Here is a 55,736-nt window from a genome sequence, read left to right as displayed (position 1 = left end):
TGGCACCCGCGATGTTGATGCCCGACGATCCGCCAAGGCAGATGCCTTCTTCCATCAACATGTCGAAGACAAGGGGCAGCGCCTCGGCATCCGGGATGCGATAGCTGTAATCGGGTTTGAAGCCATCAAGGTTGGCGGTGATGCGCCCCTGCCCGATGCCTTCGGTGATCGAGGTGCCGGGGGCGTCCAGCTTGCCTTCCGTATAGAAAGCATGCAGCGCGGCCCCTTCGGGATCGGCCAGACCGATCTTCACGCCCTTGGGTTGCAGCGCCATGCCGACGCCGGCAAGCGTGCCGCCCGACCCCACCGCACAGATGAAGCCATCGACCTTGCCGCCCGTCTGTTCCCAGATTTCGGGGCCCGTCGTTTCGATATGGGCCTGACGGTTGGCGACATTGTCGAACTGGTTCGCCCAGATCGCGCCATTTGGTTCGGTGCGGGCAAGCGCCTCGGCCAGACGACCGGAATAGCGCACGTAATTGTTGGGATTGCGATAGGGCGCGGCAGGCACCTGCACCAGTTCTGCCCCTGCCAGACGCAGCATATCCTTCTTTTCCTGGCTTTGGGTTTCGGGGATCACGATCACGGTGCGGAAACCCATGGAGGCGCCCACCAGCGCCAGACCGATGCCGGTATTGCCCGCCGTCCCTTCGACAATCGTGCCGCCCGGCTTTAACGCGCCGCGCGCCACCGCGTCGCGGATGATGTAAAGCGCCGCGCGGTCCTTTACCGATTGACCGGGGTTCAGAAATTCGCACTTGCCCAAGATCGTGCAGCCGGTCATTTCGCTTGCCCGTTTCAGCTTGATCAGGGGCGTGTTGCCAATCGTATCGGCCAGATCGCTGTGAATCCGCATCGGTGCGTTCCTTTTTCCGCTCTGCCCAACGTGTAGGCGGCGGCGGGGGAAATCTCAAGCCATGCAGGTGGAACAGGCGGGTTCTCCCGGTTCACATGGCAGGGCAGAAATACCACGGGGCGGCGGTCGCAAGACCCCCGCCCCTTTGTTGCGACCTTCGGTCGATCATTCGGCCTTCGCGACCAGAAGACCGTCAGCCTTGAGCCCGGCATAGCTTTCGTCGAGCGACTTTTTGGCCCGTTCGATCAGCTGATCAATCTCGCCCTCTGTGATGACCAAGGGCGGCGCGATGATCATCCGGTCGCCGACATGGCGCATGATGAGGTTGTTGGCAAAGCAGCGTTCGCGGGTGCGCAGGCCAACGGTGCCCGCCTCGGACGCGAATTTCGCACGCTTGGCCTTGTCGGGGGTCAGCGCGATGGAGCCCATGAGGCCCACCAGTTTCGCCTCACCCACCAGCGGGTGGTCGGTCAGCGCATCCCAGCGTTCCTTGAGGTAGGGATGGGCCACGTTGCGGACATGTTCCACGATCCCCTCTTCCTGAAGGATGCGCAGGTTTTCCAAGGCAACCGCTGCCGCGACAGGGTGGCCGGAATAGGTGTAGCCGTGGAAGAATTCACCCCCTTCGGCCACCACCGCCGCCACGTCGTCACAGACGATAGAGCCGCCGATGGGCTGATACCCAGAGGAAAGGCCCTTGGCGATGGTCATGATATGAGGCTTGATCCCGAAGGTCTGCGAGCCGAACCAATTGCCCGTGCGGCCAAAGCCAGTGATGACCTCATCCGCGATCAGAAGGATGCCGTATTTGTCGCAAATCCTTTGGATTTCAGGCCAGTAGGTGGCGGGGGGCACGATCACGCCGCCCGCGCCCTGAATGGGTTCGCCGATGAAGGCCGCGACGTTTTCGACGCCGAGTTCAAGGATTTTGTCTTCAAGCTGACGTGCGCGTTCGATGCCGAATTCGTCTTCGGTCATCGACCCGCCCTCGCCCCACCAATAGGGCTGGTCAATATGGACGATGCCATCGATCTTGCCACCATGGGCATGGATCGGGGCCATGCCGCCAAGGCTGCCGCCGCCCATGGTGGAGCCGTGATAGCCATTCTTGCGGGCGATGATGATGCGCTTGTCGGGCTGGCCCTTGACTTGCCAGTAGCGGCGCACGAGGCGGATATTGGTGTCATTCGCCTCGGATCCCGATCCGGCGAAGAAGACGTGGTTCAGATCGCCCGGCGCGAGTTCGGCCAGTTTAGCGGCCAAGGCGATCGCGGGGACGTGGGTCGTTTGGAAGAAGGTGTTGTAATAGGCCAATTCTTCCATCTGGCGGGCCGCCACTTCGGCCAGTTCCTTGCGGCCATAGCCGATGTTGACGCACCAGAGGCCCGCCATGCCGTCGATGATCTGCTTGCCTTCGCTATCGGTCAGCCAGACGCCCTTGCCGCGCGTGATCACCCGCGCGCCCTTGGCGGCCAGACCGTTTGAGTCGGTGAAGGGGTGCATGTGATGCGCCGCATCCAGCGCCTGAAGCTCTGCCGTGGGCAGGTGGTTGGTGATCATGTTCATGAAAACGGCCCTCGCGGAATCAACGCCCGCCCGGATGGCAGGTTCAACGCGGAGCATAGGGTCAAAATGACCGCCCTTCAAGGAATTTGATCAAATTCCGAAAGTAGCGGAGGTCATGGTCGGAAATGGCCGGAATTTCAGGGATTTGGCCGATAACGATTGTGCCCTGTTTTGTGCCGGGTTTTGTGCAGCAAACTGTGGCCACAGAGCGCACGGTCGCAACGCCCCTTTGCTGCCGAGGGGTCGCGTCAAACGCCGCCTTCGGCTTGGGCCTGACGGATCTGGTCGATGCCCTGCTGGATGTCGTTTTCGATGGCGCGGGCAAGCGCGGCGCGATCCCCCGCCCGCATCGCGGCAAGCGCCTCTTCGTGCCGGTCTGGCAGCGCGGCCGCCCCGTAGCGGGCGCAGACCACCCGGAGCGATGGGCCAAAGCGCAGCCAGAGGCCGCGGGCGATATCGACGAGGATCGGGGCTTCGGACGCCTCATAGAGGGCGAAGTGGAAGGCGTGGTTGGATTCGAGATAGTCCGAAACGCGACCAGCGCGGATGGCGCGGTCCACCTCATCATCAATCGCCTCAAGCCGGTCGATCAGCGCGGGGGTCAGATGCGCGCCGGCAAGATCGGCGAGTTTCGGTTCCACCGTCAGGCGGACGAAGGCGAGCTGGTCCAGCAGCGCAGGTGTCAGTTGCGGCACGGCCACGCGGCGGTTGCCTTGGGGCAGGAGGGCCCCTTCGGCGGTGAGGCGGCGGATCGCCTCTCGCACCGGGGTCATCCCGGCCTCGAGATCGCGGATCAGGCCTTGGATCGTGACGGGCTGGCCGGGTTGCAGATGGCCAAACAGGATCATGTCGCGAAGCTGCGCATAGGTCACTTCATGCGACGGGATCTTGCGCGTCTGATCGTCCATCGTTGGTGTTGCCCCCTGGCAGGTCACAGTCAGGGGGACAGGTAACGCGCCCATATGGATTTGATCAAGTTGCAATGCGCCCTAGGGCGCGGGGATATAGTCGAAGTGCAGGAAATCGGCACTCCAGCCCTGCCCCGTCAGGTCCATCGCCGCCATGCCCACGAAGGCCCCGGTGAAAGAGGCATGTTCCCCCCTGCCCCCTTCGTCCGAGATGATCCGGGCGTCGAGGTCGGGGCCGATTTCGGCAAGGGGCGCGTCACCTATGGCCATGCGGAAGCGCTGGGTCGGGCCGATGACCTGCACCGCGATCCGTACGGGACCATCGGGAAGGCGGTAGAGGCCATGATGAGTCAGCGCCTCGCCCGGCCAATCGCCGAGGCAGGAGACAAGGCTGAGGCAGCGGCCAAGGGCGGGGTCATGGGTGACGAGGGCGGCGTGGAACTTGTGGCGGTTGTAATAGGTGACAAGGCCCGCCGCACGTTGCCAATTGGGCGGATCGGCAAGGACCGTGGTGGCGGCGGAATAAGCGAGGTGTTCCTGTCGGCGGGCGATGAGGGATTGTTCGAAGAAGGAGCCTAGGCTTTCGCGCCCTGTCAGGCGAAGGGCCTGCCCCGTCAGGGTGAAGAGGCGTTCGGGGTAAGGCGTACGCAGCCACTGGAATTCGGGCGGCAAGTCGCGCGTTTGGAAATGGCGGTGGATCGGCAGGTCGGGGCGGCGTTGGGCTGGCATGTCCACGGTGACGGGCGGGGCCATGCCGCCGCCGGCAAGGCGCGGCCAGCCATCGGCGTGCCAGTCGATCCGGGCAATTCCGGTTTCGCGGCCCAAGGGGCAGAACTGCCCTGGCAGAGGGCGGCCACAGAGAAAGGTGTGAAGGCCCTGCCCGTCCGGCGTTTCGACATATTGGCCATGGCCCACGCGTTGCAGCGGGTGGTCGGGGGTGAAGCGTGCGGTCAGAAGATGGATGTCGGGATGCATGTCATAGGGGCCAGTTATGGCTTTTGACCGGGCCATTGTGACGGCATGGTCATAGCCCGTGCCGCCTTCGGCGACGGTCAGGTAATACCAGCCGTTCTTCTTGAAGAGATGCGGTGCCTCGGTCAGGCCGAGGGAGGAGCCGGCGAAGATCGTGGTGACATCGCCGACCAGCCCGTGGTCTGGATGCCATTCCTGAAGCTCGATCCCGTCGAAGGCGTCATGCGCGGGGTTGAGGCCGGTTCCCGTGCCGCGATGGTTCCAGCGCATATTAAGGAACCATTTCCGCCCATCGTCATCGTGGAAAAGCGACGGGTCGAAGCCGGAGGAGGTCACGTAAGTGGGATCCGACCAATCGCCATCGATGCGGTCGGCGGTGACGATGTAGTTATGGGCGTCTTTGAACGCGCCATCGAAGCGTTTGACATCGGTGTAGACGAGCCAGAACCTTTGGCCGTCATGGCTTAGGCAGGGGGCCCAGACGCCGCAGCTGTCGGGATTGCCGCGCATGTCGAGTTGCGCGGGACGCCGCAGGGGGCGGGAGATGAGGGTCCAATTCACCAGATCGGTGGAATGATGGATCTGCACGCCCGGATACCATTCGAAGGTGGAGGTGGCGATGTAGTAATCGCCCCCCACCCGGCAGATGGAGGGATCGGGGTTGAAGCCGCGCAGGATGGGGTTTTCGATCATCGAAGCCGCGCTTTACGCCATAAGGGCCTGTGCCTCGGCGATCCCCAAGGCTGCGGGACGGGTGCAGGTGGTCTGCATGGTGACAAAGCTGCCTTCCGCGCCGGATTTCAGGCAGGCGGTCATCACCTCGACCCCGTGCAGGGCGCGGTCGATGGAGCAGCGGGCATCGCGGCCGGACAGGATCGCTTGCGCCATGTCGGCAAGGCCCGCCGTGCGCCAATTGGCGTGCGGACCCATGGCGGGGTGATCTTGGTTGTTGCGCGCGAGGGGATGATCCCAGAGCGGCACCTCGGCCAGCGCGCCGTCGCGGCCTGCCACTTCCACCTTGCCGCCGAAGAAGTTCGGGTCGGGAAGGTAGATGGTGCCTTCGGTGCCGTAGAGTTCCATGTTCACGCGCTTGTGGTGCCAGACATCCCAGCTGGTGGACAGGTTGATCGTCGCGCCATTGGCGAATTCCAGAAGGGCGTGGATGTTGGTCGGGGTCTTGACGGGGATCACCTCGCCCTTTCGGGGTTCGGAGGAGATGGTGCGCGTGGCGGTGGCGGCTGAGGTGAGGGCGGCGACGCGTTTTACCGGGCCGATCAGGTTGATGAGATTGGCGATGTAATAAGGGCCCATGTCGAGCATCGGGCCGCCTCCGGGCAGGAAGAAGAAATCGGGATTGGGGTGCCAATGTTCCATCCCATGCCCAAGGACCGCCGCGCCACCCGCGGTGACGGTGCCAATGCGGCCTTCGTCAATCAGGGCGCGGGCCATCTGATGCGCGCCGCCAAGGAAGGTGTCGGGGGCGCAGCCGACCGACAACCCCTTCGCCTTGGCCAGATCGCGCAGGGAAAGGCCGTCTTCCAGCGACAGGGTCAGGGGTTTTTCGGAATAGACATGCTTGCCCGCCTGCAAGATCGCCTTGGACACGCCGAAATGGGCGTCAGGGATCGTCAGGTTGATCACCACGTCGATATTCTGATTGGCCAGCAGGTCATCGACCGACTGCGCCTTTGTGCCGAACTCGGCCGCCCGCGCGGTGGCGGCGGCCATGTTCATGTCGGCCACGGCGCGCACCTGAAGCCCCTTGAAAGCGGGGGCAAGCCGCAGATAGGCCGCCGAGATATTGCCGCAGCCGATGATGCCGATGCCAAGAGTGGCCATGGTTCAGAACCCTTTCACGGAAGCGAGCGAGCGCTGTGCAAAACGCGCATGGTCGGATGGATTGTCATGTTCGATGATGAAATGCGCCACGCCAGCCGCGCGCAGGGCGGCCATCAGATTGGGCCAATCGACGGTGCCATGGCCGACATCGGCCCAGCCGTCTTCATCCGTGTTCTGGCCTGCGGGGGCGATGTCTTTGACATGGGCCGATGTGATGCGGGGGCCTTCGGCGGCGATCCATGCGGCGGGGTCGGCCTTGCCCTTGATCACCCAAGCCACGTCCATTTCCCATTCGAGCGTGGGGCCGCCCTTGAGCAAGGCCGTCATCGGGATCGTGCCATCGGGCAGGGCCACGAATTCGAAATCATGGTTGTGCCAGCCATAGCCCAGACCTGCGGCGCGGATCGGGGCCCCTGCCCGTTCCACCCGCGCGCCGAAATCGTGCCAGCCTTGCGCGGTGGTGGGACGCAGGTCGGGATGGACCCATGGGCAATAGACCCGTTCGACGCCAAGACGGCCGGCGATGGCGATGCAACCATCGGGATCGGTTTCCAACTGTTCCAGCCCGAAATGCGCGGTGGGCATCTTCAGCCCTGTCTTGGCAAGGCCAGCGGCGAGGGCATCGACCGAGGCCGCATCGGCATAAAGCGCACCGAAGCCTTCGACCGCCCCATAGCCAGCGGCAGCCAGCATGGCGAGCGTGGCATCAAGCGGCGGGAAGTTCCGGGAGGAATAAAGCTGATAGGAAAACATTTCAGGCTCCTTGGTTGGGCGGCCCATAGGTCGCCGAATGGAGATCGCGCAGGGTGAAGCGGGGCGTGGCCCCGGCCTCTTGTGGGGTGAAGATCAGGGTGACGGGGATGCAGGGGATCAACGTCACGGCGTTGTTCGAAAAGCGGCCCGGAATATCGGCCTCGACCGCCGTGAAGGGCGCGAGGCTGCGAGAGGTGAGCGTGATGCGCCAGCGGTCCCCGTCCTGTGTCACCGACATCTCGGTGCCGGAGGGGAGAAGGTCATAGGCCTTCCATGGCAGGGGAGCGTGGATGTCATGGCCTGTTGCCGCGCCGTCCCAGATGAAGGAGAGGATTTCATCCGGCGCGATGTCGGCGGCTGGCAGGCGGATCGCGGGAACCGCGCGGTCGGGGGCGGCGGTCAGGTCGGCGGTGGCAAGGCGGCGAGAGGTGCCGTTCATGGCGACGGCCCATGCCTCGATCCGCAGATCGGCGGGGGCGCGGTGGTCGTTTATGGCTTTGAGGACGAAATCCGCGCCATCGGGGACGCAGACCACGGTCACGGCCTCATAGAAGCGCCGGGCCATGTGGTGCAGCAGTTTCCAGCCGCCACCATGATCGAGCGAGGACCAGGAACAGACGGGCCATGTGTCGTTGAGTTGCCAGTAAAGCGTGCCCATGCAATGCGGTTTCAGGCTGCGCCATTGGGTGACGGCGGTCTTGATCGCTAGGCCCTGCTGGACTTGCGAGAGGTAGACGAAATTCGGGAAATCCACCGGAAAACGAAAATAGCGGAACATGGTTTCCGCGATGCGGGCATTGCCGCCTGCGTTCTTTTGGTGGCTTTCCATCACCGGGGCGGCGATGTTGAAATCCTGCGGCGCGGCGAAGCGGCGGATCACATCCATCGATGGATAAGATTGAAAGCCGAATTCGGAACAGAAGCGGGGACGGATGTCGCGGTAATGGTCGAAATCGCGCCCTTCGTGCCAGACGGACCAGAAATGCATGTCGCCCGAACTGTCATCATGCCAAGCATCGCCAAAGGCCAGCGCCCCCGGCGAGGGCGAAGAGGGCCACCAATTCGCGCCCGGCAGAACGGCGTGGAGGGCGGTTTCGACGGTGCGGTTCAGGCGATCATAGCTGACGAGATACCGGTCGCGGTCTTGCCGTGAGACATCGAACCAGCCCAGCGCGCCGATCAGTTCATTGTCGCCGCACCACAGCGCGATGCAGGCATGGTGATTGAGGCGGGCCACCACATCGCGCACCTCGGCCGCAATCTCTTGCAGGAAATCGGGGGTGGAGGGGTAGAGGTTGCAGGCGAACATGAAATCCTGCCAGACCATCAGGCCCATCTCATCGCAGAGGTCGTAGAACCAGTTGGGTTCATAGCGCCCGCCGCCCCAAATGCGGATCATGTTCATATTGGCATCGATGGCCGATTGCAGCAGGTCGCGGGTGGCATCGCGGGTGATGCGGCCATGCAGGGCATCGGCGGGGATCCAATTCGCGCCACGGGCAAAAATGGGTTGCCCGTTGACGCGAAAGCCGAAGGACCGCCCGGCGGCATCGGGTTCGGAGACGAGCGCCAGATCGCGCAGGCCGATGCGGCGGGTGGCGCTTGCCGTGCCCATGGTCACGGTCAGGTCATGCAGCGCCTGTTCGCCCCAGCCTGCGGGCCACCAGAGGACGGGGTTTTCGATGGAGAGCGTCAGACGCGCGGTGCCGTGATGCAGGGGCGCGGTCGCGGTGATGCCGCAAAGGGTGGCGGTGACTTCGGTGCCGTCGGGAGCGGCTGTGGCGTGGATTTCGACCGCCACCTCGGCGGCGTTATCCCTATGGGTTTGCGTGACGATCAGATCGTCGATGCGGCTTGCCTGCGGCTCTAGCCTGATGCCGCCCCAGATGCCGAAAGGGGCCAGCGCGATGTTCCAATCCCAGCCGAAATCGCATTGCGGTTTGCGCAGCATATTGCCGTTGGGGAGGGGGCAATTGCCTGCGTGCCACGGCACAAAGAAGGGAAGTGCGGCCTGACGCGCCGCCCCTTCGGCGATGGCAGAGCGGAAGGTGATGGAAAGCGCGTTCTCGCCCTGCCGCAGATGGGCCGACGCCTCGACGCGCCAGCGGCGGAAGGCATTGGCCGCCGACAGGATGAGGGCCCCGTTCAGCCGCACCTCGGCCACTGTGTCCAGCCCTTCGATCACCAGATCGGACGGCGTGCCGTCATGGGTGAAGCGGCGGGTGGCGATCCAGTCGCGGTCGCAGATCCAGCGCAGGTCGTATTCGTTGCGCCCCCAATAGGGATCGGGGATGGCCCCTGCCCCATGCAGCGCGGTGATCCCGTCGCCGGGGATGGGGAAGGCCACCTGATATTCTCCCTGCCGATCCGCAAGGGTCCAGATGCCGCCAAGGTCTTGCATGGGTTAGATCCGCTGCTCTGTCTGGGCGTCGAAAAGCGAGGCCTTGGTGATATCCACGCGCAGATGCACCTGCGTGCCGGGGGCAAGCCTGCGTTCAACGGGGACGCGAACGGACAGTTGCGCGCCGCCCGTGGTCAGCCAGACAAGGCTATCGGCGCCCATCGGTTCGTCGATTTCCACGGTCGCGGGGATGGATTGGCCGGGTTCGGGGTCGGCTGCGATGGTGATATGTTCGGGGCGCAGGCCGAGGATGGCCTTGTCCATCGCCACGGGACTGCCACCGTCATAGCCGGACAGGTCCAGTTTGGCCCCTGCCACGGCAAAGGCGCGGCCCTGATCGGTGACCGCCCCATGGAGGAAGTTCATCGAAGGGCTGCCAATGAAGCCCGCGACAAAGAGGTTCGCGGGTTTGTTGTAGATGGTCTGCGGCGCGTCGAGTTGCTGGATGATCCCGCCGCGCATGACGGCGATGCGGTCGGCCAGCGTCAGCGCCTCGATCTGGTCATGGGTGACGTAGACCATGGTGTTGCCGAGGCGGGCATGGAGGCGCTTGATCTCTACCCGCAATTCAGAGCGGAGCTTGGCGTCAAGATTGGAAAGCGGCTCGTCGAAGAGGAAGACATCCACATCCCGCACAAGGGCGCGGCCGATGGCGACGCGCTGGCGTTGGCCGCCTGACAGGGCGGCGGGCTTGCGATCCAAGAGGGGGCCGATCTGCAGGATTTCGGCGGCGCGGGCGACGCGGCGGTCGATTTCATCCTTGGGCATGCGGGCGTTTTTCAGGCCGAAGGACAGGTTCCCGCGCACCGTCATCTGGGGATAGAGGGCGTAGGATTGAAACACCATGCCGATGCCGCGTTCCGAAGGTTCGGCCCAGGTCACATTGCGGCCCTTGATCCAGATTTGACCATCGGTGATGTCGAGAAGCCCTGCAAGGCAATTGAGCAGCGTGGATTTCCCGCAGCCCGAGGGGCCGAGAAGGACGACGAATTCCCCTTCTGCCACGTCGAGGTTCAGGGTCTTGAGGACAGAGACCGCACCGAAATTCAGGGTCAGGTCCCTGACAGAGATCGAATGCTGCATGGATCAGCCCTTTACCGCGCCCGCCGCGATGCCGCGCACGAACAGCTTGCCAGAGAGGAAATAGACGATCAGGGGAACAAGGCCGGTCAGCAGGGTGGCCGCCATGTTGACGTTATATTCCTTCACCCCCTGAACCGAGTTGACGATGTTATTCAGTTGCACCGTCATCGGGTAAAGTTCGGGCTTGGTATAGACGACGCCGAAAAGGAAATCGTTCCAGATACCCGTGACTTGCAGGATCATCGCGACCACGAAGATGGGTAGTGACATGGGCAGCATGATGCGGAAATAGATGCCCCAAAAGCCCGCACCATCGACCCGTGCCGCCTTGAACAACTCTTCCGGCAGCGAGGAAAAGTAATTGCGGAAGAGAAGCGTCAGGATCGGCATGCCAAAGATCGTATGGACAAGGACGAGGCCCCAGAGCGTGCCGTAAAGCCCCATTTCGCGCAGCAGGATCACGATCGGGTAAAGCATGATCTGATAGGGAATGAAGCTGCCGAAAATGAGGATGGTGAAGAATACATCCGATCCCTTGAAGCGCCAGTTGACCAGTGCGTAGCCGTTCACCGAGGCCACCGCGATGGACAGGATGACGGAGGGAATCAGGATCTGGACCGAATTCCAGAACCCGCGCGAAAGGCCATCGCAATTGAGGCCTGTGCAGGCCTCGGCCCAGGCCTTGACCCAAGGCTGGAAGGTCACCTCGACCGGGGGGGCGAAGATGTTGCCCATGCGGATCTCGGGCATCCCCTTGACCGAGGTCATGACCATGACCCAAAGCGGCAGGAGATAGTACATCGCCACCACGATCAGCGTGCCGTACAGCATGATATTGCCGGGCGAGAGGCGGCGACGGGGCTTTGCCCCGCGCGGGCCAGAGGCGGCGTCGATGCGCGCCGTGGGATTGACGGCGATGTCAGCCATGTTTCTTGCCCCCGAATTCCAGATAGGCCCATGGGATCAGCACGATCAGCACGGACAGAAGCATCATCGTCGAGGCGGCAAAGCCTTGGCCAAGGTTCTGCGCGGTGAACATGTAGCGGTAGACATACATGGCCGGCACTTGGCTGGCCGTGCCGGGGCCGCCTGAGGTTTGCGCCACGACCAGATCGTAAAGCTTGATGATGCCAGAGGCGACGATCACCAGGACCGTGATGAAGACGGGGCGCATCATCGGGATGACGACGAAGACATAGGTCTTCCAGCGGGGGATGCCGTCGACGCGGGCGGCCTTCCAGATATCTTCATCGATGCCGCGCAGACCGGCGAGCATGATGCACATGACAAAGCCCGTACCCTGCCAAAGCCCAGCGATGAGAAGGCCGTAAAGCACGGTATCGGGGTTGGAGAGGGGGTCGAATTCAAAGCCCGTGAAGCCCAGCCCGCGCACGAAATGCTGTATCCCCAGATCGGGGTTCAGCACCCATTGCCAGACCAGCCCCGTCACGATGAAGGACAGCGCGAAAGGGTAAAGCATGATGGTGCGGAAGGTGTCTTCGTAGCGGATTTTCTGATCCATCAGCACGGCCAGAAGAAAGCCCAGCCCGATGGTAAGGACCAGCGACAACACGCCGAAGATCATCAGATTCTGGATGGAGGTGAGCCAGAGGCTATTGCTCCAGAGCCGTTCATATTGATCGAGGCCCACGAAATTGGTGCGGGGCAGAAGTTTGGAATCCGTGAAGGAATAGGTCACCGTCCAGAGCGTGCCGCCGACAAAGACGACAAGCGTCGTCAGGATCATCGGCAGGGCCGCGATCTTGGCATAAAGGTTGCGAAAGGGGCGCATGCGCCGCGGGTTCGTCGCCATGTCCGGTCTCGCCTAGCGGGGGATGGAAAAGGGTCGGCCTGAGGGGCCGACCCTTCGCGATCGGTCGGGGATCAGAGGCCCGAGTTCAGGATATCGACATATTTCGCATGGGCCTCTTCGGGTGCCATGTCGGATTTCCAGAATTCGGCCTGAAGGTCGCCCAGCTGCGTTTGCACGTCTGGCGACCAAAGCTGATCGCCCGAAGGCATGATGTTGCCACCCGCAAGGATTTCGAGGCCCTTTTTCATGCAGTCATTCGCCGCCGCCAGATCGACATCGCCCCGGATCGGCAGCGAGCCTTTCTTCAGGTTGAAGGCCACCTGCGCCTCGGGCGAGACGAGCAGGGCTGCAAGGCGTTTCTGCGCAGCCTCTTTTTCAGGATCGTCCAGTTTGGGGAAGTAGAAGGCATCCCCCCCGGTGGAGAGGTAGGCATTCAGGCCAAGACCCGGAAGGCAGGTGTAATCCGTTCCCGCCACCTCGCCCGCGACTTGGAATTCGCCTTGCGCCCAGTCGCCCATGATCTGACCCGCGGCCTGATCGGTGATGACAAGGTTGGTGGCCTGGTTCCAGTCCTGCACGGTGGATTTGGCCGCCAGTTTGCGGGCATCCGCCGCGGCGGTGAAAACGGCGGCCATTTCCGGGCCTGCGGCCACATCCATGTTCTTTTCGATATTGACCTGTTTCCAGATATCGAGGCCCGCCACAGCCACGGTCAGCGCCCCGAAGGCGAGGTTCGACTGCCAAGGCTGCCCGCCCAAAGCGAGCGGGATCTTGCCCGCCGCTTCAACCTGCGGGGCGCTGGCCACGAATTCGTTCCAGTTCTGCGGCACGGGGATGCCGATCTCTTCATAGACCTTGTTCGACAGCCAGAGCCATTCGGGCGAATGGATGTTGACCGGGGCGCAATAGATGCGGCCATCGACGGTGCAGCTGTCCAGAAGCGAGGGCGGATAGACCTTGTCCTTCCAACCCTCGGCCTCGGCCACGTCGGTGAGGTCGAGCATCAGGCCCGCCTCGACCAGTTCCAGCGCCTGCTGGCCATGGTTGAACTGGGTGGCCCCCATCGGATCGCCGCCCGTGATGCGGCTGATCATGATCGGGCGCGCGGTATCACCGCCGCCTGCGATGGCACCATCGATCCACTTGTCGCCAGAGGCATCGAAGGCCTTGGCAAGTTCGGCCACGGCAGCGGCTTCGCCGCCCGAGGTCCACCAATGCGTGACCTCCAATTCCGTGGCAAGGGCGGCAACAGGGACGGCCACAGAGGCCAGAAGCCCCGCAGCCAGAGTAAAGCGCTTCATAGGTTCCTCCCAGTTTCTAAATCGTTATAGGTGTTTTCTATAACGTTATAGTTTCACCGATCAAGAAATCATTTCGCTTGTGGCGGCATCCGAGCCAAGGTCAAATACGGGTGAGTCCGATCCCCGGCAGACCCCGTTTTCCAATGCCCCTCCGTCCTATCCGCGACCATGGCGCGCAGAGCCAAATGCAGGCCCTTCAAGGGTTTTTCGCGCGGCTGCGTCGGGGCCTTGGGGACCCGGTTGCCGGATGCAGGCGCGGGGGAGGAAATGATTCGGGGAAAGCGGACGGGCAGGCGCGCGGCAGCGCAGCGGATCGCTTCTGCGGCGCGGCGCAAAGGGCAGGATGAATGACAGATTCGACCCTCATTCCCGATGGCTCCCTGCCCCAGGCTGACGAGCGACCCACGCTTAAGACCGTGGCGGCGGCGACAGGGCTTGCCGTGGCAACGGTCAGCCGTGCCCTGAAAGATGCGCCCGATATCGCCGAAGAGACGAAGCGGCGGGTGCGCGAAACGGCGACGCAACTGGGATACCGCCCCAACCGGGCCGGCGTGCGCTTGCGGACGGGAAAGACCAATGTGATCGCGCTGGTCCTTTCGGCCGAGGCCGATGTGATGAACCACACCTCGCAACTTTTGTATTCCATCGCGCGGACCTTGAAGGGAACATCCTATCATCTGGTGGTGATGCCCTTCTTCCCAGACGAGGACCCGATGACCCCGATCCGCTATATCGTCGAGACAGGGTCGGCGGATGGGGTGATCCTGAACCAGACCCGGCCCGACGATCCGCGCATCCGTTACATGCAGGATCGCGGCTTTCCCTATGCCACCCATGGGCGGACAGATATGGGGATCGACCATCCCTATTTCGACTATGACAACGAGGCCTATGGGCGGCAGGCCGTGCGCATCCTGCATGCGCGGGGGCGCAGGCGTCTTTTGATCGTGGCCCCGCCGCGCGCGCATTCCTATGGGCGTCACATGCTGACCGGGTTTTCGGACGAGGCGGCGCGGCTTGGCCTGACCTTCGAGGTGGCCGAAGGGATCACGTCGGATTCACCGGGCCATCAGATCGAGGTGGCGATCGAGGCGCGGTTCCGCGCGCCCAATCCGCCCGATGGCCTTGTGCTGGGATCGACGACGGCGACCATGGCGTCGGTCCATGGGGCCGAGCGGACGGGGGCCGTTCTGGGCCGGGATTTCGATGGGGTAGGCAAGGAGGCGATCCCCTTTCTGCATCGCTTTCGCAGTGATCTGATCGTGCTGCGCGAGGATGTGTCGCGGGCGGGACATTTCCTTGCCAAGGCCATCATCGACGCGATCGAACGCAGACCACCGGAGCGGGCGCAATACCTTGACGCGCCCGCCGCAACCGAGGGGCTGTGACAGAAGACGGGACGGATAAAATGGGAGGAGGAAAGCAATGAAGACGATCAAGGGCCCTGCCCTGTTCCTTGCGCAATTCGCAGGTGATGCGGCGCCGTTCAATTCGTGGAAGTCGATCACCCGCTGGGCCGCCGATTGCGGCTATGTGGGCGTGCAGGTGCCCAGTTGGGACGGGCGGCTGTTCGATCTGGAAAAGGCCGCCGCATCAAAGGATTACTGCGACGAGATCAAAGGCGTTGCGGCCGAGGCGGGGGTCGCGGTGACCGAACTTTCGACGCATTTGCAGGGCCAGTTGGTGGCCGTTCACCCCGCCTATGATGCGGCCTTTGACGGCTTTGCTGCCCCCGCCGTGCGCGGCAATCCAAAGGCGCGGGCGGAGTGGGCTGTGGATCAGGTCAAGAAGGCGCTGACCGCCAGCCGCAACCTTGGGATATCGGCCCATGCCACTTTTTCCGGCGCCTTGGCCTGGCCCTATGTCTATCCTTGGCCACAGCGCCCTGCCGGGCTGATCGAAGAGGCCTTTGACGAGCTTGCCCGCCGCTGGCGGCCCATCCTTGACCATGCCGAAGAGATGGGGGTCGATGTCTGCTATGAAATCCACCCCGGCGAAGACCTGCATGACGGGGTAAGCTATGAGATGTTCCTTGACCGCGTAGGGGGGCATGCACGGGCCTGCATGCTGTATGATCCCAGCCACTACGTTCTGCAACATCTTGATTACCTTGAACATATCGACATCTACCACGACCGCATCCGAATGTTCCACGTCAAGGATGCCGAGTTGAATCCCACGGGCCGGCAGGGTGTCTATGGCGGCTATCAGTCTTGGGTCAACCGGGCGGGCCGTTTCCGCAGCCCCGGCGATGGGCAGGCGGATTTCGTCGGCATCTTCTCCAAGCTGACGCAATACGGGTTCGACGGTTGGGCGGTGGTGGAATGGGAATGCTGCCTGAAACATCCCGAAGACGGGGCGCGAGAAGGGGCGGAATTCGTGCGCAACCACATCATCCGGGTGACGGAAAAGGCCTTTGACGATTTCGCGGATGCGGGGACGGACAGGGCTGCGAACCGGCGGATGCTGGGATTGGAATAGGGGGAAAGATCATGGCCATCACAGGGGCACATGTGGCGCGGGCACCGCGCATCCGGCTGGGTATGGTGGGGGGCGGGCGCGACGCTTTCATCGGCGCAGTTCACCGCATCGCGGCACGGATTGATGATCAATATGAACTGGTTGCGGGGTGTTTTTCATCTAGCGCAGAAAAGAGCATGGCATCGGGGGCGGACCTTGGGGTGGACCCCAAGCGGACCTATGCCAGCTTTGCCGAAATGGCCGCGCGCGAGGCGCGGCGCAAGGACGGGATCGAGGCAGTGGCGATTGTCACGCCCAACCACATGCATGCCCCCGTGGCGCTGCAATTCCTGCGGCGGGGTATTCATGTGATCTGCGACAAGCCACTGACCGCAACGCTGCCTGAGGCGAAGCGGTTGGCCAAGGCTGCCGAGGCGTCCGGGGTGGTCTTTGCGCTGACGCATAACTACACCGGTTATCCGATGATCCGGCAGGCGGCGGCGATGGTGCGGAATGGCGATCTGGGGGAAATCCGGGTCGTTCAGGTGGAATACGCGCAGGATTGGCTGGCGGAACCCATTGAAAACACGGGACAAAAGCAGGCCGATTGGCGGACGGACCCGGCGCGGACGGGGGCCGGGGGGGCGACGGGGGATATCGGCACCCATGCCTTCAACCTTGCGGGCTTTGTGACGGGGCTGGAGGTGGAGAGCCTTGCCGCCGATCTGCAAAGCTTTGTGCCGGGGCGACGGGTGGATGACAACGGGCATGTGATGCTGCGCTACAAGGGTGGTGCGCGAGGGATGCTGTGGTGTTCGCAAGTGGCGTCGGGCTGCGAAAATGGTTTGCGGCTAAGGGTTTACGGCACGAAGGCCGGGATCGAATGGGCGCAGGAGGACCCGAATTACCTATGGGTCGGCCCGTTGAACCAGCCGAAATATCGCATCACGCGGGGCGGGGCCGGATCGGGGCCAGAGGCGGGGCGCGTGACGCGTGTGCCGCCGGGGCATCCGGAGGGATATTTGGAAGGTTTTGCCAATATTTACGCCGAAGCCGCGCGCGCGATCCTTGCCCGGCGTGAGGGGGGCGCGGTTGACCCGGCGGTCACTTTCCCCGGCCTGAAAGAGGGCGTGGAGGGCGTGGCCTTTGTCGATGCCTGCGTGCGGTCCTCCAAACGCAACGGGGCTTGGGTGACGCTGGCGCTGTAAGGGCGTTAATCTGACGACAGATCAAGGGCTTGGCCGATATCGGCTGTGCCCTGTTCTGTGCCGGGTTTTGTGCAGCAAACTGTGGGCACGCAGCGGGCGGTGGCGCAGGGCGGCGTTAAGGTTAACGCAAGTCCGATGTGGGGGGCGGCGCTTCTCACTTGCCGGAAGGCTTGGGCAGAACCGGGGGCGGTTCGCATAGGCTTTGGCTCGGGACGCCCGCAAGGCCCGGGAGTGGGGGCCGGGGCACGCGCGCGTTTGGAAAGGTGTCAGGGGGCGAGCGCCTCGGCCCGCAGTCGGGGGCGTTCGCGTTGCAGCCACAGCGCGGTGAGGAGCATGGGGCCATTGGTGACTTCGCCCGTGGCGACGAGGTCCATCATCCGGTCGAAGGAGATGAGGTGGCCCCGGATATCCTCGGCCTCTTCCGCCGCGCCGAAGATGCCAGCGCTGCCATCGGGCAGATCGGTCAGGGCGACATAGGAATAGAGGTATTCGCTGACCGCGCCGGGGCTGGGATAATATTCGGCGACGGGCAGAATTGGGCCGAGGGTGAGACCTGCTTCTTCCACCGCCTCGCGCCGGGCGGCCTGTTCCGGGGTTTCGCCGGGGTCGATGCGGCCTGCAATCGCCTCAAGCTGCCAAGCCGCCTGATCGCCGCGCGCGAAAGGGCCGGGGCGGAATTGTTCAACGAGAAGCACGCGGTCGCGGATCGGATCATAGGGCAGGACGGTGACCGCATCGGCCATGACGAAGACTGCGCGATCCTGCGGCGCGCCCATCTGACCTGAGAATTGCCGCCATGCGAGACGCCACTCCTCGACCGCGAAGAAGCGGGCATAGGGGGTCTGGCGGTGGTCCACCGCCACCTCCCCTGCCCCGCCGGGATGGCGCAGGCTGGCGGCTTGGGGGGCGGCGGCACGCACCCGCGCCGCACCGCGGGTGAGCATCGCGCCATAACGGACGGCGACGGCAGACGGCGGCACTTGGCCCATCAGCGCCATGAAATCGCTTGCTGTGGCCACGACCTCGGCCCCGTAGCGGGCGACCCAGTCCGGCAGATGCCAAGCTTCGGCGGGGTGCCAATGGCCGGGTTGGGGCAGATAGACCCGTGCGGTTGTGGGGCCTTCGGGCGTGTCGATGACCCGGTCCACGGCGTCATAGCGAAAGCCGCCTTCGTAGAAATCGAGGCGGGCCACCTCATCCTGCGAGAGGGTGTCGAGGAGGACGCCTTCGGCCATCGCCCCCGCAACGGGATGGATGAGGGGGAAGGCCCCGCCTTCGGCCCAATGGACGGCGTGATCGGCCAGCCTTGCGGGCATGGTGGCGGCGTCCCGGCCCAGAACGGCGGCCAGAAGCGGCGGGTGGCACAGGGTGCCGTAGAAGAAGAAGCGCATCGCTTTGCCCCCGTCCCGGTTCGTGTCAGCGCCAGCGCCGACCCGCAGCCTCGGTCACCATGCCAGCGATGAGGCCGCCAAGGGCAATGGTGGCGAGTGTAGGGGCATTCAGGATCATGCCGCCGAAATCAATGAATTCATTGAAGATGTCGAGAAAGGCATCCATCGGGCCGCGATAGAGGCCGCGCATCGCGACATCAAGCATGGTGCCGGTGGCAAAGGCCAAGATCGCGCAGATGGTGGTGATGGTTGCAGTTCTGAGGCCGGTCATCGCGGCCTCGATCATCGTGCCGCGCGGGGCGGCACCCGATACCATCCAGCCGCAGATTGCCCCCATGGCGATGGAGACAGGGTAGAGGCGGCCCACGCGTTGCGCTTCGGGCAGCAGGTCTTCGATCACGATGCAGACAACCCAAGCAAGGAGGGCGAAACTTAGCGCGGCTACCAGTTTCGCGGCGGTGGGCATGGCGGATGTCTCACTGTGGGCGGGTGACGGTGATCTGCGTTACGTCACAGTTTCCGCCCTGAAAGGCACCTGCGCAAGAGGTGAGGTAGAAGTTCCACATCCGGCGGAAGCGATCGTCGAAGCCCATCTTCGCCACCTCGTCCCAACGGGTGTTGAACGTATCGTGCCAGCGCCGCAGGGTCTGGCTGTAGCTGCCGCCGAATTCGACGGAATGGGCGACGCGGAGGCCTGCCCGTTCCACCTCGGCCCGCAGCGCCATGGGCGAGGGCAGCATGCCGCCGGGGAAGATGTATTTCTGGATGAAATCGACGCCGCGGCGATAGGCTTCCCACCGTCGGTCGGCGATGGTGATGATTTGCAGCGTGGCGTTCTTGCCGGGTTTCAGACGGTCGCGCAGGGTGTTGAAATAGGTGGGCCAATAGCGTTCGCCCACGGCTTCGAACATTTCGATAGAGGCGATGCCGTCGTAAAGGCCGCGTTCGTCGCGGTAATCTTGCAGCTTGATCTCGACCCGATCCGACAGGCCCGCGCGGGCCATGCGTTCGACGGCGTAGTCATATTGTGCGCGGCTGATCGTCAGGCCGGTGACTTTGAGCCCCCGCTCTTTCGCGGCATATTCGGCGAACCCGCCCCAGCCGCAGCCAATCTCGAGCACATGATCGCCGGGGCTGGCGCCCATCTGATCGACCATGGATTTGTATTTCTCGGTCTGCGCGGCCTCGAGGCTTTCTTGCCCGGTGTGGAAGATGGCGCTGGAATAGGTCATCGTTTCATCCAGCCAGAGGCGGTAGAAATCGTTGCCCAGATCGTAGTGGTAGGAAATGTTCTTCTTGGCCTGCCCCTTGCTGTTGGATTGCAGCCAGAAGCGCATGCGTTCGTACAGGCGCAGAAGGCCCATGCCGGGGAAACCGTCGTTGATGCGGTCGTTTTCGGGCAGTTGGACAAGGTCCATGAGCGCCTGAAGATCGGGGCTGGACCACCAGCCTTCCAAGTAAGCGTCGCAAAAGCCCAGATCGCCTTCGCGGATCAGCCGGGCGAAGGTGTCAGGGTTGTGCACCACCACCTCGCCCACCGGTCCCGGCTTGGGCGCATCGACGCGGAAACGCCGCCCGTCGGGCAGGACGAAATCCAGCCGCCCCCGGCCCATGCCTTTGAGCACATCGAAGGCCGAGGCGAAATAGCGCGGCAGGCCGGATTGGCCCTTGATGCTGGTCAGTACGTCCATCGACTCCCCACGTTTCTTCTTTTTTGCGCGTCACAGTTCCAGATACGGTGCCCGCACTCAAGGGTTTCATGCGGGGGATTGCGAGGGATTGGCAAGGGGAAAGCGGCCAAGGCGCGGCCGGTTCGCGCGGTGGTTGCAGGCTTCCCTTGCGTCACCCTGCCCTACCCCTCGGCTCCGCCGCGCGCGGCATAGGCGGCAAGGGCGCGGGCACGGCCTTCGGCCAGATCGACGATCGGGCGCGGATAGGGACGGGTTGGATCGAGGCCCCAGGACCGGGGGGCGGCGTCGAAAAAGGCCCGCGCCTCGGCGCCGGGATTGCGGGACAGTTCGGCGATGAAGCGGCGGCGATAGGCGGCATTTGGGTCGAACTTTTCCACCTGCGTGGCGGGGTTGAAGATGCGGAAATAGGGGGCGGCATCGGGGCCGGAACCTGCTGCCCATTGCCAGCCCATCGCATTGGCGGCGGGGTCCCAGTCGACAAGGCAATCGGCGAACCAGTCGAGGCCCGCCTTCCAATGCGTCATCAGATGCTTGGTCAGATAGGAGGCGACGATCATCCGGCCCCGGTTGTGCATGGTGCCTGTGACGTAGAGTTCGCGCATGGCGGCATCGACGAAGGGTTCCCCGGTCAGGCCGCGTTGCCATGCGGTCAGTTGCGGGCCCGTGGTGGCCCATGGGAAGGCATCCCATTCGGCCTTCCAGTTGCCGGTCGCGATATGCGGGGTGTGGTGGAGGAGGTGATAGGAAAATTCGCGCCAGACCAGTTCCTTGAGGAAGGTTTCGGCCCCGGCGTGGCCCTGTTCGAAGGCGGCAAGGGCAGCGTGCCAAAGGCGACGGATGCCGATCTCGCCATAGGTCAGGTTTTCCGACAGGCGCGAGGTGCCGGGTTCGGCGGGCAAGTCTCGGGCGCTGGCGTAGCGGTCGATGGGGCCAGCGAGGAAATCGTTGAGCCGGGTCATGGCCGCGGCCTCCCCCACCCGGATATGGGCGGCGACGACGGGCGCGCCGCGCCGCATTGCGGCCCCCATGCGCCAGTCGGAGATTTGATCAGAGGCGGGCCAGTGGTCAGGCGCGGGCAGGCGGGCGGGCGCGGGATCGGGGGCCGCAACGGGGATGCCGCGCACCGTCCGCCAATAGGGGGTATAGACGCGGTAGAACCCGCCCTGCCCCGTCTGCACCGTCCAAGGTTCGTGCATCAGGTGGCCTGCGAAACTTTCGGCGCGCAGGCCCTGCCCCTTTAGCGCGGCCTTCACCGCCGTATCGCGGGCCTTGGCGGCAGCATCGTAAAGCCGCGACCATAGAACGCCCGTCGCCCCGGTTTCGGCCACCAGCGCCTCAAGCACCGCCAAGGCCGGGCCGCGCCGCAGGATCAGGCGGGATCCCGCCTCGGCCAGACGGGTGGAGAAGGCCTCTAGCCCCAGACCAAGCCGCCATTTCGGCGCGGCACCAAGGGTTTCGGTTTCTGGGTCAAGGATGAAAACCGGGATCAGGGGCTGACCACTGGCAAGGGCGGCGGTCAGCATCGGCAGGTCATCCAACCGCAGGTCGCGGCGGAACCAAAGGATCAGGGGGGGTGTCATGCGCGCAGTCTTTATTGTTCTGAAAGAGATACGCGCCGCCCGCCCCCCCGGATCACCTTATGGATCAGAGAACCTCATCCAGCGCGGCGATCAGGCGGGCCACGTCATCGGCGCCTGTGTAATGCACGGCACTCATCCTGAGGACGCCTTTCTCAAGGTCAACGCCCATCGCCGTCAGGGGGCGAACGGCGTAGAAATCGCCTGCCCAACAGGCGATCCCCCTGCGGCCGAGTTCTTCGGAGACGGGTTCCGCCGCGCGGCCCAGATCGACGGCGACAGTGGGGGCGCGGTGGGCGGCGTCGCGGGGGCCGATCAGGCGGATGTCATTGCGCGCGGCGAGGTAGTCCAGAAGCGGGGCGATCACCGCCACCTCTTGCGCACGCATGAGGTCATGCACGCCCCGGTTCCGTGCGGCCGCATCGCCGCCGATCCCATGGCGGGCGGCGAGAGCGTCGATGTAATCGGCCATGCCCGCGCAGGCGGCGATCTGGGCATGATCCGGGCCTGCGGGGGTGAAGCGTTTGTAGAGCGTGGCGTTGTTGAAGTAATGCGCCTGCCCCGGCAGCATCATCCCGAACTCTTGCCGGATCACCATGATCCCTTGATGCGGGCCATAGGTCTTGTAGGCCGAGAAGAGATAGACATCGCAGCCGAGTGCCGGGATATCGGGAAAGCCGTGGGGGGCGTAGCTGACGCCATCCACCACCGTATGCGCGCCCGCCGCCCGCGCCATGGCGGTGATGGCGGCGACATCGTTGATCTCGGCCACCACGTTGGAGCAATTGGGAAAGCAGACAAGCCGCACCTTGCCATCGGCGAGCAGTGCCGCGAGGTCTGCGGGGTCGAGCGATCCGGTCTGCGGGTCAAGCCGCCATTCGCGCACCTCGACCCCTTCCTCGGCCAGACGCCGCCAGACGCCGGAATTCGCCTCATGGTCCTGATCTGTCACCACGATGGCTTGGCCCGTGCCCGACAGCCATTTCCGCACCGCTTGGGCCAGCACATAGGTATTGGCGCTGGTCGAGGGGCCAAAGGATACTTCTTCCCGCGCCACGCCCATCAGGGCGGCAAGGCGCGTGCGGGCCTCGTCCATCTCGGCCCCGCCTGCTTGCGCGCCGGGATAGGGGGCATAGGGCTGCACCTTGCGGTCGGTGTAGAAGCGGTGGAGGCGTTCCACCACCTGCGCGCAGGGGTAAGAGCCGCCGGCATTTTCGAAAAAGGCATGGCTGGACAGGACCGGCGAGGCAAAGGCCGGGAATTGCGAGCGGACGAAATCAAGATCAAGCGCGGTCATCGGGGGCATCCCTTCAGGTTTCGGTTTCCACGGGACCGGGGGGCGCGCCCGTCACGGGCGGGCAGGTCCCGATCCGTGGCAGGTCTTCCAGCCAGCCTGCGGCATGTCTGTTCCGCAGGCAGAGGGGCGCAAAGGCCCTTCGCGGGAAGGCGTAGCAAGCCAATGATCGCCGCTCAAGCCCTGAAATGGCGCGAAGCCCCCTGCCATTTTCTGTCTGAACATATCGGCAGGGGGTGAATTGCCGAGGCCAAGAGGGGGCGCGCAGGCCCCCTGCAACGGTGGCCCCAAGCGCCTTAGCGGCGGACGTCAACGACGACGCGGCCCTGCACCGCCCCTTTCAGGATGGCGCGGCCAAGGTCGGGCAGATCGCCCAGCGCGCATTCCTTGACCATCGCCTCAAGCTTGGCCATCGGCAGTTCGGTGGCGATGCGGTTCCATGCGGTGACCCGCTTTGCATAGGGCACAAAGACCGAGTTGATCCCCAGAAGGTTCACGCCGCGCAGGATAAAGGGCGTGACCTTGGCCGGCAGGTCGGCACCCCCGGCAAGGCCGACGGAGGCGACCGAGCAATCCGATTTCATCTGGCCCAGAAGGCGGGCCAGCATCGGGCCGCCGACATTGTCGATGCAGCCGGCCCAAACCTCGGATTCGAGCGGTTTCTTCACGGTTTCGGCCAATTCCTCGCGCGGGACGATGCGGGATGCGCCAAGGTCACGCAGATAGGGTTCGGTTTCCGGGCGGCCAGTAACGGCAGCAACCGCATAGCCACGTTCGGCCAGAAGGGCCACGGCAACCGATCCCACGCCGCCTGCCGCGCCAGTGACCAGCACCTCGCCCAGAGCGGGGGTCAGGCCGTGATCTTCCAGCGCCATGACCGACAGCATGGCGGTAAAGCCCGCCGTCCCCACCGCCATGGCCTGCCGGGTGGACAGGCCTTCGGGCAACGGCACCAGCCAATCGGCCTTGACGCGGGCCTTTTCGGCAAAGCCGCCCCACCAGCTTTCGCCGACGCGCCAGCCTGTAAGGACCACGCGGTCGCCGGGTTTGTAGCGCGGATCATCCGAGGATTCGACAGTGCCCGCAAAATCGATGCCCGGCACATGTGGCCATGCCCGCACCATGCCGCCCCCGGACCCAAGGCAAAGCCCGTCTTTGTAATTGAGCGTTGACCATTCGACCGCGACCGTCACGTCACCCGCGGGCAAACGCGAGTCGTCCAGCATCTGAACACCCGCCGAGGTTGCGCCCGCCTCATCCTTTTCTACCACCAACGCCCTGAACATCCTGTTTCCTTTCCTGCGATCCGGGGCGGAACCAGCCCGATCCAAGCGCCAATGCCCATTCTTTGGGCAAAAAGCACCGCACCAAGCGGCAAACCCGCCCTTTCCCCCTTGCCGTTGCGTCGAACAATTCCAATGTCGATATCGGCTTGAGGCTACCCGATGCCTGAAATAGCGTCACTTCACCATCCGGCTGCAAGGGGAAAAGCGCCGGAAACAAAACAGAGAGGAACCCGAATGCACCTGACCCGCAAGCTGCTTGCCACTGCCGCCACCCTTGTCATCCTGACCGGCGCCGCCCGTGCCGCCGATCCCGAAATGGTCGTCTTCGACTGGGCAGGCTGGGAAATGGATGGGGTGCTGACGGATTACGTCGCAAAGAATGGCCAGAAGCCCACCTATTCCTTCTTTGCCGATGATGACGAAGCGTTCCAGAAAGTGTCTTCGGGCTTCAAATCCGATGTGACCCATCCTTGCGTGGCCAGCCTGCCGCGTTACCGCGAAGCCGGGCTGATCGAGCCTTGGGATGTGTCGAAGATCCCGGAATTCGCCAATATCAATCCGGCCCTTCTGCAGTCGTCCTATGTGCAGGATGCCGAAGGCACGTGGTTCATCCCGACCGACTATGCCTATACCGCCGTGGCCTATAACACGACCGAGGTTCCGGCCGAGGATGTGGCCTCGCTGCAGGTGTTTACCAACGCGAAATATGCAGGCCGCATCTCGCTGCCCGACAATTCGGATGACATCTGGGCGCTGGCCTTCCTTGCCACCGGTCTGACCAGCTGGAACGACGTGACGGATGAGCAGTTCCAGGCGGCAGCCGATTGGCTGCGTTCGGTCCATCCGAATGTGCGCGCCTATTGGTCCGATCCGGCGGAACTGTCGCAGCTGATGGCGACGGGCGAGGTTCTGGTCGCCTGGTCGTGGAATGACGGCGTGGCGCTCTTGCAGGCCGAGAATTTCCCGGTGGGCTTCAACCGCGCGCCGGCGGAAGGGTCCTCCACCTGGTATTGCGGCTATGTGAACATGAAGGATGCGCCCGGGTCGGAAGACAAGGCCTATGACTTCATCAACTCCATGCTGGCGCATGGCTCGGCCCAGACCTTCCTTGAGGAACTGGGCTATGCCCACGCGAACAACGCCGCAATGGCCGATATCCCGCTGGAAGCGCAGCAGGCGGCCTTTGTCGACCCGATCACCACGACGCTTTTGGCGCAAACCCCGGTGACGTCGGAGTTCCGCGAGAAGATGATCCAAGAGTTCGAAAATATCAAAGCCGGGTTCTGATCCGGTTTACCGAGCGGTGACATGCGCCCGGGCCGAAAGGTCCGGGCGTTTTTTCTGGGGCGCGTCACGAATTCGTAACCTTTGATCCGCATCCTGCGGCCATGTTCACCTTGCGCCCCGCCCTTCCCGACGATGCCACCTTCCTTGCCACGCTGGAGCGGCGGCTGATGGAACTCCATGCGCGCGCCCTTTGGGGGCAGTTCCGCCCAGCAGAGATCAGCGCCTTTGACCTATCCAACACGCGCATCGTGATGGTTGATGGCGCAATGGCCGGATACCTCATGCTGGAACGGGCCGAGGATCATTTGCGGCTGCGCAAACTCTATCTCGACCCCGGCTTTCAAGGGCGCGGGATTGGCGGCGCGCTTTTGGCGCTGGCGCGGGACGAGGCGCGGCTTGCGGGTCTTCCCCTTCGACTGAGCGTGCTGCGCCCGAATGCGCGCGCGCAGGCCTTTTACCTGCGCGCCGGCATGGCGTTGCGCGAGACGACGGCAGAGCGGGTCTTTCTCGAATATCCGCCAGAGACCGCCGCCCTGCGCCGCGCGGGGTGAGGCGGGCATCGGGGCTTGTGACCGGCAGCGCCTGACCCTATATTCCCCTCTGTTCGGGGCAACCCGAACTATGGCGATAAACGCACCTGTAATAGACGGCTCGGACCCGGGGGCGGTACCCGGCGGCTCCACCAAACTCACCCGGTCATTGCGGGGGTAAGGGGCCGAAATAGGATCGACGAACGTTCAAAGAGGCCAGCTTTCGCTCGGTGAGGTACCACCGTTATCGGTCCAAGATCACAGTTGCCAATGACAACCGTGCTCCGGTGGCGCTGGCTGCGTAAGCAGCTCGCAATACCAAATCTAAGCCCTTGCGCTTAGCCGCGTAAGGCGGGGTTCGCAGGTACCTGGCAACAGAAACCTGCACTTTCCCATTTTGCACTGGCGTGGATTTGCGGACCTGTCCGGTTCGGTCCCGTTGCGGCCAAGTGGCCCAAAAATCTCCACTGGAGATTTTTCGGATGGGGGTGCGAAAAATTTTCGGGAAAATTTTTCGCGCCGTGTCACGCCCGCAAGACGGCTCCGGGATTGAGAATCCCCATGGGATCGAGCGCCGCTTTCACCGCCCGCATCGCCGCCAATTTCGTCGGGTCGCCATAGCGTTCCAGATCGGCAACCTTCAGCCGCCCGATGCCATGTTCGGCACTGACCGAGCCGCCCATCGCATGGACAAGGTCATGCACCGAGGCCTTGATCGCATCGCGCTGCGCTTCGTGATCGCGGCGGGTGCGTCCGGGGATGGGAAAGACATTGTAATGCAGGTTGCCGTCACCCAGATGGCCGAAGCAGTTGACGCGGAACGCCCCGATCCGGGCCAGCGCGGCATCGGCCTTGGGGATGAACTCTGGCACTGCGGAAAGGGGCAGCGCGATGTCATGCGATGAGATCGCCCCAATCCGGCGATTGGCTTCGGGGATGGTTTCGCGGATGCGCCAGAGCGATTTGCGCTGCGCCTCTGACGCGGCGATCACGCCGTCTTGCACCAGTCCGGCCTCGTCGGCCTCGGCATAGAGGCTGGCCATGACGGCCTCGGCCTCAAAGGCGGAGGGAAGGCCAAGGTCGAGAAGCACGCACCATTCCGGCGCGGTGGGAAAGGGGCAGGTCACTTCGGGCATGGTTTCGGCGAGAAAGTCGAAGCCCATTTTCCCGATCAGTTCAAAGGCCGAGATCATCCCCGGCAGGCGCGCCTGCGCGAGGGTGAGGAGGCGCAGCGCGGCGGCAGGGTCCGGGACCACGAGAAGGGCCGTCACAGACACCGCGGGACGCGGCACCATGCGGAGTGCGGCCGCCGTGATGATGCCGAGCGTGCCTTCGGACCCGATCAGCAGGTGGCGCAGATCGTATCCGGTATTGTCCTTGCGCAGCCGTTTCAGGCCCGCCAGCAGCGATCCGTCGGCCATCACCGCCTCAACCCCCAGACAGAGGTCGCGGGCATTGCCGTGGCGCAGCACGCCGATGCCGCCCGCATTGGTGGCAAGGCAGCCGCCGATCCGGGCCGAGCCTTCGCTGGCAAGTGAGAGCGGGAACATGCGCCCGGCTGCGTCGGCGGCCTGTTGGACCCCGGCGAGGGTCATGCCCGCCTCGACGATCAGCGCATTCTCATCTGGCCAGAGGCCGCGCAGGGCCTGCATGCGTTCCAAGGACAGGATCACCGGGGCGGGGCCTTGGGGCATGATCTGCCCACCGACAAGGCCCGTCCCGCCGCCCCATGGCACGATCCCCACCCGCGCGGCGGCGCAGATCTGGACGATGGTCTGCACTTCGGCTGTGCTGCGCGGGAGGGCGAGGATGCCCCCATGGCCCTGCCAGCGGCCGCGCGGTTCTTCCAGATGGGCGGCATCGGGCGCGCGCAGAGTGCCTTCGGGCAGTCGCGACGCGAGGGTTTCTGCAAAGGCGGCATCGGCGGGGTTGAGCATGGGGCACCTCTTTGCGCCCTACCTAGCCCGCGCGGCTTGGGACGAAAAGACCCGCCTCGGTCAGGGGATGAATTCCGGCTCCAGCACCATGATCGTGGGGCTGCCGGGCAGGTCTTGTAGCGACAGTTCAAGATCCGGGCCGCCCACCTCGACCACTTGGAACTTCCCTTCCATCTCGTCGAGGAAGGTCACCAGCGACGCGCCGGAAAACCAGTGCATCGGGATCACGATGGAGGCGCGGAGGCGCGAGACGACCTCGGCCATCGCCTCGGTTGACATGGTGTAGCCGCCATCCACGGGGACCATCACCACATCAAGTCGCCCGATAGAGGCGTATTGCGCGTCGTCGGGGATCTGGTGGAGGTGGCCGAGATGGCCGATGCACAATCCGCCCGCTTCAAACACGAAGATGGAATTGCCGTCGGCGCGCGCCCCTTCGCCAAAGGGGCCGCGCGTGTCGGTGGTGACGTTGCGAATGAGCATGGAGCCGAGGTCAAGCTCGTGGAAGGCGGGTTTGCCGTCCTGCGGCCAGCCGGGCAGGACATGGGGGATGCGCGGGTCGGGGTTCGATGTCCAATGCGTGGAGTGGGCGTTGTTCATCGTGACCACATCCGGCACGACATCCGGGTTGCCGATGAAGCCTGTATAGTCCGTCACCGCAAGGGTGCCCCCTTCAGCCTCGATCGCGAAGGAGGCGTGGTGAAGAAAGCGGATGCGCACATGGGCGCGGTCAATGGGCGTGCCGATGGAGGCGCGCCAGATCTTTTCGACCGGAATGTTCTGGGCAAGGGCGAAGCAGTTGGAGGGGATGCGGTCCTGCGCGGAGGCCGCGCCTGCGGCGAGAAGGGCGATGGCAGTCATGATCGGCAGAAATGGCGGCATGTCGCGTCCCCAGTGCTGGCCCTGTGCTGGCTGTCCCATGGCAAGATGCAGCAGGGTGGCACAGGGCAAAGGCATGCGCCGTTCACGGTTGCGTCATCGGAGGGCGGAATCAGCCAACATCCGTGCGCCCGCGCCGATCGGTGCGTAGGGCGGCATAAAGCACATGATTGCGCCAGCGGCCTGCGATTTGCAGATAGCTTTGCGCCACGCCTTCATATTTGAATCCGCATTTTTCCAAGACACCGCGAGAGGCCGCGTTCTCCGGCAGGCAGGCGGCTTCGATCCGGCTGAGGTCGAGGCTGGTGAAGGCGTGATGGGTGACCGACAGGATCGCCTCGCGCATATAGCCGCGACGCGAGAAGCGTTCGCCGATCCAATAGCCGAGCGTGCCGGATTGCGCCGGACCCCGGCGGATATTGTCAAGCGTGATGGCCCCCAATAGCGCCTGATCTTCGCGACGGATCAGCAGGAGGGGCAACGCCGTCCCCTGCCCCTCGGCGCGGGCGGCCCAGTAGACGCGGTTGGTAAAGGCGCGGCGGGTGAGGTGGTCACCCGCCCAGACCGGTTCCCATGGCGTGAGGAAGGTGGCGCTTTCTTCGCGCAGCGCCGCCCATGCCTTCCAATCGGCATGTTGCGGCAGGCGCAGCGTCAACCGCTCGGTCTCGATCCGAACCTTGCGGCGGAAGGTCAGCATCACGCGGCGAGCCTTGCCTTGACTGCCTCCAGATCGGGGGCGTCATCGACAGGGCCATAGAGCGCCATGGCGGCCTTGGCACCGACCAATCCTTCGGCATAGGCGCGCACGTCGGCGACCGAGACGGCGTCGATCTTGGCGACGGTTTCTTCCACTCCCGGCACGCGGCCCCAGATCGCCAGCAGGCGGGCATTGCGTTCGGCGCGGCTGGAGGGGCTTTCCAGCCCCATCAGGAGGCCTGCCTTAAGCTGGGCGCGGGCGCGGTTCACCTCGGCTTCGGACATGTCGTCGGCGGCGCGTTTGAGTTCGTCCATGGTCAGGCCGATGAGATCGCCGATCTCTTCCTCGGACGTGCCAGCATAGACGGTGATCTGACCTGTATCTTCATAAGCGCCCGACTGGGCGAAGATGGAATAGCAGAGGCCGCGTTCTTCGCGGATTTTCTGGAAGAGGCGCGAGGACATGCCACCACCCATCGCGGTGGCATAGACCTGCGCGGCATAGACATCGGGCGAGCGATAGCCCGGCCCTTCGAAGGCCAGCGCCACATGGACCTGTTCAAGGTCCTTGATTTCGCGCCGTTCGCCGCCGGCAAAACGGGCGGGGTGGATGCGGGCATTGCCCACGGGTTTCAGATGGCCAAACGTTGCCTCGGCCTGCGCCACGATGGCGTCATGGTCCACGCCGCCTGCCGCGGCAAGGATCATCTGGTCGGGGCCGTAATGTTCGCCCACGAAGGCGCGCAGGTCATCGCGCCCGAAGGCCTGCACCCGTTCGGCGGGGCCAAGGATGGTGCGGCCGAAGGGTTGGTCGGGGTAGCTGACTTCCTGCAACCAGTCGAAGATGATGTCATCTGGCGTATCCAGCGCCTGCCCGATTTCCTGAAGGATGACATGACGTTCGGTTTCGATGTCATCGGCGTTGAACACGGGGTTCAGCACGATGTCAGAGATCACGTCCAGCGCAAGCCCCACATCGGGCGACAGGATGCGGGCGTAATAGGCCGTCATCTCGCGGCTGGTATAGGCGTTGATATAGCCGCCCACATCTTCGATTTCCTCGGCGATGCGGAGGGAGGTGCGCTTCTCGGTGCCCTTGAAGGCCATATGTTCAAGGAAATGGGCAATGCCGTTCTGTTCGGCGCGTTCGTGCCTCCCGCCCGCCGTGACCCAGATGCCCGCCGAGGCCGAGAGGAGGCCCGGCATGTCTTCGGTCACGATGCGCAGGCCGTTTGGAAGCGTGGTGATCTTCAAGCTCAACCGCCGATCCTTTCACGTATCAGGGTTTGCAGCGCGGCCAGATCATTGGCCACGCGGGTGACGCGTTCCGGGCGGTCGAAAAGATCGGCCATCCGGGGGGGCAGCGCAGGCCGGGTGCCCATCGCACCTTCCACCGCATCGGGGAATTTCGCCGGATGCGCCGTGGCCAAGGTGATCATCGGGGCGGTGCCCAGATGTTCTTCGGCCACTTTCACGCCGACGGCGGAATGGGGGCAAAGTACCTCACCCGTGCGGGCGAAGGCAGTGCGGATGGTGGCGGTGGTCTCCTCCTCGGAGCAGCGGCCCGAGCCGAAGGTGGCGCGCAGGGTTTCCAGCGCCCCTTGGGAGATGTGGAAACCGCCCGCTTTGAGTTCGGCCATGAGTTGCGCCACGGCCTTTCCGTCGCGGCCATAGGCATCGAAGAGGGCGCGTTCGAAGTTTGACGAGACCTGAATGTCCATCGACGGGCTGATCGAGGGTTTGACCCCATCCGTCACATAGGCACCGGAGCGGAGGGCGCGGTCGAGGATATCGTTCTGGTTGGTGGCGATGACCAGTTTCTCGATCGGCAGGCCCATCTGGCGGGCGATATAGCCTGCGAAGATGTCGCCGAAATTCCCGGTGGGGACGGTGAAGCTGACCGCGCGATGGGGCGCGCCGAGGGAGACGGCGGAAGAGAAGTAATAGACGACCTGCGCCAGAACGCGCGCCCAGTTGATGGAATTGACGCCCGCCAGCCGCACGCCATCGCGGAAGGCGAAGTCGTTGAACATGTCCTTCACGCGGGCTTGGGCATCGTCGAAATCGCCATCCATGGCGAGCGCATGGACATTGCCTTCGGTCGGCGTCGTCATCTGGCGGCGCTGCACTTCGGACACGCGGCCATGCGGGTAGAGGATGAAGAGATCGACATTGGCAAGGCCGCGAAACGCCTCCATCGCGGCGGACCCGGTGTCGCCTGAGGTGGCGCCGACGATGGTGATGCGGTCCCCCGTCTTGGCCAGCGCCGCCTGCATCATCTGCCCGATCAGCTGCATGGCGAAGTCTTTGAAGGCGAGCGTGGGGCCGTGGAAGAGTTCGAGGAGGAAATGGTTGGGGCCAAGTTGCACGAGGGGCGCGCGGGCGTCATGGCCGAAACCTGCATAGGCCTTGGCGATCAGGCCACGGAATTCGTCATCGGTGAAGGTGGTGCCCAGAAAGGGGCGCATCACGCGGAAGGCCACTTCTTCGTAGGGCAGGCCCGCCAGCGCCGCGATATCGGCCTGAGCCATTTGCGGCACGGTTTCGGGGACGTAAAGGCCGCCGTCGCGGGCAAGGCCGGTCATCATCGCCTCACCGAAGGTCAGGATCGGGGCCGCGCCGCGGGTGGAGATATACTTCATGCTTCTGCCTTCAAACCGTCCGCTGCCTGATACGCCACAGAAGATACGCTGTCATCCCCAGCCAGACGGCGGCGAGCGAAAACCACGTGATGGCGTAGTTCATATGGTCATTGGGAATACCGGAGGAATCCACCGGCATCGGTTCGATCTCGCCACCAGTTGGCCTGCGGGCGACAATAAATGTCGCCTCTGTGTTCAAGGCCTCTGCCATGGCCGCGACATCGCGGGCAAACCACAGGCCCGTTGTGGCATCGGGGGTGGGGGTGTAGCTGTCCACCTCATCGGGCCAGTGGAGGTTGCCTTCCACGCTGGCAGGCCCTGAAACACGCGGGGCGTTGCGGACGTCTTGGCGCAGGAAGCCGCGATCGACGAGGATGCGGCGGGCGTCGGTGGTTTCAAACACCTCGACCACGCGGACGCCGGGGCCGATCTGCTTGCGGCTGACCAGCACGTCGAGATGTTCACCGGTGAAGCGGCCTGTCGCGGTGACGGGAAGGTAACGGTCCGCCTCTGGGTCGGGCGCGGCGGGCAGCGGGATGGGCGCGTCGGCAATGCGCGCGTCGATTTCGGCCAGCACGGATTGCTTCCATGCCAGACGCTGCACCTGCCAAAGCCCGAGCGAGATCAGGATCGCCCCGCCCAGAAGGCCGATCAGGAGGGGGATGATCATGCGGCGGGTCATGCAAACCTCGGTTCAAAAGGAAAGGCGCGCACCCTTTGGGTCCGCGCCTTTCTGCAAGGGGTGGGGGGCGGGGCGCCGCCCCCCGGTTCCGATCCGGCGTCGGGGATCAGCGGCCCCAGACGTAGATCGAAGCGAACAGGAACAGCCAGACCACGTCGACGAAGTGCCAGTACCAAGCGGCGGCCTCGAACCCCACATGCTTTTCGGGGGTGAAATGGCCCTTCATCGCGCGGATCAGGCAGACTGCCAGGAAGATCGTGCCGATGATCACGTGGAAGCCGTGGAAGCCCGTCGCCATGAAGAAGTTGGCGCCATAGATGTTGCCCGCAAAGCCGAAGGCGGCGTGGCTATATTCATAGGCTTGGAAGCCCGTGAAGATGATGCCCAGCGCGATGGCGAGCATCAGGCCGTTGATCAGGTCCTTGCGGTTGTTTTCATGCACGAGGGCATGGTGCGCCCAAGTGGCCGCTGCGCCCGAGCAGAGCAGGATCAGCGTGTTGATGAGCGGCAGGTGCCACGGGTCGAAGGTTTCAATGCCTGCCGGAGGCCAGACACCATCGACGGCGGGGCTGAGCGGGCCCATCGGATACATGGCGTGCTTGAAGAAGGACCAGAACCATGCTGCGAAGAACATGACTTCGGACATGATGAACATGATGAAGCCATAGCGCAGGCCGATGCGGACGACCGGGGTATGGTCGCCCACTTGGCTTTCCTTCACCACATCGGACCACCAAGCGAACATCACGTAAAGGACGCCCGCAAGGCCGATTAGGCCAAGCCACGGCCCCTGCCCGTGCATCCACAGCACGGCGCCAAAGAGCATGAGGAAGGCCGACACCGCCCCCATGAAGGGCCAGATGGACGGCGGGAGGATGTGGTAATCGTGGTTCTTGGCGTGTGCCATTCCGGTTCCCTCGCGTGTTTTTATCAGTTTACCGCGCCATCCGCAGGGGCGGCAAGCGCCGCCTGCTCTTCTGGCAGGGGTGTTTCGTAGAAGGTGTAGGAGAGCGTGATCTCCTTCACGAATGCGCCTTCGGGGTCGTTCACCATTTCGGGATCGACGAAGAAGGACACGGGCATCTGCACCCGTTCGCCCGGTTGCAGCACCTGTTCGGTAAAGCAGAAGCAGGCGATCTTGTCGAAGTAGCCCCCTGCCGCTTCTGGGGCGACATTGAAGCTGGCGGTGCCTGCGACCGGGCGGTCAGTGGGGTTATACGCCTCGTAGAAGGCAAGGGCGTTTTCGCCGATGCGGACGGTCATCTCGCGCTGCACGGGGTGGAATTCCCACGGCATGCCGCGTTCGATGGAGGCGTCGAATTTCACGACCACGGTTTGGTCAAGGATGGTGTCAGGTGCGGCGGCGGCGACGCCGGGGGTGCCGCCAAAGCCGGTGACGCGGCAGAACCAATCATAGAAGGGGACCGCCGCGAAAGAGAGCGAGGCCATCGTGGCCACGACGCCCACAAGATAGAGAGCGGTACGGTTCTGACCGTTCATTGCCCCTCCTTCTGCGCCATTTCCGGGCGCACCGTGTGATCAAAGGCCTGCATCGGGTCGCCGCGCGTGACCTTGACCACCGTCAGAGCGAAGACCAGCAGGATGAACAGGCCCAGCGTCACCGCCACGCCGACATTGCGGCCGAGGCGGCGCTTGTGCAGGTCATGTTCCGGGGGAAAGGCCATCACCAGCCCCCCATGCCATAGGGCCGCAGCGCCGCTTCGGCGAGGAAGGCCCCGAAATGCAAGAACAGGTAGTAAAGCGAGAAGCGGAAGACCGATTTCTCGACGGCGTAATTGTCGGCCTCGGCCACCGCCTCATCCCGCCGCCAGATACGCCATGCGCCAAGCAGGAACCAGCCGTTCAAGAGAATCGACGCGGTCAGATAGATCGGCCCGCCGATGGAGGTGAAGCCCGCGCCAAGGGCGACGGGGATCAGAAGAAACGTGTAGACAAGGATATGGGTCCGCGTCGCCTTGCGCCCGTGAGTCACGGTCAGCATGGGCACGCCCGCCTTGGAATAGTCATCCTTCATGAAAAGCGCGAGCGCCCAGAAATGCGGCGGCGTCCACATGAAGATCAGCGCGAACATCAGAAGGCTTTCGACCGACACGGTCCCGGTGGCGCAGGCCCAGCCGATCATGGGCGGGAAAGCCCCGGCCGCGCCGCCGATCACGATGTTCTGCGGCGTGGAGCGTTTCAGCCACATCGAATAGATGACGGCATAGAAGAAGATGGTGAAGGCCAGAAGCCCCGCCGACAGCCAGTTCGCCGCCAGACCCAGCATCAGCACGGCAAGCCCCGAAAGGCCAAGGCCGACGGCCAGTGCCTCGCCCGCTTCGACCTTGCCCGCAGGGACCGGGCGGCCTTTGGTGCGGCGCATGACGGCGTCGATATCGGCATCCCACCACATGTTCAGCGCACCCGAGGCCCCTGCCCCCAGCGCGATAAAGAGGATGGAGGCGAAGGCGATGACGGGATGGACCGAAACCGGTGCCACCAGAAGGCCCACCAGCGCCGTAAAGACGACAAGCGACATCACGCGCGGCTTCAGAAGCTGCACGTAATCGCCGAAACCCGCCTCACCCGGCTGTTCGTAGGCGCGGATATCGCTCATGCTTCGATCCTTCCGGTGGGAGAACGGCCCCGGCAGATCGGGGCCGTGCCTGCCTTTTCGCCTGTAAAGATCAGTTCGAGGCCAATTCAACCGGCTGCGCCAGATCGGCGGCAGACAGCATCACATCACCCGCTTCGGCCTTGGCGACCCAAGCGGCATAGACGTCTTCGGACACGACCTTGACGGTGATCGGCATATAGGCGTGGTCCTTGCCGCAAAGCTCCGAGCACTGGCCGAAATAGATGCCTTCGCGTTCCGCGCTGAACCAAAGCTGCGCCAGACGGCCCGGAACCGCATCCTGCATCACGCCAAAGGCCGGGATTTTCCACGAATGGATCACATCGGCGGCGGTGACGTTCATCACGATGGTCTTGCCCACGGGAACGACAACGGCGGTATCGGTGGCCAGCAGATAGGCGCTGTCTTCATAGCCATGCGCCGCAAGATCTTCGCGCGCCAGCATGAAGCTGTCGAAGGCGATCGGCTCTGCCTCGGCGTCTTCGGTCACGCCGTTATCGGTGTATTCGTAGGACCAGTACCACTGGTTGCCGATCACCTTGATGGTGATGTCGGCCGTCGGGATTTCCTGCTGCTTGAACAGAACGGGCAGCGAGAAGGCGCCGATGAAGACAAGGATCAGGATCGGGATCACCGTCCATGCCACTTCCAGCGGGGAGTTGTGCGTGAAGGTGGCCGGGGTCTTGTTGGCCTTGGTGTTGTAGCGGATCATCACCCAGATCAGCAGGCCGGTCACGAAGATCGTGATGACCGTGATGATGATCAGGATCATGTGGTCGAGCCCTTGCAGATCGCGGGCCAATTCCGTGGCCGCGGGCTGGAAGCCCATCTTCTGCGGCAGGGGCTGCCCCACCACCTCAAGCCCTTGCGCGAAAGCCGCGCCGGACAGAAGCGAGCCGAGGCCGGACGCGGCCACTGCTTTGAAAATGGTCGAATGACGCATGGTCTTATCCCGTTCGAGTGCGCGGCCTTGCGCCGCTGCTTCTTTGCCCGCCTGCCGCCCGCAACTGACGATCAGACGAGAATCCCGTTGTTTCCCGACCGCTTGAAACCATATTAGGGGCTGCGCGGCAAGCCAAACCGTTGCGGCAAATGCGCGCCGTTTGACACAGATCAAGGACATCGCCATGACCGACGCCCCCTTCCGCCCCTTTGAGACGGCGCTGGACGAAGGGGCCGCGCTGGCCCTGCTGCGGCAGGCCACGGCGGGGGCCGAGGATGGCGAATTGTTCCTTGAACGCAAGCGGAGCGAGGCCATCGTTCTGGATGACGGGCGGATCAAGACGGCGTCCTATGATGCCTCTGAAGGGTTCGGCCTGCGCGCGGTGAAGGGCGAGGTCGCGGGCTATGCCCATTCGACCGAAATTTCGGAACGCGCGCTGCGCCGGGCGGTGGATACGGCGCGGCTGGCGGTGGGCGCAGGCGGGGGCACCTTGGCCGCTGCGCCGCAGGGGACGAATCTGCGGCTTTACGGCGATGCCGATCCGATGGCGGATGCGAGTTTTCCGGTGAAGATCGACCTTCTGAAAGAGATTGATGCCTATGCGCGCGGCCTTGATCCGCGGGTGGTGCAGGTGTCGGCCACCCTGTCCGCCGGGTTGCAGGAGGTGGAGATTCTGCGCCCCGAGGGCCTGCGCTTGGCCGATATCCGCCCCATGGCGCGGCTGAATGTGTCGGTGATCGTGGAACAGGGCGGGCGGCGCGAACAGGGCGGCATGGGCAGCGGCGGACGCTTTGGCCTTGCCGCGCTGATGGAACCCGCGCGCTGGAAACCCATGGTGGATGAGGCGCTGCGGATTGCCGTGGTGAACCTTGACGCGGTGCCCGCACCTGCAGGGGTGATGGATGTGGTCCTCGGCCCCGGCTGGCCCGGCATCCTGCTGCATGAGGCGATCGGACATGGGCTGGAGGGGGATTTCAACCGCAAACAGACCTCTGCCTTTGCCGGGCTGATGGGGCAGCGGATCGCAGCGCCCGGGGTGACGGTGCTGGATGACGGCACGCTGCCGGATCGGCGCGGGTCGATCAGCATCGATGACGAGGGCACGCCCTCGGCGCGGAATGTGCTGATCGAGGATGGCATCCTTGTGGGCTATATGCAGGATCGGCAGAACGCGCGCCTGATGGGGGTGGCTGCCACGGGGAACGGGCGGCGCGAAAGTTTCGCCCATATCCCGATGCCGCGCATGACAAATACCTACATGCTGGCGGGTCAGGAGGACCCGGCGGTGATCCTTGCCGGCCTGAAGGACGGGATCTATGCCGTGGGCTTTGGCGGCGGGCAGGTGGACATCACCAACGGCAAATTCGTGTTCAGCTGCACCGAGGCCTACCGCGTGCAGAACGGCAAGCTGGGCGCTCCGGTCAAGGGCGCGACGCTGATCGGCGACGGGGCCACCGCGTTGAAGCAGATCCGCGCCATCGGCAATGACCTCGCGCTGGACCCCGGCATCGGGAATTGCGGCAAGGCGGGGCAATGGGTTCCGGTGGGGGTGGGCCAGCCCACGCTTTTGATCGGCGGGCTGACGGTGGGCGGGGCTGCGGCCTGATCGCCCTGAGGCATCTGTAGACGGGGGGCTGTCTGCCCCCCAAACCCCCAGCAGGCGCACAGGGGGGGTACAAAGCCCCCCTGCCCCGCTGGCAACCCCGCGCCCTAGCGGGTGAATTTTCCCTTCAGCGCATCGGCAAAGGCATTGCCTCCGCCACCCGTCTTGGGGGCTGCGTTCATCGGCCCACGCGGCGGTTGCCCCTTCGGGGGCGCGGCGCGGCGGTCCTGTGCGGCCTCGCGCGCCTCGCCGGATTGGGATTTCATCGTCAGGCCGATCCGTTTTCTGGGCACGTCCACCTCGACCACGCGGACCTTCACCACATCGCCTGCTTTCACCACCTCATGCGGGTCTTTCACGAAACGGTCGGCGAGTTGGCTGACATGCACCAGACCGTCCTGATGCACGCCGATATCAACGAAGGCCCCGAAGGCCGCGACATTGGTGACGGTGCCTTCCAAAAGCATGCCGGGTTTCAGGTCGGATATTTCGTTCACCCCTTCGGTGAAGGTTGCCGTCTTGAAGGACGGGCGCGGGTCGCGGCCGGGTTTTTCCAACTCGGCCAATATGTCCTTCACGGTGGGCAGGCCGAAACGGTCATCGACAAAGCGTTTGGGATCGACGGATTTCAGCGCCGCCGCATCGCCCATCAGCGCGCGGATATCGCGTCCGCAGGCCGCCACGATGCGGCGGGCGACATCATAGGCCTCGGGGTGGACGGATGAGGCGTCGAGCGGTTCGGCCCCATCGGGGATGCGCAGGAAGCCTGCGGCCTGTTCAAAGGCCTTGGGGCCAAGGCGCGCGACCTTGAGCAGATCGCGGCGCGTGCGGAAGGGGCCGTTCTGATCGCGGTGGGTGACGATCGCCTCGGCCAGTGACGGGCCCACGCCTGACACGCGCGCGAGGAGCGGCGCGGAGGCGGTGTTCAGGTCGACGCCAACCGCGTTCACCGCATCTTCGACCACCGCCTCAAGCGATTTGCCAAGGCGGTGCTGATCGACGTCGTGCTGATACTGGCCGACGCCGATGGATTTGGGTTCGATCTTTACCAGTTCGGCCAGTGGATCTTGCAGGCGGCGGGCGATGGAGACGGCGCCGCGAAGGCTGACATCCAGACCGGGGAATTCCTTGGCGGCGAGTTCGGAGGCGGAATAGACCGAGGCGCCTGCCTCACTCACGATCACTTTCACCGGCTTTTCGGTCCCCGGCAGGACGGCAAGGAGGTCGGCCACCATCTTTTCCGTCTCGCGGCTGGCGGTGCCGTTGCCGATGGCGATGAGTTGGACCTTGTGCTTGGAGATGAGCTGCGCCAGCGCCACCTGCGCGCCGCGCAGATCGTTCTTGGGCTGGAACGGATAGACGGTGTCGGTGGCCAGAACCTTGCCCGTGGCATCCACGACCGCGACCTTGACGCCCGTGCGGATGCCGGGATCAAGGCCCATGGTGGCCTTGCCCCCGGCAGGGGCGGCAAGGAGCAGGTCTTTCAGATTGCGGGCGAAGACGCGGATCGCCTCTTCCTCGGCCCTCTCGCGCATCTCGGCCATCAGGTCGAGGGTGAGGGAGGTGCGGATTTTCACCCGCCAAGCCCAGGCGGCGGCGTCGCGCAGCCATTGGTCGCCGGCGCCGCGTGTGGCGGCTTGCAGGACGGCGGCGCAGGCGCGTTCGGCGGGGCTTTCGCCTTTGGGGGCGTCGGCGTCAATGTCCAGATCGATGGCGAGGATGCCTTCGTTACGGCCCCGGAGCATGGCCAGAACGCGGTGCGAGGGGGCGGTGGCCCAAACCTCGGAATGCGCGAAATAGTCAGAAAATTTGGCGCCTTCGGACTCTTTCCCCTCCACCACCTTGGCGGTGAGTTTGGCCACCTGTTTCATATGGCTGCGCAGGCGGCCCAGAAGATCGGCGTTTTCGGCAAGGCCTTCGGCAAGGATGTCGCGCGCGCCTTCAAGGGCGGATTTGGTGTCGGCGACGGCCTCGGTTATGAAGCCCGTGGCCAGTTGCGCCGGATCGGCGGCACGGTCGGCGAGGATGGCATCCAGAAGCGGGCCAAGGCCGTTTTCGCGGGCAATCATCGCGCGGGTGCGGCGTTTGGGTTTGTAGGGAAGGTAGATGTCTTCCAGTTCCGCCTTGGTCGCGGCCTTGAGGATGGCGGCGTTCAGCCCGTCGGTCATCTTGCCCTGTTCGGTGATGGAAGACAGGATCGCGGCGCGGCGGGCCTCCATCTCGCGCAGGTAGGCGAGACGGTCGGACAGGGTGCGCAGTTGCGTGTCATCCAGCCCGCCCGTCACCTCTTTGCGGTAGCGCGCGACGAAGGGGACGGTTGCGCCTTCGTCCAGAAGGCCGATGGCGGCGGCCACCTGCGCGGGCTGCGCGCCGATTTCGGCGGCGATGATCTGGGGGATGCGGCGGGCGGTGTCGAGGGTCATGGGCGTCCTGTGAAGGGGGCTTTCGGGGGCCGAGTCATCGGGGGCGCGACCATAGCCGGGGCGGCGGTGGGCTGCCAGTGTGGCGCATCAGCCAGAGGGCGGCAGGATCAGGATGGCGCGGAAGTCGTTGACATTGGTCAGGGTCGGCCCGGTGATGACCTGATCGCCAAGACCTGCAAAGAAGCAATGCGCGTCGTTGCGGGAAAGGGCCTTGGCCGCATCAATGTCTGCGGCACCTGCGCGGGTGAGCGTGTCGGGGCCGATGATGGCCCCCGCCACCTCGGCCGCGCCATCAACGCCGTCTGTATCGCAGGCAAGGGCGTGAATGCCCTTGGCCCCTTGCAGGGCCAGCGCGAGCGCGAGGCAGAATTCCGCATTGGGGCCGCCGATCCCGTCGCCGCGTCGGGTGACGGTGAGTTCGCCCCCCGACAGGAGCAGGATGGGCTTATCGCCCGGCCCCATCGCGGCGCGCAGGGCCAGGGCCTGCGCGGCTTGGGCGGCGGCGACATCGCGCGCCTCACCCTCGAGCGCGTCGCCCAGAAGGCGGACATCCGCCCCGGCGGCGGTGGCCAGTATTGCTGCCGCCTCAAGCGATTGGGCGGGTGCGGCGACGACGCGGTTTTCTACGGTGGACAGGCGGGGGTCGCCGGGGGGCACCACGCCTGATCCTTGCGCCAAGGCCAGAGTGACAGAGGGCGGCACCGGAATCGACCATCGGTCAAGGACGGCGCGGGCGTCCGACAGGGTGGACGGATCGCCCACGGTTGGCCCCGATCCGATGAAGGCCGGGTCATCCCCCGGCACGTCCGAGATCATCAGCGCGAGCATCCGGGCCGGATGCGCCGCTGCCGCCAGTTGCCCGCCCTTCACCCGGCTAAGGTGTTTGCGGACGGTGTTCATCCGGTCAATCGGCGCGCCGGAGGCGAGAAGGGCCGCGTTGACCGCGCGCTTTTCTTCCAGCGTGACGCCCGCCACCGGGGCCACCAACAGGGCCGAGGCGCCGCCCGAGATCAGGGCGAGGACGAAATCCCCCTCTCCCAACCCCGCCAGAAGGTCGACCATGCGGGCAGTCGCCTTGGCACCAGCAGCATCGGGGACGGGGTGGGCGGCTTCGACGATCTCGATCCCTTTGCAGGGGCGGGCATAGCCGTAGCGGGTGATGACCAGCCCCTCGCAGGGGCCCCAGACGGATTCGACCGCCTCGGCCATGCGGGCGCTGGCCTTGCCTGCCCCGATCACCACCACGCGGCCCGTCGGTTTGAGGGGCAATTGGGCGGGCATCATGCGCATCGGATCGGCCACTTCGACCGCGCGGTCGAAAAGCTTCCGCAGGGCCGATTTTGCGCCTGTCTCATCGAACCGCATCGATCGCTCCATTGATACGTAAATTACGTAATTTCATCGTTCCAGCAGACGGGCCATGGCCGAGGCACGCAGGCGCGACAGGGCGACCGCCTGATCGGGCAGGACGGCCCGGAAGGCCACGGGCGCATGTGGCCTGATTTGGGCGAAGGCGTCCAGTTCTGACGCGATGATCGTGGCGATCTTGGGATAGCCCCCTGTGGTCTGGTGATCGGCCAGAAGGACGGCGGGGACGCCATCGCCTGCCACTTGGATCGCGCCGCGCAGGACGGGTTCGGACGGAATGCCAAGGGCCGATTGCGGTGCGAGCGAGGGGCCGCGCAGGCGCACCCCCATCCGGTCATAGGCATCGGTCAACCGGAACGTCGCGCCAAGAAGGAGGTCCAGCCGATCCGCGCCGAAAAAGCGGTCTTGCGGGCCGATCACCACGGCCACCTCGGCCCTGGGGCGTGCCCAGACTGGGCAGGGGATGGCGGCATCGGGCAGGAGGCGGGGGTTTTCCACCGTAAGCCTTTGGCCGGCCACGATCGCCCCCCCGCCGAAGCCCGACAGCGCATGTGTGGCCGCGCTGCCCAGCCATTCCTTGGCCACAAGCCGCCCGGCGAAGGCCAGCGCGCACCACATGCCCCAAGGGCCGCGGCGAAGGGTCAGGCGGTCGCCCGTCTGCAAGGTGAGGCGCTGCCATGATCCGTGGCGGGCCGTGCCGACCTCGGCCAGAAAACCGCCCCCGGCGAGGGCGATGGTGAGGGGGCCTTGCTCGACTTCGACCGTCAGGCCCGCGAGGGAGACTTCGATGGCGGGCGCAGCGGGCGCGTTGCCTGCGGCGTGATTGGCAAGGGCCAGTGCCGCACGGTCCATGGCACCGGAGGCGGGGACGCCAAAGCGCAGATATCCCGCCCGCCCCCCATCCTGCACCGAACAGAGTGGCCCGGCCTGCACCACGCGCAAGACGGCCTTTGTCATCGGCCTGCCCCCAGCGTGTCGGCGGAAATGCGGGTGAAGTGCAGCCTGTCGCCCACGTCGAACAGGAAGGGGCGTGCGGGGTCGCCGGTCAGGATCGCGGCGGGGGAGCGGCCGATGACCCACCATCCCGTCGGCATGGTAAGCGTGGTCACAAGGCATTGGCCGCCCGCGATGATCACGCTGCCTGCCGGGACGGCGCGGACGGGGGCCGCCTTGCGCGGCAGGCGGAGGGGTTCGGGCACCCCGGTCAGATAGGCATAGCCGGGGGCGAAACCATACATCGCCACGCGGTATTCGCCCGCGAGGTGGGTAGCGATCACCGCATCCGGGGAAAGCCCCGTCTGATCGGCAACAGCGGCCAGATCGGGGGCAAAAGGGGCGTCATAGCAGACCGGGATGGCATGGTCGCGGCCAAGGGTCGTGCCTTCCGCGAGATGGGAAAGACGGGTGGTCAAGGCATCTGCGACTGCGGCATGGTCGGTCAACAAAGGGTCGAAGATCACCATCAGATTGACCATGGCGGGCACAATTTCGACCTGCCCCGGCACGGGGTTCGACTGCAAGACGCGGTCAAGCGCCCACACTTGGGCCTGCACCTTTGGCCCCACGGCATCGCCCAGTTCCACAAGGACGGCGCGATCCGCCACCGGCACGCAGCGCGGTTCCATCCTTAGCCCCCGGCAAAGGGGCAGAGCGTGACGCCCGCCTTTTCCAGCGTGCTGCGGACAGCGCGGGCCATGGCCACCGCATCGGGGCTGTCGCCATGCACGCAGATGGAGCCTGCCTGAAGCGCGATTTCGCCCCCGCCAAGGACCGGCATCTTCCCCGTTTCGACAAAGCGCAGCATGCGCGCGGCGGCCTGATCGGCATCATGCAGCACCGCCCCCGGCTGCCCGCGCGGCACAAGGCGGCCATCGGCCTGATAGGCGCGATCGGCAAAGACCTCGGCCACGACGGGCAGGCCGGCCTTGCGGCCCTGCACCTCAAGTTCCGTGCCGGAGATCGCAAGAAGGGCCAGCCGCCCTGGCTGTGCCGCGACCGCCGTGGCGATGGCTGTGGCAACTTCGGCACGATCGGCGGCGAGGTTGGCAAGCGCCCCATGCGCCTTGACGTAGCGCAGCGGCACGCCTGCCAGCGCCGCCACCCCGGCCAGCGCGCCGATCTGGGCCGCGACCATCCGGATGATGGCATCGGGCGTCATCGGGATGACCCGGCGGCCAAAGCCCTCGCGATCCGGGTAGCCGGGATGCGCGCCAACCACGACGCCCCGCGCGGCGGCGGTGCGCAGGGTATCATGCATCACTTCGGGATCGCCGGCATGGCCACCGCAGGCGATGTTGGCCGAGGTGACCACGTCAAGCATCGCGGCATCATCGCCCATCGCCCATGGGCCGAACCCTTCGCCCAGATCGGCATTCAGGTCGATCTTGCGCATATCCCCCGCCCCTTCCGATTCGGCCCCGTCTTTTGCGGCGATCCTGCCCGTCACTTGCGGAATGCGAAACCCTTCGCCGCCGATCATGGCCCGGCAAAGCGTGGCGGGGAGAATTATCCCCCTTGCGCAGGGTTATCGGCTTCGCTAAATCCCGCCCACCTGCCAGCGTGGCCCGTTCGTCTATCGGTTAGGACACCAGGTTTTCAACCTGGGAAGAGGGGTTCGACTCCCCTACGGGCTGCCACTTTCCTTGATATGCAATGCGACGACCGGCCCCTGCCGGATCAATCTATGCAGGTTGATGTGCCGGTGCCTTGCAACTCGAAGCTTGTTTCAAACCGATAGAGCGACACGGCGCGGCGTTCGAACAGGATCGACGGCACCAGATCGAAGGTCGAAACGAACGGGACCTGCACATCCGTCACGATCATCGTGGCCCCCACCGCCATGAGAGGCAGCACATTGGCATCAAAGCCCGGACCGGCATCGGCCAAGGCCAGCGCGCCGCAGGGTGAATAGGACCAATCCACTTGGATCTGGGGCGGGTCGCCGGGCACGGCACCGGGTTGCAAGGTGACCTGCGTAAAGCGGATCGCGGCGTTCTGTTCCGGGTTCAGGATGAATTCCGCCGTGGTTTCCAGCCCGTCCAGAAAGCTGCGATCCAAAACAAGCCCGCGCTGGCGGGTGATCAGGTCGTTGATCGTATAAGCCATCCGATCCGTGACGGCATGCGAGTTATAGGCCTGCCACCACAAGTAAAAGCCCATGATCAGCATGTTGAGCAGGATGACCGAGGCCAGCATCTCGAACGTGATGGAGCCGGACCTGTTTTGCCCAAAGCGTGAAAGACTGCGCCAGAACCGCATTCCGCCCTTAGTCCTCTGGTTCATTGACAAAGGCCGTGCGGGCGAAAAGCTGGAAAGCATCGTCCCAGATCGGCGTGATCGTATCGACGACAAGGCAGGCGCGGACGACCATTAGATCGTTCTCGGCCCCGATGTCATAGATTTCACCGGCGCGCGCGGCCCGAATCTCTTCGCTGCGGCGGGTGCAGGGGGCCTGCGGTCCCGGCATGGCGAAGGTCGTCGTATTCACCCGGGTGAATTCCAGCACCATGGATGACTCGCAATCAGACACCGTAAGCATTCTGTCGCAAACCAGCCCTTCCAGTGCGGTCACGCTGGGGTCGGTGATGGCACCAAGGCGCACCTCGCGCATCGTCACATCCAGCGCCTGTTGCAGCAGGGTGTTGCGCGCCATCAGGAAACAGAGTTCCAGAATGATGATGAACATCATGAAGATGATCGGGAAGGCGAACAGGAATTCCACGCTGGCGGCGGCGCGTCTGTCCCTGACAAAGCGGCAAAGGCGACGGCGCAGGGTCATTCGGCCAACTGAAGCTGGGTAATGTTGAGGGCGATGTCGTTGAAGGCCTGCGAAAGCGCGCCGGGCGTGGACGCGGAGAAGAAAAAGGACGCACTGCGTGCGCAGGACTCGAGCGTGGGGGAATTGGTCGTCTCGGTTTCAAATAAGATCGAATAGACGAAGATGTTGCTGGCGCGGGCGAGGTTGCAGGCCTCGGTCAGTTGGGCATCCTTGGTGGCGGCGGTCACGGTCAGGCCGGGGGGCAGATAGTCTGCCAGCGCAGCCTCGAAGGCGGCTTGGCGTTCGGCAGTGTTGGCGGCGCGCGCCGCCCCTATCCCAGTGGCCTGATTGACCGAACGCGCGTGGAATTCCCAAGCCACGTAGCGCACCTTCATGCGGCGCCACACCTCGCGCCAATCCATCTGCCGCGCGGGCAGGCCCGTGCTGGTGGCGTTCTGCCATGGCACCGCCCGCCAGCCCCCTGGCGCATTGCCCGCGGTGGCCGTTAAATGCGGCACCCAATATTGGTCAGGGCCCGGACGCAACGGATTGTGCCACGAAAGGTTGTTGTCATTGCCGATCCAGAAGGGCGACGGGCCGCTGAGATAGGCCGGGTTCAGCCTTGGTTCATCGACATTGGTCCCGTCCGACATCAGGACGATCACCTTGATCGCGCTTTGATCGGTGAAGGCGCGCGGATGGCCCACCGTGCTGGGCGGCATCAGGTTGCTTTGGCGCAGGGCGGTATAGGCATCCTGCATCGCGGGGTCGAGAAAGGCCATGGCCCAGCGCATGCCCAGATTGATCGAGGTGTTGGACGTGGCGACCAATGCGTTGATCTTGGCCTGAAGGGCAGCGATGCGCTGCGCCGGGGTGCCAAGGGCTTCAAAGCCGAAATCGGGCGGGAAGACCACGTTATTGGTCGCCGGAGACGGGTTTAGGCGAAAGAAGCTGCAGAGGTTTTCCTGCAAGGTCGCGACGGCAAAGGTGGTGCTGGTCGGCGCGGTGCGGGCGTTGGTCTGGTTGGTGCTGCCCAGCATGTCGACAAAGGGCGTGGCAGGCAACGGCGCGGTGGTGGAGATGGCGGTGCTGTCATAGCCAGTGGCAGGCAGTTCGACACAGCGCTGTTGGGTGACATCCGGCCCGATCCGGGTGGCACCATTCATGATATTCAGCGGCACATCGGTGAGGTTGAACTGGTTGCCCAGCGTCGCACCCAGATTGACCTGAGTATTATAAGGAACGATGGCGATCTTGACATTACCTTGCGTGTCTTCGGCCAGCATCTGGCTGACAAATGTATTCGCCGCCGCCTTCAGATCGCCCATTGGATTGGTGGAGATCGGTGACGCAAGGTTCATGGAAGCCGAGACATCCAGCGCCAGAACGATTTCCAGATTGCTGAACGTTTCCTGCGCGGTGGAGGCAACGCCCAGTTCATAGGTCACCGGGTCTTGCAGGAAGAAGCTTTCGACGGAAAGGTCGGCGGTGGCGGTGACCGATTTCTCGCGCCCTGTGGTGGCGTTGAAGCTGGTGATCGTTGCCTCGAAACCGTGTTTTTCAAGGCAGTCGTCGAACACATCGCGCGGGGGAAGCGTCTGGCGCTGCGCGGCGGCGTTCAACACGCAGATATCGAGGACGGATTGGGACAAAGACCGCCCATGTTCGACGCGGACCGTGTTCACGGCCAAAGCACCGATCAGGATGACAGTCCCCATAACGATGAGAGTGAAGGGCAGAAGCCCCCCCCGCTCGGACCGAAAGAACTGCATACTTTTCAACCACCAACCGTGAACCATTTAACGAAACAGAAGGTACACGCTGCGGCAGCGAGGGCAAGCCCGTCCGGTGCGTGGCCTGAATGTCCCGAAAGAGCGCGGTGAAAAGGCCACGCTGCCCGCACAGGATGATCTGCGGCGGGCGAGCAGCGGCGCAGCAATGGCTTGCTTGATGGGCGATCTTGCCTATCCTGCGCGCAGGATGTTCCTTCTATGTGGTGTAAAATGTCGCCCCGGCCTTTCATGAAAGCTATTGCTGCGCATATTGCCCTGATCCTTGGCCTTAGCTCGCCCGCTTTGGCGGTGACCTGTTCTGACACCGGAGGGCAGTATGAGGCGTGGAAACCCCTCATGGCCGCCGAGGCAGAGGCGGCGGGGGTGGGACGGCGCGGGATCGAGGCATTGATGGCGACGCGCTATTCCAAGGCGACGATCGGGGCGGATCGCAATCAGAAAAGCTTTCGCTATAGCCTTGAGAAATTCCTAGAGGTGCGGGGGGCCGATGCCATCGTCAGCATCGGGCGCAAGCGCAAGGCGCAGAACCCCGATTTCTATGCCGCGCTGGAACGGCAATATGGCGTGCCTGCGGGTGTCTTGATCGCCATTCACGGGATGGAAACGGGGTTTGGCAATTTCATGGGCGATACCAATGTCGTCTCGGCCATCGCCACCCTGTCCTATGATTGCCGTCGTTCCGATTTCTTCACCCCGCATCTGATCGCCGCGCTGAAACTGGTGGATCAGGGGACGATCTCGCCCGCGACGGTGGGGGCGAAACATGGCGAGTTGGGGCATACCCAGTTCCTGCCCGGCAATGCGCTGACCTATGGGGTGGATGGCAATGGGGACGGCCGCGTCGATCTGACCGATCTGGTCGATGCCATGGCGTCCACGGCGAATTTCCTGCGCCAGAAGGGGTGGCGTCCCGGTGCGGGCTATCAGGAAGGCCAGCCGAATTTCGCGGTGATCGAGGAATGGAACGCGGCCACCGTCTATCAGCAAGCCATCGCCCTGATGGGCGCACGGATCGACGGCTGACACTGGCAGGGCGGTTGTTTCGGAGGAATGGTACCGCCTCCCCGGCTCGAACGGGGGACCCCCAGATCCACAATCTGGTGCTCTAACCAACTGAGCTAAGGCGGCACTCGCGGGCCGTTTACCCCCCTGCCCCGACGATTGCAAGAGGATGATTGCCCCTTTGACCAAGTGCTTGGGCCCGGTCCGGCTTGCCTCGCCCTGCATCCCGCGCTAGGGCAGGAGAAGACGGTAACGGGACGCGCGAACATGGGCATCGACAAGCAAAGCGATATCGCCGCCAACATCCAGATCGGCCCCACCGATCAGGGCATGGTGCGCATCTATGTGGAGGCGGAAGGCGGGATTGAACTGCCTCTCGACTTTGACCCGGATGAGGCGGAAGAGATTGCCGAGGAATTGCGCGCCGCAGCCGAAGCCGCGCGCAGCGTCGGCAGCAGCGCGCCCAAGAAACCGGGCCGTCGCTAAGCCTTACCAGCCCGCGACCATCGCACCGGGATCGCGCGCCGCTTGCAGGCGCAGCGCCGCATGGCGGGCGAATTTCTGCACCATCACCTTGCGCCGTGCCGGGGCCAGCGGCACCTCTGGCCCCATGCGCAAAATCTCGGCATCATAGGCATCGGCAAGGATCAGGCCGGTTCCTTCGGGCAGAAGGTCCACCGGAAAATCCGCATCCACCGCCCAGAAGAACCTGTCACACCAATCCAGATAGCCCTGCCATTTGCGATCCGCCGCATAATCGGCGCGGCCGGATTTGCATTCGACAACCCAGACCTCGCCCTTGGGACCAAGCGCCATGACATCGACCCTAAGGCCGGGTGTCGGCACCAATTCCTCGACCGTCACGAAATCAAGCGCGCGCAGACCACGGCAGACGCCACGCGCAAGGCGCTGTCCGGGTTGGGCGGGCAAGGGTTCGACGGCCTGTTCCATGCGCCAAACATGAACCAATCGTGAACATCCTGCAAGCCCCCGGTGGGCCGGTCAGAAGATCGGCCTTGCTGTAACGGGCGGCTCGCCCTATCTGCATAGGCGGCGGGTGCTGCTCTTCGCGTGCGAGGCTCTTTTCCAGTGGCCGATAAGCAACCGAATGGGGGCTGGCTCTGGCAGGATCCTGGTCCTGCTATCTGGCGCCCACCTGAGACCTCTGGCTCTCGGGAAACCATGCCATCCACGGTCGCTGCGGGCCCGCCACCTAGCGCTTTTTGTCGGAACCATCCTGCGCGCCAATCGTGACGACGCGCAGCGCGAATTGGACAGAGGCGAAAAGGCCGCCGAAGAAGACGGCCATCATCCCGGCGGCAAGCAACCCGTCCCGCCCGGTCAGCACCAACCGCCCGATCTGCGCCACGTCAAGGATGACGAGCAGAAGAACAAAGCCGATGCCAAGGGCAAAGCCCAGAAGGACGCTGTCGATATAAAGGCGGATCAGTTTCGGCATGGCGACCCTCCGGTGATCCCGTCACCAGCTAGGGCCCAATTGCCTTGGGTAAAGGGTGCGGGCGGCCTTAGCGGCGCAGCGCCCGCTTTACCGGGGTCTTTTGCGCCGCGACCTTGACCGGGATCGGTTCCAGCCGGACCGCGCGGCCACCGCGCGGGCCATCGTCATGATCGGCCATGCGCATGATGACATAGGCGAATTGCGCGCCCGAAAAGATGATCCCATTGAAGACGATCAGCATCGCTGCCGCAACAAAGCCCGTGCTGGACCCAAGGATCAACCCGCCCAGACCGCCGATGTCGAGCCACAGCAGTGCGCCAAGGAACAGGACGGACAGAGCAAAGCCCACTGCGATGCTTTGGATATAAAGGCGCACGAGTTTCGGCATCTCACGACTCCCTGATTACAGAGAGAGCCTAGCCCCTTGCCCGGCAAGGTCCACATCCAAAATGACGCAGGGGGCGCAAGGCCCCCCATTCCAGCGAGATCCCGCCCGTGACCGCCCTAGAAAGCGGCGGGCTTTGCCTCGCGCGCCATATGATCCAGCACGGCATTGACGAATTTTGATTCCTTGCCTTCGGGGAAGAAGGCCTTGGCGACATCGACATATTCGGTGATCGCCACCTTGGGCGGCGTGTCCATCCCCACGATTTCCCCCCCCGCCGCGCGAAAGAGGGCGCGCAGGACGGGATCGATCCGGTCGATGGGCCATTTCGCGACCAGCGCGCGGTCGGTCAGCTGATCGATCTTGGCCTGCCAGTTCACGGCGGCATCGACGACCTTGCGGAAATGGTTGGGATCGCCCTCTTCCATTTCGGCATCTTCGAAGACCTCGCCAAAGCGGTGGGTTTCGAATTCGCGGGTGACGGATTCGACGGTCTGGCCGCTGGCTTCCATCTGGAACAGGGCCTGCACGGCATAAAGCCGTGAGGCCGATCTCATGCGTTTGGCGTCAGGCGCGGTCATGCGCGGAATCCGATCCCCTTGGTTTGGCCCGCCCAATTGCGCGAAAGCGCGATCAGATGCAAGGCCGCCGCTGCCGCGCCGCCGCCCTTGTCCTGCCCCATCGGATCGGCCCGCACCTCGGCCTGCGGTTTGTTTTCAACCGTCAAGATACCGTTGCCGATGCAGGCCCCTTGCAAACCAAGAAGCGAGAGGGCGCGGCTGCTGTCATTGCAGACCGTGTCGTAATGGGTGGTTTCCCCCCGGATCACGCAGCCCAGCGCAACATAGCCATCATATTTGGCCTGACGTTCCGCCATGGCGATGGCGGTGGGCACTTCCAAAGCACCGGGCACTTCGACCAGATCGACCTCGGCCCCGCATTTCGCCGCCATCGCGCGCGCGCCTGCGATCAGGTTGTCGGCGATGTCGCGGTAATAGGGGGCCACGACAATCAACAGTTTCACCGGCTTGTCGAAGACCGGCAGAGGCAGGGTGTAGTGACCTTCATTCGCCGCCATGACCTATACCTCCCGGATCGGGCGCGTGCCCGCGATGGACAATCCATAAGCCTCAAGCCCCACAACCTTGGGGGCTGCGGAATTCGTCACCAGCGTGATCTTCGACAGGCCCAGCGCAGAAAGGATCTGCGCGCCAAGCCCGTATTGGCGCAGGGTTTGGGGCGAATGTTCGCCCCCTTCGACCATCTTCATGGCCGTGTCGCGCAAAAGGACCACGACGCCCCGGCCTTCCGCCGCGATCAGGCGCATGGCGGCCGGCAGATCGCCGCCGCCGCCCACGCCCAGCACATCCTCAAGCGGGTTGAGCGCATGGACACGCACCAGAACCGGATCGACCCCCGTCAGATCGCCCTTGGTCAGGACGACATGTTCGGCCCCTTGAGTTTCATCGGCAAAGACCCGCATCAGCCAATCGCCGCCATGGGCGGAGGTGACGGCTTTCACCGCCTTTTCGTTGACCAGATTGTCATGTCGACGGCGATAAGCGATCAGGTCGGAAATCGTGCCGATCTTAAGCCCATGCTTCTGGGCAAAGGACACAAGGTCTGGCAGGCGGGCCATGGTGCCGTCGTCATTCATGATCTCGCAGATCACGCCCGACGGGTTGAGGCCAGCAAGGCGCGACACATCCACCGCTGCCTCGGTATGGCCTGCGCGCACCAAGACGCCGCCATCCCGCGCCCGCAGAGGGAAGATATGGCCGGGTGTGGCAATATCCGCCGCGCCCTTGGTGGGGTCTATGGCGACCGATACGGTGCGCGCCCGATCTGCCGCCGAAATGCCGGTGGTCACGCCTTCGCGCGCCTCGATCGACAGGGTGAAGGCGGTTTCGTGGCGGCTGGAGTTCTTGGGGCTCATCAACGGAAGGCCCAGTGCATCGATCCGCGCGGCCGGCAGCGCAAGGCAGATCAGCCCACGCCCATGGGTGGCCATGAAGTTGATGGCCGAGGGCGTACACATCTGGGCGGGGATGACCAGATCGCCTTCGTTTTCGCGGTCTTCGTGATCCACCAGAATGAACATGCGCCCGTTGCGGGCATCTTCGATGATCTCTTCCACCGAAGAGATGGCATCGGAAAAATCAGTCTTCGTCTCGCTCATGCGGATGGCCCTTGCAGCTTGTGCCAAGCGTCCTAGCGCGCAGCGCGGCCAAAGGCCAGTGCAGAGGCGACGCACAGCCGTTGTGCATCGACATATGGCAGGGGTGGGGGCGTTTTCTGACGCAGAAAACGCGGCGGAAAATGACGCATTTTCCGGTCACCCGCGCCGGAAGGGGTGGCTTCGTTTTCTGCGTCAGAAAACGACGCGAAATCTGCGTCAGATTTCGCCGCCCCCTTGGCCTGTCGCGAAATAGCGATCCGACGGAACCCATCCGGCCAAACGACCGGCCGCGCACCAGTCCCGTTCCAGCGCGGTATCGCCCACAAGGATCACGCGATCCCCCGGCACCCGGCCCAAAGCGGCACGCACCGCCGCCCCCGCCGCGCCCCAGCGGCCCAGCAATTCGGGCGCGGGATGGACGGCATCAAGCGCCTGCCCCCCTGCCCCCGCAAGCTGCGCCACCGTCAACGGTCGGATCGCCAGCGCGACGCGGCCGCACTCACGCAATGCGGCCAGTTTCGCGGCGCGATCCATGGGCAAGGTCGGGTTTGGCGCGACCATCCGCAGCGCGTTCGACGAAAAGAGCAAGGCCACAACATCATGTCCCGTCGCCGCCCGGACCGAGGCATAGCTGCGGTAATCAAGGCCCAGTTCCGCCGCCCGCTTCACCCGCAGGCGGACCACCTCGATGGGAAGCGTGGGCAGAAGCCGCGCGCGGGCCGCCGTCCAGCAATGCTTGCGCCACCCGAACCCCGGTTCCAGCGACGGGCCGCCGTTATGGCCAAGGCCAGTCACTGCCCCCACTCACGCAGCCGCGCGACATAGCGCGCCATCGTATCCACCTCGAGGTTGATGCGATCCCCCAGCTTGACCCCGCCCCAAGTGGTGGCCTTTTGCGTGTGCGGGATGAAATTGATGCCGAAATCCGTCCCCTCCACCTCATTCACCGTAAGCGAGGTGCCATTCAGCGCGACGGATCCCTTCGGCGCGATGAAGCCTGCCAAGGCATGCGGCGCGCGAAAGGTGACGCGGAGCGAGTCGCCCTCGGGGCGCAGGCCCACCACTTCGGCCAGACCATCGACATGGCCCGACACGATGTGGCCGCCCAGTTCATCGCCCACCTTCAGCGCGCGTTCGAGGTTGATGCGGCTTCCGGGCCCCCAATTGCCCAGATTGGTCTTTGACAGGCTTTCGGCGCTGATTTCCACGTCAAACCAGTTTTGCGGGGCAGTGCCGAGTGCGATAACCGTGAGGCAGACACCATCGCAGGCGATGGAGGCGCCGATATCGATGCCGCCGACATCATAGCCCGTGCCGATGCGGGCGCGCAGGTCGCCACGACGTTCGACCTCTAGCACCTCGCCGATATCCGTGACGATCCCGGTGAACATCGCGCCTCTCCTTATCTTCTTCCGACCAAGACCTAGCCTTGCGCGTGGTCTTGTTCAATGCATCGCAATCCGCCCTAATTCTGCCCCGGAGCATCGTCATGCTGGTCCCGGTAATGAGTAACGCCTATCTTTCGTGCAGCCAAAGGCAGGAGAGCGAAGGGAGGCCCGTCCAAGTGGGGCGCAAGATGCGAGTATCCGGCCAAGGCCGCAGCTTCCTTTTCCTTCAGGGTCCGCATGGGCCGTTTTTCTACCGTTTGGGCAAGATGCTCTGCGCGGCGGGGGCGGATGTGCATCGCGTGGGATTCAACCGCGGCGATCAGGCCTTCTGGCCGGATCGGGCCAGCTATATCCCCTTCCGCGACAAGGTGGAGCTTTGGCCTGCCAAGCTGGATGCGCTGATTGCCGAACTGGGTATCACCGATATCGTGCTTTATGGCGACACGCGGCCCGTTCATGCCGCAGCCGTCACGGCGGCCCATACCCGTGGCCTGACGCTGCATGTGTTCGAGGAAGGCTATCTGCGCCCCTATTGGGTGACCTATGAACGCGGCGGATCGAATGGCAATTCGCGCCTGATGCGCCTGTCGCTGGAGGATATGCGCGCAGCCCTTGCCCGTTCGCCGTCAGATCAACCGGATGCGCCCACCTCTTGGGGCGATATGCGACAGCATATCTTTTGGGGGGCCTTCTATCACTGGTTCGTCTTTATCGGCGCGCGGGCCTATCCGGGCTATCGCCCGCACCGGGCCTTGACTGTCTGGCAAGAGGCGAAGCTGCACCTGCGTCGCCTTGTGCTGCAACCCTTCCACCGGTGGGAGCGCATGCTGCGCACCACGCTGATCCGGCATTCGGGCCATCCGCTGCATCTGGTTCTGCTGCAACTTGAACATGATGCCAGCTTTCGGACCCATTCCCCCTTTCAATCGATGACGGAATTCCTTGCCCTGGTGATGGAGGGTTTCGCCGCAGGTGCGCCGCAACATCATCATTTGGTCTTCAAGGCGCATCCTTTGGAAGATGGCCGGGTGCCGCTGCGCGCCGAAATACGCCGTCTGGCCCAGCTGCACGGGGTGGAGGCGCGGGTTCACTACATCCCCGGCGGCAAGCTTGGCACGCTGCTGAACCTTGCCCGGTCGGCGGTGACGGTGAATTCGACGGCGGGCCAACAGGTGCTGTGGCGGGGATTGCCGCTGCGGACTTTTGGCGCGGCGGTCTATGCCAAGCCGGAATTCGTATCGGACCAGCCACTGCCTGCCTTCTTTGCTGCGCCAACCCGGCCCGACCTGCGTGCCTATCGGGATTTCCGCCGCTATCTTTTGGAAACGTCCCAAGTTCCAGGCGGCTTTTATTCGGCGCGCGGGCGGCGCGAATTGCTGCGTCAGGTCACCGATATGATGCTGTCGCCCGACGATCCCTATGATGCGCTGCGCCTTGGAAACGCGGCGCATCGGCAACAGTTGCATCCCGTGGCATGAGGCGGAAAGAAGGTATTTGGCAAATCCGCCCGTCTTCCTGTAGGGTTACCGTCAAAACTTGAGGCAAACTCCATCCAAGGAGCCCGAGCAGTGAAAATGACGGTATCGAACGGGGCGCGGGCCGCGGCCCTTATTCTTATGGTGGGCGCAGTGGCAGGCTGCGGCCTTCCGCGCAGTGGCCCAAACAAGGCAGAGCTTTTTGCAGGGTCCGTCCTGCGGGAAGGGGATGCCTTTGTGGTGACGGTGAACAGCCGTGTGGCGCAAGCCACGG

The 55,736-nt window shown here is 64.2% G+C and carries 54 protein-coding genes, 2 tRNA genes and 1 other RNA gene (2 of these 57 only partly in view); 12 read left to right on the top strand and 45 right to left on the bottom strand.

What is annotated here, in order from left to right; genetic code table 11:
• The 11 genes from QF092_RS01660 to QF092_RS01610 form a co-directional block, all read right to left on the bottom strand.
• A protein-coding gene (locus QF092_RS01660) for a cysteine synthase A (RefSeq protein WP_281466985.1) crosses the window boundary here: on the bottom strand, window positions 1–856 show its 5' portion. The gene continues 179 nt to the left of window position 1, outside the view; only the first 856 of its 1,035 coding nucleotides appear in the window; its start codon is at window positions 854–856; its stop codon lies beyond the left edge, outside the window.
• Window positions 857–1,021: 165 nt separating this feature from the next.
• Window positions 1,022–2,422, bottom strand: coding sequence for an aspartate aminotransferase family protein (locus QF092_RS01655; protein WP_281466984.1), 1,401 nt, complete (start codon window positions 2,420–2,422; stop codon window positions 1,022–1,024).
• 248 nt (window positions 2,423–2,670) lie between these two features.
• Complete coding sequence (locus tag QF092_RS01650) at window positions 2,671–3,330, bottom strand: GntR family transcriptional regulator (protein ID WP_281466983.1); 660 nt, start codon at window positions 3,328–3,330, stop codon at window positions 2,671–2,673.
• Window positions 3,331–3,411: 81 nt separating this feature from the next.
• A complete protein-coding gene (locus QF092_RS01645; protein ID WP_281466982.1) occupies window positions 3,412–4,995 on the bottom strand; it encodes a glycoside hydrolase family 43 protein in 1,584 nt (527 codons plus the stop codon).
• 12 nt (window positions 4,996–5,007) lie between these two features.
• The gene (locus QF092_RS01640) at window positions 5,008–6,141 is read right to left on the bottom strand and encodes a Gfo/Idh/MocA family protein (RefSeq protein ID WP_281466981.1); all 1,134 of its coding nucleotides are present in this window, start codon (window positions 6,139–6,141) and stop codon (window positions 5,008–5,010) included.
• A 3-nt stretch (window positions 6,142–6,144) separates the two neighbouring features.
• The gene (locus QF092_RS01635) at window positions 6,145–6,894 is read right to left on the bottom strand and encodes a sugar phosphate isomerase/epimerase family protein (RefSeq protein ID WP_281466980.1); all 750 of its coding nucleotides are present in this window, start codon (window positions 6,892–6,894) and stop codon (window positions 6,145–6,147) included.
• A gap of 1 nt (window position 6,895) precedes the next feature.
• A complete protein-coding gene (locus QF092_RS01630; protein ID WP_281466979.1) occupies window positions 6,896–9,295 on the bottom strand; it encodes a beta-mannosidase in 2,400 nt (799 codons plus the stop codon).
• A 3-nt stretch (window positions 9,296–9,298) separates the two neighbouring features.
• Window positions 9,299–10,378 carry an ABC transporter ATP-binding protein gene (locus QF092_RS01625; RefSeq protein WP_281466978.1) on the bottom strand — a complete coding sequence of 360 codons (1,080 nt, stop codon included), beginning with the start codon at window positions 10,376–10,378 and terminating at the stop codon, window positions 9,299–9,301.
• 3 nt (window positions 10,379–10,381) lie between these two features.
• Entirely contained in the window at window positions 10,382–11,305 is a 924-nt protein-coding gene (locus QF092_RS01620; RefSeq protein ID WP_281466977.1) for a carbohydrate ABC transporter permease, read from the bottom strand.
• A complete protein-coding gene (locus tag QF092_RS01615; protein WP_281466976.1) occupies window positions 11,298–12,191 on the bottom strand; it encodes a carbohydrate ABC transporter permease in 894 nt (297 codons plus the stop codon). The genes QF092_RS01620 and QF092_RS01615 overlap by 8 nt, the downstream gene beginning before the upstream one ends.
• 71 nt (window positions 12,192–12,262) lie before the next feature.
• The gene (locus QF092_RS01610; RefSeq protein ID WP_281466975.1) at window positions 12,263–13,492 is read right to left on the bottom strand and encodes an ABC transporter substrate-binding protein; all 1,230 of its coding nucleotides are present in this window, start codon (window positions 13,490–13,492) and stop codon (window positions 12,263–12,265) included.
• A 347-nt stretch (window positions 13,493–13,839) separates the two neighbouring features.
• Between QF092_RS01610 and QF092_RS01605 the strand changes: the two genes are divergently transcribed.
• From QF092_RS01605 to QF092_RS01595, 3 genes are read left to right on the top strand one after another with little or no spacing between them, the layout of a single operon-like run.
• Window positions 13,840–14,880, top strand: a complete 1,041-nt coding sequence (locus QF092_RS01605) for a LacI family transcriptional regulator (RefSeq protein ID WP_281466973.1) — start codon at window positions 13,840–13,842, stop codon at window positions 14,878–14,880.
• A 37-nt stretch (window positions 14,881–14,917) separates the two neighbouring features.
• Window positions 14,918–15,973 (top strand): sugar phosphate isomerase/epimerase family protein, encoded by a 1,056-nt coding sequence (locus QF092_RS01600; RefSeq protein ID WP_281466971.1) that lies wholly within the window; start codon window positions 14,918–14,920, stop codon window positions 15,971–15,973.
• A gap of 11 nt (window positions 15,974–15,984) precedes the next feature.
• Window positions 15,985–17,160, top strand: a complete 1,176-nt coding sequence (locus QF092_RS01595; protein ID WP_281466969.1) for a Gfo/Idh/MocA family protein — start codon at window positions 15,985–15,987, stop codon at window positions 17,158–17,160.
• Window positions 17,161–17,426: 266 nt separating this feature from the next.
• Here the strand turns inward: QF092_RS01595 and QF092_RS01590 are convergent, their stop codons facing one another.
• The 6 genes from QF092_RS01590 to QF092_RS01565 all read right to left on the bottom strand — a co-directional run bounded on the left by QF092_RS01590 (window position 17,427) and on the right by QF092_RS01565 (window position 24,399).
• The gene (locus tag QF092_RS01590) at window positions 17,427–18,551 is read right to left on the bottom strand and encodes an NUDIX domain-containing protein (RefSeq protein WP_281466967.1); all 1,125 of its coding nucleotides are present in this window, start codon (window positions 18,549–18,551) and stop codon (window positions 17,427–17,429) included.
• 25 nt (window positions 18,552–18,576) lie between these two features.
• On the bottom strand, window positions 18,577–19,017 hold the full coding sequence (locus QF092_RS01585; RefSeq protein ID WP_281466965.1) for a TrgA family protein: 441 nt from the start codon (window positions 19,015–19,017) through the stop codon (window positions 18,577–18,579).
• A gap of 10 nt (window positions 19,018–19,027) precedes the next feature.
• Window positions 19,028–20,242: a class I SAM-dependent methyltransferase gene (locus QF092_RS01580; RefSeq protein WP_281466963.1), complete on the bottom strand. Its 1,215-nt coding sequence runs from the start codon at window positions 20,240–20,242 to the stop codon at window positions 19,028–19,030.
• Window positions 20,243–20,403: 161 nt separating this feature from the next.
• A complete protein-coding gene (locus QF092_RS01575) occupies window positions 20,404–21,822 on the bottom strand; it encodes a cryptochrome/photolyase family protein (RefSeq protein WP_281466961.1) in 1,419 nt (472 codons plus the stop codon).
• A gap of 64 nt (window positions 21,823–21,886) precedes the next feature.
• Window positions 21,887–23,116, bottom strand: a complete 1,230-nt coding sequence (locus QF092_RS01570) for an aminotransferase class V-fold PLP-dependent enzyme (RefSeq protein WP_281466959.1) — start codon at window positions 23,114–23,116, stop codon at window positions 21,887–21,889.
• A 293-nt stretch (window positions 23,117–23,409) separates the two neighbouring features.
• Window positions 23,410–24,399 (bottom strand): MDR family oxidoreductase, encoded by a 990-nt coding sequence (locus tag QF092_RS01565; protein ID WP_281466957.1) that lies wholly within the window; start codon window positions 24,397–24,399, stop codon window positions 23,410–23,412.
• A 234-nt stretch (window positions 24,400–24,633) separates the two neighbouring features.
• Here QF092_RS01565 and QF092_RS01560 point away from each other — a divergent pair, with 234 nt between their 5' ends.
• The 3 genes from QF092_RS01560 (at window position 24,634) to ssrA (ending at window position 26,605) form a co-directional block, all read left to right on the top strand.
• Window positions 24,634–25,686, top strand: a complete 1,053-nt coding sequence (locus QF092_RS01560; RefSeq protein WP_281466955.1) for an ABC transporter substrate-binding protein — start codon at window positions 24,634–24,636, stop codon at window positions 25,684–25,686.
• A gap of 101 nt (window positions 25,687–25,787) precedes the next feature.
• Window positions 25,788–26,237 (top strand): GNAT family N-acetyltransferase, encoded by a 450-nt coding sequence (locus QF092_RS01555; protein WP_281466954.1) that lies wholly within the window; start codon window positions 25,788–25,790, stop codon window positions 26,235–26,237.
• 11 nt (window positions 26,238–26,248) lie between these two features.
• Window positions 26,249–26,605: a transfer-messenger RNA gene (ssrA, locus tag QF092_RS01550) on the top strand.
• 135 nt (window positions 26,606–26,740) lie between these two features.
• Here ssrA and QF092_RS01545 read toward each other — a convergent pair.
• The 11 genes from QF092_RS01545 to coxB form a co-directional block, all read right to left on the bottom strand.
• Entirely contained in the window at window positions 26,741–28,153 is a 1,413-nt protein-coding gene (locus QF092_RS01545; protein ID WP_281466952.1) for an FAD-binding oxidoreductase, read from the bottom strand.
• A gap of 60 nt (window positions 28,154–28,213) precedes the next feature.
• Entirely contained in the window at window positions 28,214–29,035 is an 822-nt protein-coding gene (locus QF092_RS01540) for an MBL fold metallo-hydrolase (protein WP_281470126.1), read from the bottom strand.
• Window positions 29,036–29,144: 109 nt separating this feature from the next.
• Complete coding sequence (locus tag QF092_RS01535; protein ID WP_281466950.1) at window positions 29,145–29,729, bottom strand: GNAT family N-acetyltransferase; 585 nt, start codon at window positions 29,727–29,729, stop codon at window positions 29,145–29,147.
• A complete protein-coding gene (locus QF092_RS01530) occupies window positions 29,729–30,988 on the bottom strand; it encodes a M16 family metallopeptidase (RefSeq protein ID WP_281466948.1) in 1,260 nt (419 codons plus the stop codon). Before QF092_RS01530 ends, QF092_RS01535 begins: the two co-directional genes overlap by 1 nt.
• A complete protein-coding gene (gene thrC / locus QF092_RS01525) occupies window positions 30,985–32,370 on the bottom strand; it encodes a threonine synthase (RefSeq protein ID WP_281466946.1) in 1,386 nt (461 codons plus the stop codon). Before thrC ends, QF092_RS01530 begins: the two co-directional genes overlap by 4 nt.
• A gap of 10 nt (window positions 32,371–32,380) precedes the next feature.
• On the bottom strand, window positions 32,381–33,052 hold the full coding sequence (locus tag QF092_RS01520; protein WP_281466944.1) for an SURF1 family protein: 672 nt from the start codon (window positions 33,050–33,052) through the stop codon (window positions 32,381–32,383).
• 106 nt (window positions 33,053–33,158) lie between these two features.
• A complete protein-coding gene (locus QF092_RS01515) occupies window positions 33,159–33,959 on the bottom strand; it encodes a cytochrome c oxidase subunit 3 (protein ID WP_281466942.1) in 801 nt (266 codons plus the stop codon).
• A gap of 23 nt (window positions 33,960–33,982) precedes the next feature.
• Entirely contained in the window at window positions 33,983–34,552 is a 570-nt protein-coding gene (locus QF092_RS01510; RefSeq protein ID WP_281466940.1) for a cytochrome c oxidase assembly protein, read from the bottom strand.
• Entirely contained in the window at window positions 34,549–34,737 is a 189-nt protein-coding gene (locus QF092_RS01505; RefSeq protein ID WP_281466938.1) for a hypothetical protein, read from the bottom strand. The genes QF092_RS01510 and QF092_RS01505 overlap by 4 nt, the downstream gene beginning before the upstream one ends.
• Complete coding sequence (gene cyoE / locus QF092_RS01500; protein WP_281466936.1) at window positions 34,737–35,669, bottom strand: heme o synthase; 933 nt, start codon at window positions 35,667–35,669, stop codon at window positions 34,737–34,739. The genes QF092_RS01505 and cyoE overlap by 1 nt, the downstream gene beginning before the upstream one ends.
• A gap of 70 nt (window positions 35,670–35,739) precedes the next feature.
• Entirely contained in the window at window positions 35,740–36,630 is an 891-nt protein-coding gene (gene coxB, locus QF092_RS01495; protein ID WP_281466934.1) for a cytochrome c oxidase subunit II, read from the bottom strand.
• A 184-nt stretch (window positions 36,631–36,814) separates the two neighbouring features.
• On the opposite strand from coxB, the gene tldD reads away from it, so the two are divergent.
• Entirely contained in the window at window positions 36,815–38,236 is a 1,422-nt protein-coding gene (tldD, locus tag QF092_RS01490) for a metalloprotease TldD (protein WP_281466932.1), read from the top strand.
• A 104-nt stretch (window positions 38,237–38,340) separates the two neighbouring features.
• On the opposite strand, the gene QF092_RS01485 is transcribed toward tldD, so the two are convergent.
• From QF092_RS01485 to QF092_RS01465, 5 genes are all read right to left on the bottom strand, one after another.
• Complete coding sequence (locus QF092_RS01485; protein ID WP_281466930.1) at window positions 38,341–40,656, bottom strand: Tex family protein; 2,316 nt, start codon at window positions 40,654–40,656, stop codon at window positions 38,341–38,343.
• A gap of 87 nt (window positions 40,657–40,743) precedes the next feature.
• Window positions 40,744–42,021: a glycerate kinase type-2 family protein gene (locus tag QF092_RS01480; RefSeq protein ID WP_281466929.1), complete on the bottom strand. Its 1,278-nt coding sequence runs from the start codon at window positions 42,019–42,021 to the stop codon at window positions 40,744–40,746.
• A gap of 33 nt (window positions 42,022–42,054) precedes the next feature.
• Entirely contained in the window at window positions 42,055–42,981 is a 927-nt protein-coding gene (locus QF092_RS01475; RefSeq protein WP_281466927.1) for a 5-oxoprolinase subunit C family protein, read from the bottom strand.
• Window positions 42,978–43,649 carry a 5-oxoprolinase subunit PxpB gene (gene pxpB, locus QF092_RS01470; protein WP_281466925.1) on the bottom strand — a complete coding sequence of 224 codons (672 nt, stop codon included), beginning with the start codon at window positions 43,647–43,649 and terminating at the stop codon, window positions 42,978–42,980. Before pxpB ends, QF092_RS01475 begins: the two co-directional genes overlap by 4 nt.
• A 2-nt stretch (window positions 43,650–43,651) precedes the next feature.
• Window positions 43,652–44,416: a LamB/YcsF family protein gene (locus tag QF092_RS01465; protein ID WP_281466923.1), complete on the bottom strand. Its 765-nt coding sequence runs from the start codon at window positions 44,414–44,416 to the stop codon at window positions 43,652–43,654.
• Window positions 44,417–44,585: 169 nt separating this feature from the next.
• Here QF092_RS01465 and QF092_RS01460 point away from each other — a divergent pair.
• Window positions 44,586–44,660 (top strand) — tRNA-Glu (locus QF092_RS01460).
• A gap of 40 nt (window positions 44,661–44,700) precedes the next feature.
• Here the strand turns inward: QF092_RS01460 and QF092_RS01455 are convergent.
• From QF092_RS01455 to QF092_RS01445, 3 genes are all read right to left on the bottom strand, one after another.
• On the bottom strand, window positions 44,701–45,219 hold the full coding sequence (locus QF092_RS01455) for a hypothetical protein (RefSeq protein ID WP_281466921.1): 519 nt from the start codon (window positions 45,217–45,219) through the stop codon (window positions 44,701–44,703).
• Between the two features lie 70 nt (window positions 45,220–45,289).
• Entirely contained in the window at window positions 45,290–45,802 is a 513-nt protein-coding gene (locus QF092_RS01450; RefSeq protein ID WP_281466919.1) for a TadE/TadG family type IV pilus assembly protein, read from the bottom strand.
• Window positions 45,799–47,553 carry a hypothetical protein gene (locus QF092_RS01445; RefSeq protein WP_281466917.1) on the bottom strand — a complete coding sequence of 585 codons (1,755 nt, stop codon included), beginning with the start codon at window positions 47,551–47,553 and terminating at the stop codon, window positions 45,799–45,801. The genes QF092_RS01450 and QF092_RS01445 overlap by 4 nt, the downstream gene beginning before the upstream one ends.
• 249 nt (window positions 47,554–47,802) lie before the next feature.
• Here QF092_RS01445 and QF092_RS01440 point away from each other — a divergent pair, with 249 nt between their 5' ends.
• Window positions 47,803–48,597: a lytic murein transglycosylase gene (locus tag QF092_RS01440; RefSeq protein ID WP_281466915.1), complete on the top strand. Its 795-nt coding sequence runs from the start codon at window positions 47,803–47,805 to the stop codon at window positions 48,595–48,597.
• A 28-nt stretch (window positions 48,598–48,625) separates the two neighbouring features.
• Here QF092_RS01440 and QF092_RS01435 read toward each other — a convergent pair.
• Window positions 48,626–48,702 (bottom strand) — tRNA-His (locus QF092_RS01435).
• Between the two features lie 141 nt (window positions 48,703–48,843).
• On the opposite strand from QF092_RS01435, the gene QF092_RS01430 reads away from it, so the two are divergent.
• Entirely contained in the window at window positions 48,844–49,062 is a 219-nt protein-coding gene (locus QF092_RS01430) for a DUF6324 family protein (protein WP_281466912.1), read from the top strand.
• Window positions 49,063–49,065: 3 nt separating this feature from the next.
• Here QF092_RS01430 and QF092_RS01425 read toward each other — a convergent pair whose 3' ends face one another.
• From QF092_RS01425 to QF092_RS01390, 8 genes are all read right to left on the bottom strand, one after another.
• Entirely contained in the window at window positions 49,066–49,527 is a 462-nt protein-coding gene (locus QF092_RS01425) for an MmcB family DNA repair protein (RefSeq protein ID WP_281466910.1), read from the bottom strand.
• Window positions 49,528–49,789: 262 nt separating this feature from the next.
• Complete coding sequence (locus QF092_RS01420; protein WP_281466908.1) at window positions 49,790–50,035, bottom strand: hypothetical protein; 246 nt, start codon at window positions 50,033–50,035, stop codon at window positions 49,790–49,792.
• Between the two features lie 67 nt (window positions 50,036–50,102).
• On the bottom strand, window positions 50,103–50,423 hold the full coding sequence (locus QF092_RS01415; protein ID WP_281466906.1) for a hypothetical protein: 321 nt from the start codon (window positions 50,421–50,423) through the stop codon (window positions 50,103–50,105).
• A gap of 116 nt (window positions 50,424–50,539) precedes the next feature.
• Window positions 50,540–51,001: a transcription antitermination factor NusB gene (gene nusB / locus QF092_RS01410; protein WP_281466904.1), complete on the bottom strand. Its 462-nt coding sequence runs from the start codon at window positions 50,999–51,001 to the stop codon at window positions 50,540–50,542.
• Window positions 50,998–51,498 (bottom strand): 6,7-dimethyl-8-ribityllumazine synthase, encoded by a 501-nt coding sequence (locus tag QF092_RS01405; RefSeq protein ID WP_281466902.1) that lies wholly within the window; start codon window positions 51,496–51,498, stop codon window positions 50,998–51,000. The genes nusB and QF092_RS01405 overlap by 4 nt, the downstream gene beginning before the upstream one ends.
• A 3-nt stretch (window positions 51,499–51,501) precedes the next feature.
• Window positions 51,502–52,599, bottom strand: a complete 1,098-nt coding sequence (gene ribB / locus QF092_RS01400; RefSeq protein WP_281466900.1) for a 3,4-dihydroxy-2-butanone-4-phosphate synthase — start codon at window positions 52,597–52,599, stop codon at window positions 51,502–51,504.
• 216 nt (window positions 52,600–52,815) lie between these two features.
• Entirely contained in the window at window positions 52,816–53,403 is a 588-nt protein-coding gene (locus QF092_RS01395; protein ID WP_281466898.1) for a hypothetical protein, read from the bottom strand.
• Window positions 53,391–53,990: a riboflavin synthase gene (locus tag QF092_RS01390; RefSeq protein ID WP_281466896.1), complete on the bottom strand. Its 600-nt coding sequence runs from the start codon at window positions 53,988–53,990 to the stop codon at window positions 53,391–53,393. Before QF092_RS01390 ends, QF092_RS01395 begins: the two co-directional genes overlap by 13 nt.
• A 185-nt stretch (window positions 53,991–54,175) precedes the next feature.
• On the opposite strand from QF092_RS01390, the gene QF092_RS01385 reads away from it, so the two are divergent.
• On the top strand, window positions 54,176–55,465 hold the full coding sequence (locus tag QF092_RS01385) for a capsule biosynthesis protein (protein ID WP_281466892.1): 1,290 nt from the start codon (window positions 54,176–54,178) through the stop codon (window positions 55,463–55,465).
• A 96-nt stretch (window positions 55,466–55,561) separates the two neighbouring features.
• Window positions 55,562–55,736, top strand: the 5' portion of a protein-coding gene (locus QF092_RS01380) for a polysaccharide biosynthesis/export family protein (protein ID WP_281470123.1). 959 nt of this gene lie beyond the right edge of the window; 175 of the gene's 1,134 nt are visible here — the first part of the coding sequence; its start codon is at window positions 55,562–55,564; the stop codon falls past the right edge of the window.

This window comes from Fuscovulum ytuae (assembly GCF_029953595.1).
Lineage (GTDB): Bacteria > Pseudomonadota > Alphaproteobacteria > Rhodobacterales > Rhodobacteraceae > Paragemmobacter > Paragemmobacter ytuae.
The sequence above is the reverse complement of the archived record's forward strand: the minus strand, read 5'-3'. Positions and strand labels throughout refer to the sequence as shown.

What these genes read in the sequence shown, in the direction of transcription:
- QF092_RS01655 (WP_281466984.1), bottom strand. Translation starts at nt 2,422, where the DNA reads ATGAACATGATCACCAACCACCTGCCCACGGCAGAGCTTCAGGCGCTG.
- QF092_RS01650 (WP_281466983.1), bottom strand. Translation starts at nt 3,330, where the DNA reads ATGGACGATCAGACGCGCAAGATCCCGTCGCATGAAGTGACCTATGCG.
- QF092_RS01645 (WP_281466982.1), bottom strand. Translation starts at nt 4,995, where the DNA reads ATGATCGAAAACCCCATCCTGCGCGGCTTCAACCCCGATCCCTCCATC.
- QF092_RS01640 (WP_281466981.1), bottom strand. Translation starts at nt 6,141, where the DNA reads ATGGCCACTCTTGGCATCGGCATCATCGGCTGCGGCAATATCTCGGCG.
- QF092_RS01635 (WP_281466980.1), bottom strand. Translation starts at nt 6,894, where the DNA reads ATGTTTTCCTATCAGCTTTATTCCTCCCGGAACTTCCCGCCGCTTGAT.
- QF092_RS01630 (WP_281466979.1), bottom strand. Translation starts at nt 9,295, where the DNA reads ATGCAAGACCTTGGCGGCATCTGGACCCTTGCGGATCGGCAGGGAGAA.
- QF092_RS01625 (WP_281466978.1), bottom strand. Translation starts at nt 10,378, where the DNA reads ATGCAGCATTCGATCTCTGTCAGGGACCTGACCCTGAATTTCGGTGCG.
- QF092_RS01620 (WP_281466977.1), bottom strand. Translation starts at nt 11,305, where the DNA reads ATGGCTGACATCGCCGTCAATCCCACGGCGCGCATCGACGCCGCCTCT.
- QF092_RS01615 (WP_281466976.1), bottom strand. Translation starts at nt 12,191, where the DNA reads ATGGCGACGAACCCGCGGCGCATGCGCCCCTTTCGCAACCTTTATGCC.
- QF092_RS01610 (WP_281466975.1), bottom strand. Translation starts at nt 13,492, where the DNA reads ATGAAGCGCTTTACTCTGGCTGCGGGGCTTCTGGCCTCTGTGGCCGTC.
- QF092_RS01605 (WP_281466973.1), top strand. Translation starts at nt 13,840, where the DNA reads ATGACAGATTCGACCCTCATTCCCGATGGCTCCCTGCCCCAGGCTGAC.
- QF092_RS01600 (WP_281466971.1), top strand. Translation starts at nt 14,918, where the DNA reads ATGAAGACGATCAAGGGCCCTGCCCTGTTCCTTGCGCAATTCGCAGGT.
- QF092_RS01595 (WP_281466969.1), top strand. Translation starts at nt 15,985, where the DNA reads ATGGCCATCACAGGGGCACATGTGGCGCGGGCACCGCGCATCCGGCTG.
- QF092_RS01590 (WP_281466967.1), bottom strand. Translation starts at nt 18,551, where the DNA reads ATGCGCTTCTTCTTCTACGGCACCCTGTGCCACCCGCCGCTTCTGGCC.
- QF092_RS01585 (WP_281466965.1), bottom strand. Translation starts at nt 19,017, where the DNA reads ATGCCCACCGCCGCGAAACTGGTAGCCGCGCTAAGTTTCGCCCTCCTT.
- QF092_RS01580 (WP_281466963.1), bottom strand. Translation starts at nt 20,242, where the DNA reads ATGGACGTACTGACCAGCATCAAGGGCCAATCCGGCCTGCCGCGCTAT.
- QF092_RS01575 (WP_281466961.1), bottom strand. Translation starts at nt 21,822, where the DNA reads ATGACACCCCCCCTGATCCTTTGGTTCCGCCGCGACCTGCGGTTGGAT.
- QF092_RS01570 (WP_281466959.1), bottom strand. Translation starts at nt 23,116, where the DNA reads ATGACCGCGCTTGATCTTGATTTCGTCCGCTCGCAATTCCCGGCCTTT.
- QF092_RS01565 (WP_281466957.1), bottom strand. Translation starts at nt 24,399, where the DNA reads ATGTTCAGGGCGTTGGTGGTAGAAAAGGATGAGGCGGGCGCAACCTCG.
- QF092_RS01560 (WP_281466955.1), top strand. Translation starts at nt 24,634, where the DNA reads ATGCACCTGACCCGCAAGCTGCTTGCCACTGCCGCCACCCTTGTCATC.
- QF092_RS01555 (WP_281466954.1), top strand. Translation starts at nt 25,788, where the DNA reads ATGTTCACCTTGCGCCCCGCCCTTCCCGACGATGCCACCTTCCTTGCC.
- QF092_RS01545 (WP_281466952.1), bottom strand. Translation starts at nt 28,153, where the DNA reads ATGCTCAACCCCGCCGATGCCGCCTTTGCAGAAACCCTCGCGTCGCGA.
- QF092_RS01540 (WP_281470126.1), bottom strand. Translation starts at nt 29,035, where the DNA reads ATGCCGCCATTTCTGCCGATCATGACTGCCATCGCCCTTCTCGCCGCA.
- QF092_RS01535 (WP_281466950.1), bottom strand. Translation starts at nt 29,729, where the DNA reads ATGCTGACCTTCCGCCGCAAGGTTCGGATCGAGACCGAGCGGTTGACG.
- thrC (WP_281466946.1), bottom strand. Translation starts at nt 32,370, where the DNA reads ATGAAGTATATCTCCACCCGCGGCGCGGCCCCGATCCTGACCTTCGGT.
- QF092_RS01520 (WP_281466944.1), bottom strand. Translation starts at nt 33,052, where the DNA reads ATGACCCGCCGCATGATCATCCCCCTCCTGATCGGCCTTCTGGGCGGG.
- QF092_RS01515 (WP_281466942.1), bottom strand. Translation starts at nt 33,959, where the DNA reads ATGGCACACGCCAAGAACCACGATTACCACATCCTCCCGCCGTCCATC.
- QF092_RS01510 (WP_281466940.1), bottom strand. Translation starts at nt 34,552, where the DNA reads ATGAACGGTCAGAACCGTACCGCTCTCTATCTTGTGGGCGTCGTGGCC.
- QF092_RS01505 (WP_281466938.1), bottom strand. Translation starts at nt 34,737, where the DNA reads ATGGCCTTTCCCCCGGAACATGACCTGCACAAGCGCCGCCTCGGCCGC.
- cyoE (WP_281466936.1), bottom strand. Translation starts at nt 35,669, where the DNA reads ATGAGCGATATCCGCGCCTACGAACAGCCGGGTGAGGCGGGTTTCGGC.
- coxB (WP_281466934.1), bottom strand. Translation starts at nt 36,630, where the DNA reads ATGCGTCATTCGACCATTTTCAAAGCAGTGGCCGCGTCCGGCCTCGGC.
- tldD (WP_281466932.1), top strand. Translation starts at nt 36,815, where the DNA reads ATGACCGACGCCCCCTTCCGCCCCTTTGAGACGGCGCTGGACGAAGGG.
- QF092_RS01485 (WP_281466930.1), bottom strand. Translation starts at nt 40,656, where the DNA reads ATGACCCTCGACACCGCCCGCCGCATCCCCCAGATCATCGCCGCCGAA.
- QF092_RS01480 (WP_281466929.1), bottom strand. Translation starts at nt 42,021, where the DNA reads ATGCGGTTCGATGAGACAGGCGCAAAATCGGCCCTGCGGAAGCTTTTC.
- QF092_RS01475 (WP_281466927.1), bottom strand. Translation starts at nt 42,981, where the DNA reads ATGACAAAGGCCGTCTTGCGCGTGGTGCAGGCCGGGCCACTCTGTTCG.
- pxpB (WP_281466925.1), bottom strand. Translation starts at nt 43,649, where the DNA reads ATGGAACCGCGCTGCGTGCCGGTGGCGGATCGCGCCGTCCTTGTGGAA.
- QF092_RS01465 (WP_281466923.1), bottom strand. Translation starts at nt 44,416, where the DNA reads ATGCGCAAGATCGACCTGAATGCCGATCTGGGCGAAGGGTTCGGCCCA.
- QF092_RS01455 (WP_281466921.1), bottom strand. Translation starts at nt 45,219, where the DNA reads ATGCTGGCCTCGGTCATCCTGCTCAACATGCTGATCATGGGCTTTTAC.
- QF092_RS01450 (WP_281466919.1), bottom strand. Translation starts at nt 45,802, where the DNA reads ATGACCCTGCGCCGTCGCCTTTGCCGCTTTGTCAGGGACAGACGCGCC.
- QF092_RS01445 (WP_281466917.1), bottom strand. Translation starts at nt 47,553, where the DNA reads ATGCAGTTCTTTCGGTCCGAGCGGGGGGGGCTTCTGCCCTTCACTCTC.
- QF092_RS01440 (WP_281466915.1), top strand. Translation starts at nt 47,803, where the DNA reads ATGAAAGCTATTGCTGCGCATATTGCCCTGATCCTTGGCCTTAGCTCG.
- QF092_RS01430 (WP_281466912.1), top strand. Translation starts at nt 48,844, where the DNA reads ATGGGCATCGACAAGCAAAGCGATATCGCCGCCAACATCCAGATCGGC.
- QF092_RS01425 (WP_281466910.1), bottom strand. Translation starts at nt 49,527, where the DNA reads ATGGAACAGGCCGTCGAACCCTTGCCCGCCCAACCCGGACAGCGCCTT.
- QF092_RS01420 (WP_281466908.1), bottom strand. Translation starts at nt 50,035, where the DNA reads ATGCCGAAACTGATCCGCCTTTATATCGACAGCGTCCTTCTGGGCTTT.
- QF092_RS01415 (WP_281466906.1), bottom strand. Translation starts at nt 50,423, where the DNA reads ATGCCGAAACTCGTGCGCCTTTATATCCAAAGCATCGCAGTGGGCTTT.
- nusB (WP_281466904.1), bottom strand. Translation starts at nt 51,001, where the DNA reads ATGACCGCGCCTGACGCCAAACGCATGAGATCGGCCTCACGGCTTTAT.
- QF092_RS01405 (WP_281466902.1), bottom strand. Translation starts at nt 51,498, where the DNA reads ATGGCGGCGAATGAAGGTCACTACACCCTGCCTCTGCCGGTCTTCGAC.
- ribB (WP_281466900.1), bottom strand. Translation starts at nt 52,599, where the DNA reads ATGAGCGAGACGAAGACTGATTTTTCCGATGCCATCTCTTCGGTGGAA.
- QF092_RS01390 (WP_281466896.1), bottom strand. Translation starts at nt 53,990, where the DNA reads ATGTTCACCGGGATCGTCACGGATATCGGCGAGGTGCTAGAGGTCGAA.
- QF092_RS01385 (WP_281466892.1), top strand. Translation starts at nt 54,176, where the DNA reads ATGCGAGTATCCGGCCAAGGCCGCAGCTTCCTTTTCCTTCAGGGTCCG.